This window comes from Ignavibacteriota bacterium (assembly GCA_016707525.1).
Taxonomy (GTDB): domain Bacteria; phylum Bacteroidota; class Ignavibacteria; order UBA10030; family UBA6906; genus JAGDMK01.
Window position 1 is genome coordinate 115,343 of record JADJHP010000011.1, and the last position, 57,671, is coordinate 173,013.

At 60.6% G+C, this 57,671-nt stretch carries 50 protein-coding genes (2 of these 50 running past the window's edge); 32 read left to right on the plus strand and 18 right to left on the minus strand.

What is annotated here, in order from left to right:
* From IPI01_17015 to IPI01_17030, 4 genes are all read right to left on the minus strand, one after another.
* Nucleotides 1-857: the 5' portion of a hypothetical protein gene (locus IPI01_17015; GenBank protein ID MBK7259465.1), read on the minus strand. 274 nt of this gene lie to the left of the window's left edge; 857 of the gene's 1,131 nt are visible here — the first part of the coding sequence; the start codon lies at nt 855-857; its stop codon lies beyond the left edge, outside the window.
* A gap of 306 nt (nt 858-1,163) precedes the next feature.
* Nucleotides 1,164-1,676: a DinB family protein gene (locus IPI01_17020; protein ID MBK7259466.1), complete on the minus strand. Its 513-nt coding sequence runs from the start codon at nt 1,674-1,676 to the stop codon at nt 1,164-1,166.
* 49 nt (nt 1,677-1,725) lie between these two features.
* Entirely contained in the window at nt 1,726-2,094 is a 369-nt protein-coding gene (locus IPI01_17025; protein ID MBK7259467.1) for a DUF4180 domain-containing protein, read from the minus strand.
* Nucleotides 2,095-2,109: 15 nt separating this feature from the next.
* Nucleotides 2,110-3,144: a hypothetical protein gene (locus tag IPI01_17030; GenBank protein ID MBK7259468.1), complete on the minus strand. Its 1,035-nt coding sequence runs from the start codon at nt 3,142-3,144 to the stop codon at nt 2,110-2,112.
* A 161-nt stretch (nt 3,145-3,305) separates the two neighbouring features.
* Here IPI01_17030 and IPI01_17035 point away from each other — a divergent pair, with 161 nt between their 5' ends.
* Nucleotides 3,306-4,142 carry a glycosyltransferase gene (locus IPI01_17035; GenBank protein MBK7259469.1) on the plus strand — a complete coding sequence of 279 codons (837 nt, stop codon included), beginning with the start codon at nt 3,306-3,308 and terminating at the stop codon, nt 4,140-4,142.
* Nucleotides 4,143-4,376: 234 nt separating this feature from the next.
* Here the strand turns inward: IPI01_17035 and IPI01_17040 are convergent, their stop codons facing one another.
* The 8 genes from IPI01_17040 to IPI01_17075 all read right to left on the minus strand — a co-directional run bounded on the left by IPI01_17040 (nt 4,377) and on the right by IPI01_17075 (nt 11,852).
* The gene (locus IPI01_17040; GenBank protein ID MBK7259470.1) at nt 4,377-5,135 is read right to left on the minus strand and encodes a DUF4412 domain-containing protein; all 759 of its coding nucleotides are present in this window, start codon (nt 5,133-5,135) and stop codon (nt 4,377-4,379) included.
* Between the two features lie 30 nt (nt 5,136-5,165).
* Nucleotides 5,166-6,041, minus strand: a complete 876-nt coding sequence (locus IPI01_17045) for a DUF1460 domain-containing protein (protein MBK7259471.1) — start codon at nt 6,039-6,041, stop codon at nt 5,166-5,168.
* A gap of 203 nt (nt 6,042-6,244) precedes the next feature.
* Nucleotides 6,245-7,633 (minus strand): replicative DNA helicase, encoded by a 1,389-nt coding sequence (dnaB, locus tag IPI01_17050; protein MBK7259472.1) that lies wholly within the window; start codon nt 7,631-7,633, stop codon nt 6,245-6,247.
* A 40-nt stretch (nt 7,634-7,673) separates the two neighbouring features.
* Complete coding sequence (locus IPI01_17055) at nt 7,674-8,438, minus strand: uracil-DNA glycosylase (GenBank protein MBK7259473.1); 765 nt, start codon at nt 8,436-8,438, stop codon at nt 7,674-7,676.
* A gap of 351 nt (nt 8,439-8,789) precedes the next feature.
* The gene (coaBC, locus tag IPI01_17060; protein ID MBK7259474.1) at nt 8,790-10,016 is read right to left on the minus strand and encodes a bifunctional phosphopantothenoylcysteine decarboxylase/phosphopantothenate--cysteine ligase CoaBC; all 1,227 of its coding nucleotides are present in this window, start codon (nt 10,014-10,016) and stop codon (nt 8,790-8,792) included.
* A gap of 13 nt (nt 10,017-10,029) precedes the next feature.
* Nucleotides 10,030-10,380, minus strand: coding sequence for a DNA-directed RNA polymerase subunit omega (locus tag IPI01_17065; protein ID MBK7259475.1), 351 nt, complete (start codon nt 10,378-10,380; stop codon nt 10,030-10,032).
* 11 nt (nt 10,381-10,391) lie between these two features.
* Entirely contained in the window at nt 10,392-10,970 is a 579-nt protein-coding gene (gene gmk / locus IPI01_17070) for a guanylate kinase (GenBank protein ID MBK7259476.1), read from the minus strand.
* A gap of 3 nt (nt 10,971-10,973) precedes the next feature.
* Nucleotides 10,974-11,852, minus strand: a complete 879-nt coding sequence (locus IPI01_17075) for a YicC family protein (GenBank protein ID MBK7259477.1) — start codon at nt 11,850-11,852, stop codon at nt 10,974-10,976.
* 260 nt (nt 11,853-12,112) lie between these two features.
* On the opposite strand from IPI01_17075, the gene IPI01_17080 reads away from it, so the two are divergent.
* The 7 genes from IPI01_17080 (at nt 12,113) to IPI01_17110 (ending at nt 23,202) form a co-directional block, all read left to right on the plus strand.
* Entirely contained in the window at nt 12,113-13,762 is a 1,650-nt protein-coding gene (locus IPI01_17080; GenBank protein ID MBK7259478.1) for a DUF814 domain-containing protein, read from the plus strand.
* Nucleotides 13,763-14,116: 354 nt separating this feature from the next.
* A complete protein-coding gene (locus IPI01_17085; protein ID MBK7259479.1) occupies nt 14,117-15,325 on the plus strand; it encodes a PLP-dependent transferase in 1,209 nt (402 codons plus the stop codon).
* Between the two features lie 131 nt (nt 15,326-15,456).
* Nucleotides 15,457-17,829, plus strand: coding sequence for a peptidylprolyl isomerase (locus tag IPI01_17090; GenBank protein ID MBK7259480.1), 2,373 nt, complete (start codon nt 15,457-15,459; stop codon nt 17,827-17,829).
* Nucleotides 17,810-18,679: a peptidyl-prolyl cis-trans isomerase gene (locus IPI01_17095; GenBank protein ID MBK7259481.1), complete on the plus strand. Its 870-nt coding sequence runs from the start codon at nt 17,810-17,812 to the stop codon at nt 18,677-18,679. Before IPI01_17090 ends, IPI01_17095 begins: the two co-directional genes overlap by 20 nt.
* A gap of 7 nt (nt 18,680-18,686) precedes the next feature.
* A complete protein-coding gene (locus IPI01_17100) occupies nt 18,687-20,000 on the plus strand; it encodes a peptidylprolyl isomerase (GenBank protein ID MBK7259482.1) in 1,314 nt (437 codons plus the stop codon).
* An 18-nt stretch (nt 20,001-20,018) separates the two neighbouring features.
* Nucleotides 20,019-21,029, plus strand: coding sequence for an AAA family ATPase (locus IPI01_17105; protein MBK7259483.1), 1,011 nt, complete (start codon nt 20,019-20,021; stop codon nt 21,027-21,029).
* Between the two features lie 4 nt (nt 21,030-21,033).
* Nucleotides 21,034-23,202 (plus strand): VWA domain-containing protein, encoded by a 2,169-nt coding sequence (locus tag IPI01_17110; GenBank protein MBK7259484.1) that lies wholly within the window; start codon nt 21,034-21,036, stop codon nt 23,200-23,202.
* Nucleotides 23,203-24,107: 905 nt separating this feature from the next.
* Here IPI01_17110 and gyrA read toward each other — a convergent pair.
* The 6 genes from gyrA to dnaA all read right to left on the minus strand — a co-directional run bounded on the left by gyrA (nt 24,108) and on the right by dnaA (nt 33,967).
* Entirely contained in the window at nt 24,108-27,227 is a 3,120-nt protein-coding gene (gene gyrA, locus IPI01_17115; protein MBK7259485.1) for a DNA gyrase subunit A, read from the minus strand.
* A gap of 165 nt (nt 27,228-27,392) precedes the next feature.
* Nucleotides 27,393-29,438: a DNA topoisomerase (ATP-hydrolyzing) subunit B gene (gene gyrB, locus IPI01_17120; protein ID MBK7259486.1), complete on the minus strand. Its 2,046-nt coding sequence runs from the start codon at nt 29,436-29,438 to the stop codon at nt 27,393-27,395.
* Between the two features lie 31 nt (nt 29,439-29,469).
* Complete coding sequence (locus IPI01_17125; protein ID MBK7259487.1) at nt 29,470-29,742, minus strand: DUF721 domain-containing protein; 273 nt, start codon at nt 29,740-29,742, stop codon at nt 29,470-29,472.
* A gap of 25 nt (nt 29,743-29,767) precedes the next feature.
* Nucleotides 29,768-30,904 (minus strand): DNA replication/repair protein RecF, encoded by a 1,137-nt coding sequence (locus tag IPI01_17130; GenBank protein MBK7259488.1) that lies wholly within the window; start codon nt 30,902-30,904, stop codon nt 29,768-29,770.
* Between the two features lie 99 nt (nt 30,905-31,003).
* Complete coding sequence (gene dnaN, locus IPI01_17135) at nt 31,004-32,128, minus strand: DNA polymerase III subunit beta (protein ID MBK7259489.1); 1,125 nt, start codon at nt 32,126-32,128, stop codon at nt 31,004-31,006.
* A 351-nt stretch (nt 32,129-32,479) separates the two neighbouring features.
* Nucleotides 32,480-33,967: a chromosomal replication initiator protein DnaA gene (gene dnaA / locus IPI01_17140; GenBank protein MBK7259490.1), complete on the minus strand. Its 1,488-nt coding sequence runs from the start codon at nt 33,965-33,967 to the stop codon at nt 32,480-32,482.
* Nucleotides 33,968-34,368: 401 nt separating this feature from the next.
* Between dnaA and rpmH the strand changes: the two genes are divergently transcribed.
* The 24 genes from rpmH to IPI01_17260 all read left to right on the plus strand — a co-directional run.
* Entirely contained in the window at nt 34,369-34,518 is a 150-nt protein-coding gene (gene rpmH / locus IPI01_17145) for a 50S ribosomal protein L34 (GenBank protein MBK7259491.1), read from the plus strand.
* Nucleotides 34,519-34,911, plus strand: a complete 393-nt coding sequence (gene rnpA, locus IPI01_17150; protein ID MBK7259492.1) for a ribonuclease P protein component — start codon at nt 34,519-34,521, stop codon at nt 34,909-34,911.
* Nucleotides 34,817-35,113 carry a membrane protein insertion efficiency factor YidD gene (yidD, locus tag IPI01_17155; protein ID MBK7259493.1) on the plus strand — a complete coding sequence of 99 codons (297 nt, stop codon included), beginning with the start codon at nt 34,817-34,819 and terminating at the stop codon, nt 35,111-35,113. Before rnpA ends, yidD begins: the two co-directional genes overlap by 95 nt.
* A gap of 26 nt (nt 35,114-35,139) precedes the next feature.
* Entirely contained in the window at nt 35,140-36,924 is a 1,785-nt protein-coding gene (gene yidC, locus IPI01_17160; protein ID MBK7259494.1) for a membrane protein insertase YidC, read from the plus strand.
* Nucleotides 36,925-37,421: 497 nt separating this feature from the next.
* Complete coding sequence (gene mnmE / locus IPI01_17165) at nt 37,422-38,843, plus strand: tRNA uridine-5-carboxymethylaminomethyl(34) synthesis GTPase MnmE (protein ID MBK7259495.1); 1,422 nt, start codon at nt 37,422-37,424, stop codon at nt 38,841-38,843.
* Between the two features lie 261 nt (nt 38,844-39,104).
* Nucleotides 39,105-40,985 carry a tRNA uridine-5-carboxymethylaminomethyl(34) synthesis enzyme MnmG gene (gene mnmG, locus IPI01_17170; GenBank protein ID MBK7259496.1) on the plus strand — a complete coding sequence of 627 codons (1,881 nt, stop codon included), beginning with the start codon at nt 39,105-39,107 and terminating at the stop codon, nt 40,983-40,985.
* 8 nt (nt 40,986-40,993) lie between these two features.
* Complete coding sequence (gene rsmG, locus IPI01_17175; protein MBK7259497.1) at nt 40,994-41,719, plus strand: 16S rRNA (guanine(527)-N(7))-methyltransferase RsmG; 726 nt, start codon at nt 40,994-40,996, stop codon at nt 41,717-41,719.
* 34 nt (nt 41,720-41,753) lie between these two features.
* The gene (gene murQ / locus IPI01_17180; protein MBK7259498.1) at nt 41,754-42,665 is read left to right on the plus strand and encodes an N-acetylmuramic acid 6-phosphate etherase; all 912 of its coding nucleotides are present in this window, start codon (nt 41,754-41,756) and stop codon (nt 42,663-42,665) included.
* Nucleotides 42,666-42,971: 306 nt separating this feature from the next.
* Complete coding sequence (gene mfd, locus IPI01_17185; protein MBK7259499.1) at nt 42,972-46,316, plus strand: transcription-repair coupling factor; 3,345 nt, start codon at nt 42,972-42,974, stop codon at nt 46,314-46,316.
* A 377-nt stretch (nt 46,317-46,693) separates the two neighbouring features.
* Entirely contained in the window at nt 46,694-47,620 is a 927-nt protein-coding gene (locus IPI01_17190; GenBank protein ID MBK7259500.1) for a polysaccharide deacetylase family protein, read from the plus strand.
* Between the two features lie 323 nt (nt 47,621-47,943).
* The gene (locus tag IPI01_17195; GenBank protein MBK7259501.1) at nt 47,944-48,402 is read left to right on the plus strand and encodes a hypothetical protein; all 459 of its coding nucleotides are present in this window, start codon (nt 47,944-47,946) and stop codon (nt 48,400-48,402) included.
* 184 nt (nt 48,403-48,586) lie between these two features.
* Nucleotides 48,587-49,024, plus strand: coding sequence for a DUF1801 domain-containing protein (locus IPI01_17200; protein ID MBK7259502.1), 438 nt, complete (start codon nt 48,587-48,589; stop codon nt 49,022-49,024).
* Nucleotides 49,025-49,279: 255 nt separating this feature from the next.
* The gene (locus IPI01_17205; GenBank protein ID MBK7259503.1) at nt 49,280-50,206 is read left to right on the plus strand and encodes a glycoside hydrolase family 43 protein; all 927 of its coding nucleotides are present in this window, start codon (nt 49,280-49,282) and stop codon (nt 50,204-50,206) included.
* Nucleotides 50,207-50,553: 347 nt separating this feature from the next.
* Complete coding sequence (locus IPI01_17210) at nt 50,554-50,988, plus strand: hypothetical protein (protein MBK7259504.1); 435 nt, start codon at nt 50,554-50,556, stop codon at nt 50,986-50,988.
* Between the two features lie 85 nt (nt 50,989-51,073).
* Nucleotides 51,074-51,871, plus strand: coding sequence for a carbon-nitrogen hydrolase family protein (locus IPI01_17215; GenBank protein ID MBK7259505.1), 798 nt, complete (start codon nt 51,074-51,076; stop codon nt 51,869-51,871).
* Nucleotides 51,872-52,012: 141 nt separating this feature from the next.
* Nucleotides 52,013-52,537 (plus strand): GNAT family N-acetyltransferase, encoded by a 525-nt coding sequence (locus IPI01_17220; GenBank protein MBK7259506.1) that lies wholly within the window; start codon nt 52,013-52,015, stop codon nt 52,535-52,537.
* A 65-nt stretch (nt 52,538-52,602) separates the two neighbouring features.
* Complete coding sequence (locus IPI01_17225) at nt 52,603-53,202, plus strand: hypothetical protein (GenBank protein ID MBK7259507.1); 600 nt, start codon at nt 52,603-52,605, stop codon at nt 53,200-53,202.
* Between the two features lie 197 nt (nt 53,203-53,399).
* Nucleotides 53,400-54,074: a TonB family protein gene (locus tag IPI01_17230; GenBank protein ID MBK7259508.1), complete on the plus strand. Its 675-nt coding sequence runs from the start codon at nt 53,400-53,402 to the stop codon at nt 54,072-54,074.
* Nucleotides 54,075-54,154: 80 nt separating this feature from the next.
* Nucleotides 54,155-54,520, plus strand: coding sequence for a cupin domain-containing protein (locus IPI01_17235; GenBank protein MBK7259509.1), 366 nt, complete (start codon nt 54,155-54,157; stop codon nt 54,518-54,520).
* Nucleotides 54,521-54,789: 269 nt separating this feature from the next.
* On the plus strand, nt 54,790-55,215 hold the full coding sequence (locus IPI01_17240) for a carboxypeptidase regulatory-like domain-containing protein (protein ID MBK7259510.1): 426 nt from the start codon (nt 54,790-54,792) through the stop codon (nt 55,213-55,215).
* Nucleotides 55,216-55,281: 66 nt separating this feature from the next.
* Entirely contained in the window at nt 55,282-55,788 is a 507-nt protein-coding gene (locus IPI01_17245; GenBank protein MBK7259511.1) for a hypothetical protein, read from the plus strand.
* A 72-nt stretch (nt 55,789-55,860) separates the two neighbouring features.
* On the plus strand, nt 55,861-56,331 hold the full coding sequence (locus IPI01_17250) for an isoprenylcysteine carboxylmethyltransferase family protein (GenBank protein ID MBK7259512.1): 471 nt from the start codon (nt 55,861-55,863) through the stop codon (nt 56,329-56,331).
* A 177-nt stretch (nt 56,332-56,508) separates the two neighbouring features.
* Nucleotides 56,509-56,940 carry a hypothetical protein gene (locus tag IPI01_17255; GenBank protein ID MBK7259513.1) on the plus strand — a complete coding sequence of 144 codons (432 nt, stop codon included), beginning with the start codon at nt 56,509-56,511 and terminating at the stop codon, nt 56,938-56,940.
* Nucleotides 56,941-57,040: 100 nt separating this feature from the next.
* Nucleotides 57,041-57,671, plus strand: the 5' portion of a protein-coding gene (locus IPI01_17260) for an EFR1 family ferrodoxin (protein ID MBK7259514.1). It continues 416 nt past the right edge of the window; the window shows 631 of its 1,047 coding nt (coding positions 1-631); it begins with the start codon at nt 57,041-57,043; its stop codon lies off the right edge, out of view.

The following is a 57,671-nucleotide window of genomic DNA, read 5'->3' on the forward strand; positions in this document are numbered from 1 at the left end:
GGATTGAACATATGAAGCATCGCAAACATGCTTGCCTGTCGTTCGTCCAGATCGGTACGGACCAGGATCATCTCACCGTCGAAGCTGAGGTGTGAGAAATGGATGCTCACGTCAGCCCCGTAGCGGTAGCGTTGGACCGCACCCAGTCCCATCTGGTTCTGGTTCTCTTTGTCGGTCGTAGCGGAAACACCGACACGCATCCATGGTGTGGATACTCCGAGCCGGCCACCCCAGAGTTTGGAAAGTGTCGTGTCCATACCCGACACCTGGAACCCTGTGCCACGCCCGCTGATGATATAGCTTGACTCACTGTTCCCCCAGAAGACGGCATAGTCAAGGTTGAGGTCGTAGACCGGGAAGCTGCCGTATACTTCGGCGTTCGCACGGAACGGAAGGAACAGTTCCGTGTTCATCCTGTCGGCCATAAGCGGCTCGTAGACAAGCGGTCGCAGGATGTACGGCAACAGTGGTGTCCGGTTCTTCACCTTGAGCAGTGCATTGAATGATGGCAGAAGGAGTCCTGCCTTCACGTTGAATGCCTGGCTGTAGCTGTATTTGACCCAGCCCTCTTCCAGATTCATGGCCCCCCAGCCCAACTGGCTGTTGTAGGAGTTCGTGAACTGCAGATTCAGGAATAAACTGAATTGAGAGTCGAATTCCTTCGAGGCCATGACATTCGCCTGCTGGAGGAAGAACGTCGTGGAATGGGGACCCAGGATCGATTGGCCGATGTCAACATAGGCGGCCTGCATATAACCAAAGACATACAGGTCGGAGTAATCCTCCTGAGAGACGGCCGTCGTGGCCATAGATACGATCAGCACGGCGGCCATCATGATCGCACGAACGATCTTCATGGTGATTCCTCTATCATTGTGTACCACAGGTGCGGCTCCCGGTACTGCCGGAGCCAGCAGCCTGCCTATTGATCGACCGGTCTTCCGCATGGTCCAGACGCACTTCTGCGGATGAGCGGCACGAACATAGGTGCAACGATAGTGCCATCCGGGTTTGCTGGGGGTCGTAAAGTAACGGCAGAAACTGGGGGGATAGGGCTTAGAATCTAAGGATTCTGGCTGGGTTCGCCTTTCGGCATTTCCGGTGCCCTGAACCGGGTCACTATGTGGTCAGATGGAGAATATTGGACAGTTTCCGCGCGCTGATCATTGCTTATCCCACATCCATTTCCCCCACAAGCCACCCAGCGCAACGTCGTCTTTCATGCGCACGCCGTTCTGCTTCAGCGTAAGCATGATAGAGCCACGGTGGTGTGATTCATGGGAAATGAGGTAGCCCATCCAGCGGACGGATGATCCTTTGAACGCCCTGGGCCGGGCTGTACCTTCGAGGGTTTCGCGGAGGAACTCTTCGACCGCCGCGTGCGACTCCTGAAAGGCCTTCTTGAACTGTGCTGCGGACCGGAGATCCGTCCGCTTCACTTCGGACGCCCGCGGCCGCTTGCCCGTGCGGTGATACTGCAACCACCCGAGGCGCACGGAGTTCAAATGCACCAGTTGCTCTGCGATGGTGCGCCCGCGCGATCCATGCGGTACCGCCTCAAGACCTTTCGCCGGGATCTGACCGATCAGGAACGTCATGATCTCGTTATGGACTCGCCAGGTACTCAGCACCTGATCGATGAGTGGTGCGGGTTGTTTCGGTGTGCGTGTCGGCATGCGATATCCCCCTGGGATCGATCGTATATGATCCGGTCTCGTGGATGGATCACCTCGATGTCAGCCAGTCAACAGCGTCCTGCTCCGTACTCGCGAACCTGAGCTGTCCTCCCTTGTTCGCCTCACGCATCAGTTCGCGGAACCGTTCACTCCGGACGGTCGTGAACGATCCGGCGATCGCAAGCCGGCAGCCATAGTTCGAGAGTTTCTGCAGGACCTCACCGGCGAATCCCGTCTTCAGGTCGTAGAAGGCCCGGGCAAAGTGTTCTTCCTGGAGGAGGATCCGGTTCGTATCATGTTCGCCACCCCATGCCAACATGTCGAGGAAGTCCCCGGGAGAGTGAATGATCTCTTCCTTCTGCATGCAGGTCACGTACGGCGCGCCATTGCATGAACCCAACATGAGTTCGGTGGACATGGGCAGACCCCGTGTTCAGTCGCGCAACAGGTTGTGGGTGCGATATAACTTCTCGATGAACAGCTGACTATGGCTCAGAAATGACCGGTACACATAGGTGCGGAAGTCATCGTCTTTGCTCAGACGCTCGAGGTTCTGGCGGGTCACGCGCGATTCGAATTCGAGGATCTGATCGATCGCTTCGGGGAACAGGTACCGGCGTGCCACCAGCATGTGCAGGAACAGGTCCCGGTACTCGCGGAGATGATGGTCTTCCGCAAGCAACGCATCAGCTCCCAGCGCATCCCGCTGCGAAAGGACGAATTCCCTGTTCAACTCCATGAACGTGCCGAGCTTCACCGTCTTACCGCCCACATCGCCCCAGTACGAGGCGAGCCCGCGGGGAACGATCTCCGTCACCGTGATGCGTTGGAATCCCTGCGTCGACAGCTCGGGCATGAAACCGCGGATCTGTGCGAACCACTTTTCACTCGCATGGAGGTGCCAGTCCATGATCCCCGCCAGCCGGTCCTCGATCCCCCGCCGGTCGCAGATGTGGTGCTCGATCGCATTCGTCCGGTATCTTCGCTCGATCGCCGCCTTCAGTACGGTCGTCAGCTCTTTCGTCGTGGTGTCATAGTCCAGGTACGAGAAGATCTGCGGATAGTTGGTCTGCAGGATCCGGAAGAACCCTTCGTGCCCCGTCTGGTCCCGCCACCAGGGGATAAGATGGTGATAGCCGGCATAGGCTTCCAATTCCTGGAGGATGGGAATTTTCTTCAGTTCACGGAGGAAGGCAACGGTCTTCTGGTAGTTCATCCGCGCGCCTTCTTTGTAAAGCATCGTCCCCTGCGCACTGGGGGTGTCCAGACAGAACTCTTCGAACACAAAGCCTTCTGATGTGTGCGTCAGGAGTTCGGAGAATTGGTTCTTCCGGATCTGAATGTGGATCGATGGCGCAAAGTCTCTCAGGATCAGATCGAACTCGCTGTGGGGGAATTTCTTCCGGAGCTCGGCGAGTGCGGACCCGGTCACAGCGTGGATCTGAATGGCAATATCGTTCATCGTCACGAAATACGTCTCTCTCTCTTGATACGACGGTCGGCGCCGGGTGCGGTGTTTTTCATTGGTATGCCCCCCGTGAGACCTGGTAGGAGACAGAAGATAGACGTGTCGCGGGAAAAGGTCAAGTCGGGCGGTGACTTTCGCCTTTTTTTCGTATCTTTTTCCCCATGCCCGAACCCACAACACCCCCGGCACTGACGCTCGTCGTTGCTGTCTATAATAAGGCGGATCTGCTCCGCTACGTCCTTGCTGCGTGCGCGCGGCAATCGTTCACCGATTTTGAAGTGATCGTGGCCGATGACGGCTCCGGTCCGGCCATCGCCGATGTCGTGCGCGATGCCCGCACCGCTTCCTCGTTCCCCATCGGTCATCTCTGGCACGAGGACCGCGGCTGGCGGAAGAACACGATGCTCAACAACGCGATCCGCGCATCGCACGCCGACTACATCGTGTTCATCGACGGCGATTGCATTCCTTCCCGGCATTTTCTGCGCGACCATCACGCCGAGCGCGAGCGCGGCCGGGTGCTCCTCGGCCGCCGCGTGGAAACGTCGCAGCGCTGGGCATCCGGACTGACGGTGGAGAAGATCGCGTCGGGGCTCTTCGAGCGATACGGCATCCAGGAATGGATGGATGGCGTGAACGGCAGGGCGCTGCGCATGGAGGACGGCATTCGCATCCCGTCGCGCCTTCTGCGTACGCTGCTGCTCCGCACGGTGCGGGGGATGCTCGGGTCGAACTTCTCCGCGTGGAAGTCGGACCTGGTGGCGATCAACGGTTTCGATGAACTTTACATGGGCCCCGGGTGCGGTGAGGACTCTGACATTCAGTTCCGCCTCGGTCTGGCCGGTGTCACAAGCAAATCCCTCCGCAATCTCGCTGTGCAGTACCACGTGCATCACGCGATCACGAAGGTGTCCGATGCTTGCTGGGACAGGTTCCAGTTGGTGCAGAAGACGACGGATCCGCGGTGTGTGCATGGGCTGGAGCTGTTGGAACGATAGGGAGAAGGAATAGAAATGAAGGAAGAGAGGGGAAGGAAGCCGCGATAGGGTACACGACGGCGGATAGAGACACGGGCAAAGGAAAAGCAAAGGACGCCAGGCAGAGAATTGTCTGGCGTCCTTCTGTTCTCACCGGCTCCACACTGTGCCGTGGTTTCTCTCTTCCTTCTTCTCTCTTCTTACTTCTCTCTTCCTACTTCCCATTTCGCTCTTGCCTTCCTACGTACGTGCTGCTTACTGTCCGCTCATCTCTTTCATATCCACCTTCGAGAACCCTGCCGGCGGTGCGAACTCCGAGGCCGGCGTGGTGCGCGGTTCGACCTTTTTCACGACCGTCTTCATGCCCATGGCCGTGGATTCCATCGGGAAACCGTCGATCTTCTCCATCGCCTGGCCGAGGTCCTCACCCATGCGCGGGTTCAGGGACGCCATGCGCTTCGAGTATGCCTGCAGGTCGCCGCGCATCGCATCGAAACCCTTGATGCCGCGCGTCACCCAGAGGTCCGCGAACTCATCGGTGCCCTTCAGGATCTTGTACCGCGTGCACGGGTAACCGCTCACCGTGCGGGCCTCGCTCAGCTTCTTCACCGATGCCTTCGCATCGCTTCCGCCCGACATACCGAGCATCTTTTCCATCTGTGCGCGCTGTTCGGCCGGCATGTTCTTCAACTGCTCGCGCATCTGGTCCAGCTGCGCGTTCGCCTGCTTCACCCCCGCCTCGAGTTCGGCAAAGGTCATCACGGAATACGTCTTGTTCTTCGCCCGGATCATATACATCTTTTCCTGGTCGAGGCGCAGGATCGCATAGTCGCCGTCGTTGCCCGTCTCGATCTTCAGCATCTTCGGCATGTACCATGTCTTCATCACTTCCTTGCCGTCCATCTTCTCGCCGCTCACTTCGCTCTCCCAGTACAGACCCTGCGCGTTGAGGCCGATGGTCATCAACGCCAGCAGCGCGATGAGCATTGATGTCCGGACCGTTGCATTCTTCATGATTTCACTCCCGTGTGTGGTTGAACAGGGCTAGTGCACCGGCTCGAGTGGACGCCCGATGATGATGCCCGTGTGTGATCGTATGCTGTGTATGTACTCTGCCAGGGTCCCGTCGGACACCAGCACTTTCTTGCCCGACAACGGCGCATGCATGAAGTGCGCCTTCCCGCCGCGCCGCAGGACCATGCCGGTGTGGGCGATATCCATTCCCGCCATCGTTGTTACGGTCCCGATCACGTCGCCGCTCTGCAGCTCCGGCTCGATCGCCGCTATCGCATCTGCCGGTATATAATAGAGTGGACCGGAAGTGAGGGCTGCTTCCACGGCCCTTATGCGTTGTACGAATGCCGTATCCGCAAGTTGCCGGTAGGAGCTGGTATGGGTGGACATGAAATCGATGGTTTTCGTGTAGGCTGCGCCGCCCAATTCCCGGGTCAGAGGCCGTAGTGTGCCCTTGTTCCCGTTGTCCAGCATCCAGTCAGTGAAGTAGTGCAGCCTGCTCGGATACCCGCTGATGACCCCGCCGGTATAGCGGATGGAGGTCAACTGCTTCTTGAAATCGTCGAACGTGGCATTTCCGGAGCGCACGCATCGCGCCATCGCCAGCATGTTCTCAACGAACGTGAGGCAATCGAATCCGCGCAGGTTCACCACGAGGTGTTCATCCCCGGGCTCTTCGAGGGAATGCGCGACGTAGGGCGTGCCGAGGAAGTGCTGCCCGAAGGCGGCGACCGCTTCTCCGACCGGCAGTTGCGCGACGCCTTCCTTCTTCGCCCAGGCCATGGTGGCGAGGAAGATCTGCTCGTCGGTTCGTTCGCCGGCGAAGGCCTGCAACGCCTTGCCGCCCAGCAGCGTACCGCCTGCGAGGAGGGTGAAGTGGCCGAGGAATGTTCTGCGTGTCGTCATGGCAATTCCCTCAAACCTAACGGTGCATTTGTAGGGGCGGTGCATGCACCGCCCCTACACAAGAATCTCCCCGTGCGCCACCACCATACTGCGCTCAGTCGAGGAAGGCACCCTCGAGGTGAAACCTCGCTGGGGCATCTCCCCGTGCGCCACCACCAGACCGCTGCTAGAGGACACCTCGTGTCCTCCTTCTTCGATTCTCCCTAGAACGGCGGTTCTTCCAGCTGCGCCGGCGCCTGGTGCAACCCGGGAAGCGCAAGATTTTCAAAGCGCGCGTAGCGGTGCACGAAGGCGAGGTTCACGTCGTCGATGGGACCGTTGCGCTGCTTGCCGATGATGATCTCCGCGCGGCCCTGCTGTTCCGCTGCCTTGTCCGATTTTGGATCCAGATACATCTCAGGCCGGTGCACGAACATGACAACGTCTGCGTCCTGCTCGATGGCACCCGACTCGCGAAGATCGGAAAGGATCGGCCGCTTGTCGGTGCGGCCTTCCACGGCGCGACTCAACTGCGACAGCGCGATCACCGGGATGTTCAATTCCTTCGCGAGGCCCTTGAGCGAACGCGAGATCGCGGAGATTTCCTTCTCACGGTTCTCCGCGCCCTTCGGCCCCTGCATCAACTGCAGGTAGTCGATGACGATGATGCCCGCGTTATGTTCGGCCTTGAGTCTCCGCGCCTTCGCGCGCAGTTCGAGGATACCGAGACTCGCCGAATCGTCGATGAAGATACTCGCCTTGGCCAGCCGCCCGGCTGCAAGGCTGAGCCGCGTCCATTCCTCGTCCGGCAGTCGGCCGGTGCGCACTGCATGCGCGTCCACCCGCGCATCGGCGCAAAGCAGGCGCATGATGAGCTGCTCCGTTGCCATTTCAAGCGAGAAGATGCCGATGGTGGTCGGCTTGCTCTTGTGCAGTGCGGCGTTGGCCGCAAGCGACAGCGCGAACGCGGTCTTGCCGGAGCTCGGCCGGCCTGCGATGATGATGAGATCGGATGACTGCCATCCGCCCGTGAGCGTGTCCAGATCGCGGAAGCCCGTGGGCACGCCGTTCACGCCTTCGTGCTTTCCGTGGATGGCTTCGAGCTTCTCGAGCGTGCTATGCAGTGCGCGGTCCATCGACACGAAGCTTTTCTTCAGGCGCCATTCGGAGATCTTGAAGATCGATTGCTCGGCATCATCCAGAAGATCGAATGCATCCTCCGATGGGCTGAAAGCGCGCGCGGTGATCTTGGAGTTCTCCGCGATGAGCCGGCGGAGGATCGCTTTCTCCAGCACGATGCGTGCGTGATACTCCACGTTCGCCGCGCTGCTCACCTTCATCGTCAGTTCCACCAGATACGCCTGTCCGCCCGCGGCTTCCAACTGTCCGCGACGCCGCAGCTCTTCTGCCACGGTGATAACGTCCGCCGGTTCACCGCGCTCGAAGAGCCCGATGATCGCCTGGAAGATCTTCCGGTTCCGTTCGGCGTAGAAGACATCCTCGTCCATCACTTCAAGCGCCTTGGAGATGGCTTCCTTCTCAAGGAGCATCGCACCGACGATCTGCTCCTCGATGTCCACCGCGTGCGGCGGAACACGGCCTTCCTGCAGGATCCGTTCCGGCACCAGATCGATACCGCCTGTTGTCACACGCTCAGCCAACGCTCGGTCCCTCCTTCACATCGCCGGCATGCTCCGCCAGGAATTTCTGCACGGCCTGAAAGTCCTCCCATGCCGCTGGTTTCCAGTTCGGATTCCGGAGCAGGGCGGCGGGATGATAGGTCACCAACAACGGGGTATTCTCAAAGGTCAACAAACGCCCACGCAATTTACCAAGGCTGTCGTTGATGCCCAGAAGATTGTGCGCGGCAGTGAGCCCGAGGCAGACGATGATCTGCGGCTTCACCAGTGCGATCTGTTTCTTCAGATAGGGCATGCACTCCGCCACTTCTTCGGGGATCGGTGTGCGGTTGTTCGGCGGACGGCATTTCAGGATGTTCGCGATGTACACTTCCTCGCGTTTCATCGAGATCGCGACGAGGATCTTGTTCAGGAGCTGTCCCGCGCGCCCCACGAACGGCTCGCCCTGCGCATCTTCATCGGCACCGGGCGCTTCACCCACGAACATGAGCCGCGCATGCGGGTTGCCGACCCCGAAGACGAACTTCGTGCGCGTTGAGCCGAGCGGGCACTGCAGACAGGTATTGATGCACGTGTCCAGTTCCGGCAGCGACGCGGCGTTCACCCACGCAGCATTCACCGCACTCTTCTTCGCGCTTGTCGTTGCCGGCTTTGCGTCCTTGTCTTTTTCTTCTTTGCGTTCTTGTTTCTTCGGCAAGGGCTGCGGCTCTCCGGTCTGGTATGATGCTATGGGTGGCCCGTCGTACGCTTCGGGAGGTGGAATATCGTCGGGCATCATCTCCGCGGGCGGTGCGCTCGCAAGCGTGGCGACAGGTGTTACGGGTGGTACGGATGCCAGTGACGGGCTGCTGTTCCGACCGGGCGGGGGGGGGGGGGGGGGGGGGGGGGGGGGGAGGTGAGCTGGGCGGCGGTGCTACGGATGCGGTCACAACCCCGGCTGCAGGCGGCGCTGCCGGCGCTGCCACGGTCGCTGCACCTGTCTTCAGGGCAACGACTTCCACAGGTGCGGCGTGCACACGCCGCGGCGGACGCTCGTCCAACACGAGGAAATCGCCGAAGACCTGGCGCTCGTCCTGCAGCACGCGCTGCAGAGCTGTGAGGAGATCTGCCATGGATCGTTGCCCCGCTGTTAACGGGTTGCGGGAAAGAGTTGGAGAACGCGGTCCAGTATCCTGTGCGCAACATCCAGCTTCGGCATGCGCGGGAGCGGTTCTGGTTTGTCGTCGGTGCCGATGAGCGTGACCACGTTTGTTGCGGACCCGAACGCGGCACCTTCCACGCGCGGGTCGTTCAGCACGATGAGGTCCAGTTTCTTGCCGGCACGCTTCTTCCGTGCATGCTCCAAACCGTTGTCGGTCTCGAGCGCGAACCCGACCAGCACCTGATGGGTCCGCATCTCACCGGCGGTCCGGAGGATGTCCGGATTCTTTACGCATTCGATGACGAAGCGGTCGGTGCTCAATGCCTCTCGTTTGATTTTGGTGTCGGCGGGCGAGGCCGGCGCGAAGTCCGCGACCGCAGCACTCATTACCAGAGCATCACATGCGCCGAAGTGGTCGGTCACCGCATCGGCCATCTCACGTGCCGTGTGCACATCCACACGCTGCACGCCGGCGGGCGTCGACAGATGCACCGGCCCCGCAATGAGCGTCACGGATGCACCACGTGCGGCAGCCGCTTCGGCGACCGCGAAGCCCATCTTCCCTGATGACCTGTTGCCGAGGTAGCGGACGGGATCGATCGGCTCCTGCGTCGGCCCTGCGGTGACGAGGATACGCCGGCCGGCGAGGTCCTTCGCTGTACCCTTCAGAACGTTCTTCACTGCTTCGATGAGCACCGGAGTATCCGGCAGGCGGCCGGGCCCCGAGAGGCCGCTGGCGAGTTCGCCCGCTTCGGGCTCCACGATATGCACGCCGCGCGAACGGAGCACGCCGATGTTGTGCTGCGTCGCCGCATTGGTGTACATGTCCACGTCCATCGTGGGAGCAACGACGAGAGGGCCGCGCAGGGCAAGCACAAGGGAGGTGAGGAAGTTGTCCGCCATGCCCGCAGCGATCTTGGCGATCGTGTTGGCCGTGGCGGGAGCGATGAGCATGACATCGGCCCAGACGCCCAGGTCGATGTGTTTCGTCCACTGCGACGTGGGCTGGTCCGGCGACGGCGGGAACATCTCGATGATGACATCCCGCCGGGAGAGTGTGGCAAAGGTGAGAGGTGTGACGAACTGCGTCGCGGAGGGGGTCATGACAACCTGCACCTCCGCGCCTGCACGCACGAACTCACGGACCAGCAACGCGCTCTTGTATGCCGCGATGCCGCCCGTGACGCCCAGCAGGATGTGCTTGCCCGTCAGCACCGGCGGTCACTCCTTATTCTTCGGGTGTTTCTTCCTCGGCGGCCTCTTCATCCTTCACCGTGGGAACCTCTTCACGCTCCTTGAAGCGCCAGGAGAGGGAATCGTCCAGCAGCTGCTCCAGCGCCGTGTCCGTCGGCTTCGGACGCTGTTCGAACTCGAGGCTGATCTTCAGCTGGTCGGGGTTGATGTCGTTCTCCTCGGCCTCGGTCTCGGTCTTGGTGGTGATCAGCTCCACCCGCTGGTTGAACTCGATCTTGATATCGTCGTTGATCTGACGGGCACGCTTGGACGCTGCCACGATGCACTCGTGCACGTTCTTGCCGGTCTGATTGAAGTATTCAAGATTGATCGGTTTGAGCGCCATAGATCTTCTCCCTATTGCTGTAGGTGATATTTTACGATCGCGTCGACCTCATCGGTCGCTTTGCTCAGGACATCGTTGACGACCTGGTGGTCGAACAACGCTGCCTGATCCAGTTCCATCGGCACACGCTCCATCCGCTGCCGTAGCGTTTCTGCATCTTCGGTGAGCCGCGCACGCAGGCGCTGCTCGAGTACTTCCACCGACGGCGGCCTGATGAAGATCAGGCAGGCCTCGGGATACGCGCGCTTGATCGACAGCGCACCTTTCACATCCACATCAAACATCAGATGCAACCCCTGCATGAGCGCCGCATCCACTTCGCATCTCAGCGTGCCGTACAGGTTGCCATAGATCGTTTCCCACTCCACGAACTCGCCCGCCGCAACACGCTTCTCGAACTCGGCCCGCTCAAGGAAGAAATAATCCTTCCCGTGTGTCTCCGTCGGCCGCTTCGGCCGGGTCGTTGCCGACACCGAGAACCGGAACGTAGGGTAGCGGCGGAGGATCTCTTTGGCGATCGACGTCTTGCCTGAACCGCTGGGCGCGGCCACGACGACGATCCGACCCCGACCCGTTGCCTGCGACGTCATCGGTTACTCGATGTTCTGGATCTGTTCCCTGATCTTCTCCAGCTCTTCCTTGATCCCCACGACGATGTGGGCGATCTCCTGAGCGCTGGATTTCGAACCGATCGTGTTCGCCTCACGGTTCATTTCCTGGATGAGGAAGTTGAGGCGGCGGCCCGGTGAATCGGCCGACGTCAACGCCTCCAGGAAGAACTTGTTGTGGGCCCGAAACCGGACACACTCTTCCGTGACGTCCAGCCGGTCCGCCAACAACGCGACCTCGAGTTCCAGCCGCCCTTCGTCCACCTTCTCCGACTCGATGATCTGCTTGATGCGTTCCTTCATGCGCTCGCGCTCACGCGGCACCTGGTCCTTCGCGAGGCGCTCGATCTCATCCAGACGGTCGCTGATCATCGCGATGCGTGTGCGGAAATCCTTCTCGAGCTCCCGCCCTTCCTGCTGACGCATGCTGAGCAGGTCGGCGACCGCCGTATCCATCGCCTTCTGCGTCATCTCCCATTCAACGGCATCCGAACCTTCTTCTTCGTCCTTCTGAAAGATCTCGGAGAAGTGGAGCAGATGATCCAGCTTCACCTGTTCCTTCAGCTTGAGCGCCTTCTTCAGGTCGCGCAACATCTTGTAGTGTGCTTTCGCGGCATCCACGTTCAACCGGACGTCCGTGCCGGCCTCGGTGCCGCGGTCCACGGTCACAGTGACGTTGATCTTCCCGCGGGTGATCTGCTTCCGGATCTGGTCCTTGCAGTCGTTCTCACGCAGGGAGAGTGACCGTGGCAGCCGTAATGCGATCTCGAGAAAGCGGTTGTTCACGCTCCGCAGTTCAACGCTGATGTGTCGGGCGCCGGAGGAGGCTTCGCCCCGTCCGAACCCGGTCATGCTTGTGACCATATGTTCCCTGGTAATGGTAAGAACTACCTCTCGCAGAGGCGCGAAGACGCCAGGGCGCGGGAACAGAGATACCTATCCCGTTGCGCCCCCGCGTCTTAGCGGGCGAACCTTCTTAGCCAAGCTTATAAAAGTACGCAAATGCCAGGGTACTTGCAAATTCCGCTCTATCAAAGAGGGTGCCATCTTATCCACATTCTATCCACAGAAAGTGCTGTAAACCTTTGAAAATTAAGCACTTTTGGGTATATTGTGGATAAACCGTGCACTCTTCCCACCATATCATGGCCCTCGTGGCCCGTGATCTTCAGGATTCCCTCGCGGATGATGTTCTGGGGGTACCTTTCTCCCAGGACCGGGACGAGCTGGTGATCCCGCTTCTGGACCGGCCGGGCGCCCTGTTCGTGAGCTGCTCCCCTGCCGTTCCGGTGGTCTTTCTCCATGAGTCGTTCGCCCGGGCGAAGCGGAATTCCGTGGATCTTCTGACACGCGCAGGCGGAACCACGGTCAGGGGCATCGCACTCCATCCTTCCGACCGTATCCTGTCGTTGTCGCTATCGAACGGGCTCACGCTGGAGATCCAGCTCTTCGGCCCGCGGTCCAATGTGATGCTGCTCGATGAGACCCGCACCGTGGTCGATGCCTTCAAGAAATCCAAACAACTCACCGGCACGGTCGTTCCTGTGCCCGACACCGTCCGGTATCAGGCACTTCCGGATGCCGCACGCGGCCCATTCGCCGAAGGCACAATGATGCTTGGAGCGTCGGTCAAGCGTGCTCTTCCTCTCCTGCCGCCGGTCGTGATCCGCGAATTGTTGTTCCGTGCGGACCTGGGCACCGGTACGTTGGTGCGTGAAGCAGTCGCGGCGCAGTTGAGCGCGCTGATCACCGCGGCGGAAGAATTGGAACGAGAACTGGGCTCTCCCGGTCCGCGCATCTATTCGTCGCCCGATGGCACGCCGCTGCATATGGCAACCGTCCGGCTCACCCATCTCCCCGGTGCAAAGGAAGAGACGTTCGCCGGCATCCACGAGGCGCTGCGCGAATTGTTCGTGCGGCGGCGCAGCACCGACGGACTCCGGCAAGAGCAGCACACGTTGATGGACGCGCTCCGCCGGCGCATGGAGCGTGCGCACCGCACGATGAACGCCATCCGCATGGATGCATCGGAGAGCGACCGGATCGTGCGGTACCGGCAGTTCGGTGCGTTGCTCATGGAACATCTGGGGAGTTTCGTGAAGGGCGATGCAACATGGACCTTCACCGGGGGCGAGGCGCCGGTGGAGATCCCGCTTGTTGTGTCGCTGACGCCCGTGCAGAATGCACAGCGGTATTTCGAAAAAGCAAAGAGTGCGGAGCGTTCGCGCTCCATGACCGAGGACCGTTTGAAGGCATACGGCGCGGTCTATGACCAGGCGCGCGCATTGCTCGCCGCATTGGAACCGATCTCCACCCGTCCTGCGTTGAGGATGTACATGAAAGAGAACAAGGATGCACTCCGTGCGTTAGGCGCGACGGAGACCGAACAGGATCAGGAGCGTGCGCCGTTCCGCGTGTTCACCGTGCACGGCGGCTTCGAGGTGTGGGCCGGCAAGAGCAGCACGAACAACGACGAGCTCACGTTGCGTCATGCGCGCCCCGAAGACCTGTGGTTCCATGCGCGCGGCGCGTCGGGATCGCATGTGATCCTGAAGGTCTCGTCCGCGGCCGGTGAACCGGGCAAGCGTGCAAAGGCCGAAGCGGCGGGCATTGCCGCGTACTACAGCAAGATGAAGAATGCGAAGATCGTTCCTGTCGCGATGACGCGGCGCAAATACGTGCACAAGCCCAAGGGCGCGCCGCCGGGCACGGTCGCGATCACGCGTGAAGAGGTGGTGATGGCCACCCCCGGGCTGCCTTCCGCAGAGGCGTGAACGACCGGAGTGCGCCCATTGGGGTGTCCCCGCTCCGGTTTCTCGTAGCTCTTCTGCCGTAGGCGAACCAAACCGAAAACTATTGCCTTCGACACAGCGAGAAACCGTCTCGGGAACACCCCAACGTGCGCTCCACCAGTGTCGTTCCATCAAGGAAGGCAGACCGGTGGTGGCGCACGGGGAGATGCTTGTGTAGGGGCGGTGCATGCACCGCCCCTACAAATGCCATCGATGATCCCGTTGCAAGGGGGGACACACAATGCCGGTGTCGGGGCGCTCCCCGGGCGCCTTTCCGGGAACAAGATGATCATTATCCGTTATCCATTATCCACTGATAATTGAATCGGTCTTCCTATGAAGAAGCCAACCCACGGCCTTGCAACGCGCGCCATCCACGGCAAGCACATGCACCCCTTCAAAGGGCCCGTCGCGCCGCCCATCGTGCAGACCTCCACCTATCGCTTCGATGATTCGCACGATGCCGTCCGCTATGCCCAGGGTGATCCCGAGGTGTACGTGTACACCCGCTATCACAACCCCACCGTGCGCACCGCGCAGGAACATCTCGCGGAGGTGATGGGCACCGAAGCAACGCTCCTCACCGCGTCGGGTATGGCCGCGATCTCGTCGGCCATTCTTGCCGTCGTGAAGGCCGGCGACACGATCATCAGTACGCCGGCATTGTACGGCGGCACATACCGGTTCTTCCGCGACATCCTCCCGCGGCACGGCATCACCGTACGCTACTGCGACCCGCGCAAGCTCGATGCGTTGCGGACAATGATCACGCCGACAACGAAGCTCGTCTACTTCGAAAGCCCGACCAACCCCACGCTGGAAGTGGTGGACATCCCCGCACTCGTCGCTGCCGTGCGCGCGGCGCAACGCCGCACGCGCCGCAATGTGACGATCGTGTGCGACAACACGTTCGCCACGAGCATGAACCAGCGGCCGATCGAACTCGGTGTGGACGTGGTCGTAGAGAGCGCGACGAAGTATCTCGGCGGACACTCCGACATCATCGCCGGCGTGGTTGCGGGATCGACGAAGATGGTCGCGGATGCCCACTTCCAGATGAAGTACTACGGCGGTTGTGCCGATCCCTTCGCGGCGTATCTGCTTCTCCGGAGCATGAAGACCTTTGCCCTGCGTGTGGAACGCCAGAATGCTTCCGCGATGGAGCTCGCAGCCTGGTTCGAAAGGCACCCCCGCGTGCTCCGCACACTGTATCCCGGCCTGCGGTCGCATCCGGAGCACGCAGCAGCAACACGGCAGATGGTGCCCGGTGCCGGATATGGAGGGATGGTGACGATCGAAGTACCCGGGGGGGTGCGGGGAGCGGTGAAGGTGTGCGATGCGCTCCGGGTGGCGGTCAATGCCATGTCCCTCGGCGGCGCAGAAACGCTCGTCAGCATCCCCGTCTACTCGTCGCATGTCGGCATGACCGCAAAGGAGCTGAAACGCCATTGCGTGACCCCGGGGATGGTGCGCATTTCGGTCGGTTTAGAGGATGTTGTGGATCTCAAGGCGGACTTTGACCGCGCTTTGCGCCGGGTTTCTTGACCTTCAGCAGGGTTTTCTGTAAAATAGTGTTCTAGGTAAGGTAGGTTTCCGCTCCTTTCTCGCTATGGTGAAACGAAAACCCTTCACCATGTTTCAAACCATATGTCTGTAACAACTCACGGAGTCGTACTGTGAAACGAAGTGCCTCTGCGCAACTCTTCTCCACTGCGCTCGTGTCCGCAGCAGTCGTTGTCCTCGTCCTCTTCAGCGGTTGCTCCCCGAAAGCGGGTGATACCGTTGTTGCAACGGTCGGCAAGACCCCCATCACGATCGCCGAGTACGAAAAACTCTTTGAGCGCAGCAATGGAACGCGCGATGCCGGCGTCAAGGCAACGCAGGATGAACGCGAACGCTTCCTCGATCTGATGGTCCGGTACCGCAAGAAGCTGGCCGATGCGTATGACCAGGGCCTGGACCGCCGGCCTGAACTTCAGGCGGAGATCCAGCAGTACAAGGGGAGCCTTGCTGCCTCGTACCTCACCGACCGCCAGCTCGTCTCGCCGGCGATCAAAAAGATGTACGACCGGAGCCTCGAAGAGCTCCGCGCCAGCCACATCCTGATCCAGCTGAAGCAGGGTGCGTCGGCCGAGGATTCCGCTGCCGCGATGAAGAAGGTGACCGAGGTCATCGCCCTCGCCAACGCCGGCAAGGATTTCGGCGAACTCGCCCTCAGCTTCTCCGATGACCCGAGTGCCAAGACGAACCGCGGCGATCTGTACTACTTCTCGGTTGGCAAGATGGTCCCCGAATTCGAAGATGCAGCCTTCGCGATGAAGAAGGGTGAGATCTCTCAGAAGCCGGTGGTCTCTCGCTGGGGGTATCACATCCTGAAGATCACGGACCGCAAGCCTGCATCCGGCACGACCCATTGCGGCCATATCATGATCCGGTTCGAGAGCCAGTCGCCGTCGCCGGAAGACACACTGAAAGCGTATCAGAAGATCGCCGCGCTGCAGGACAGCCTCCGCGCCGGCACTCCCTTTGCCGGGCTCGCCAAGGCGCACTCCGATGACGGTGGTTCATCCGAGAATGGTGGAGACCTCGGGTGGTTCGACCGTGCCCGGTGGCCGCAGGCGTTCGATGAGGCGGCCTTCTCGTTGAAGCCGGGCGAGAACTCGCCCATCGTCCGCACGCAGTACGGCTACCATATCATCAATTGCACCGGCGTGAATCTGCCGCGTTCGTTCGAGGAGTCGCGCCAGGACCTCCAGAACAAGTACCAGCAGCAGCGCTTCCAGACGGACTATGCGGCATACCTCGACGGCATCCGCCGCGAAGTCTCGTTCTCCGCCAATGATGCTGTCGTGGAGCGTTTCGTGACCGCATTCGATTCGACCAAGACCGTGCGCGACAGTACCTGGGCCGACACCCTGACGGCAAGTTTCCGGAAGGCGACGGTCTTCTCGTTCGCCAAAGGGCCGGTCAGCGTCGATTCCGTTCTTGGGATCATCAAGAGCCATCCGGAGTGGAGCAACCTTTCCCTGCAACGGCAGTCGCTCACGACGACCCTGGACAAGGTAGGTGAGCAGCTCACCTTCGCCGCGAAGGCCGACCTGATGGAGAAGCAGGACCCGGAGTTCGCCACGCTCCTGCGCGAATACAAGGAAGGCATCCTCCTGTATCAGGCCGAACAGGAACAGGTGTGGAACCGTGTGGCACCGACGGATTCTTCGCTGCATCTGTACTTCGATACCAACCGCGACCGCTTCATGTTCCCCGACCGTGTCGTGTTCACCGACCTGCGCGCGGCGACCGCCGAGGCCGCCAATGACCTGTACGCGAAGGTCCGCGCCGGCAAGACGTTCGAACAGATCGTGAAGGAGGACTCGGTCCGCATGGCCCAACGGCATCTGTTCTCCCTGGCGTTCGCGAAGGGCCAGACCGGACTCAACAAGGCCGCGCTGAAGACCATCGATTCGGTCGCCGTGGCAATGAAGGCCGAGAGCGATATACACCTGCTGGTGGCGGCGTTCGCCGATACCGTGGGCAAGAAGTGGACAGCAAAGAATAAGCCGATCGCACGTCAGCGCATCGAACTGCTGAAGAAGAAGTTCGCCACGACCTATGGCATCGCCGCCGAACGGATCATGGTCGAACTCCGCCAGCGCAATTATGCCATCGAGAGCAAAGCGACCATCGCACATCTTGAGACCCACGTCGACCTGCAGATCATCGGGCGTCAGCCGCGGGTGATCAACGCGCTCGAGACGGCAGTTCTTGCCCCCTCGGCCGACGAGCGCGCAGCGCGTGCAGACTCCCTCAAGCCGATGGAAGTTTCGGAACCGTTCCCGTACAAAGCGGGATTCTCGCTGGTCCGTTTCGAACGCCGTGAGCCCGCCCGCCGCAAAGCGTATGAGGAGGCCGGTGCCGAAGTGAGCAGCCTGTTCCAGGACTATGAGGCGAAGCGGTTGGAGAAGGAATGGTTGGACCGGGTCGAGAAGACCCATCCGGTCGTCGTGAACAAGGAAGCCCTCAGGCAGGCATTTGCATCTCCACAGAAATAGCAGTGTCGTTCCGGCCGCCGTTCTCCTCCTTGCTCTTGCGGGGGGATGCGGCGGCCCGGGAAACAAAGGCGAGTATGTCGCCCGCGTGAACAATGCAGTGCTCACGCAGGAGGACCTCGTCGTCACCCGCGATTCCCTCGGCGCACCGACGGCATTGTCCAAGGAGTACGTCAATGAGTGGATCGTGACCGAGTTGCTCTTCCAGGAAGCGGAGCGCCGCGGGGTACCGGACGCGCCGGATTTCCAGGCGCAACTCGAGAACACCCGTAAGCGCCTCGCCGTCGCCGCCCTCCTCCAGAAGGAGGTCTATGCGGCTGTCGACACCGCATCCATCACCGACGACGCCATCGCCCTGGCATTCAAGGCTTCCGGCGACGCCTATGCGCTCCGCGAAGACGTGGTGCTGGCCACGCTGGTGTTGTTCCGCGATCGCGATGCCGCGTCCAGTTTCCGGACCACCGTTCTGAAGGGTACCGCATGGGATGAGGCCCTGGGCCGTGTGACCGCCGCAGCCGCCGGAGCCTCGCAGATCGTGCGTACCGCCGACCACCGCTATTTCACCCGGGCCACGCTCTACCCCGAAGAGCTCTGGCGCCTCGCCCGGAGCCTTCCCCGTGAAGAAGTGTCGTTCCCTCTCCGCGCCGCCGACGGCTACTACATCCTCCGGGTCCATCAGTCGTTCCGCCAGGGAGAGCTGCCGCCGCTGGACTATGTGCGTGCCGAGGTGCGCGAACATCTCCTGATGGATGTCCGCCGCCAGAAGTACGAAGATTTCATCCGCACGCTGCGCGAGCGGCATACCGTGGATATACGTGACGCCGCCGCCGATCCAGGCGCCGTGCAAGAATAAGGAGTTGATGATGCGTGCTGTTCAAGTTCTGATCACCGCTTGTGCTCTCTCACTGTCCACGGCCGCAGCCTTCGCCCAGGATCAGCCCCAGACCCAATCCCAACAGCAGAAACAGGCGCTCGACCGGATCGTGGCTGTGGTGGAGAACGATCCCATCCTCGAATCGGAACTGCAATCCCAGATCCAGTTCTTCGTGATGAACAACAAAGTGGACGCCCGTGCAGCCGGCGTGCGCGCCCAGGTATTGCTGTCCATGATCAACGAGAAACTGATCGTGGCGAAGGCGGTGCAGGACAGCGTGACGGTGACCGACGAAGAGGTGCAGCAGCAGCTCGAGCAGGCGATCGCGCAGCGCGTGCAACAGGTCGGCTCGGAATCGCGCCTGGAAGAACTCTATGGCATGCCCCTCAGCCGCATCAAGCGCGAGTACCGCGATGAGATGCGCCGGAATCTGCTCGCTCAGAAACTCCAGCAACAGCGTTTCGGTTCGTCGCAGATCGGCCGTTTTGAGGTGGAAGAATTCTTCCGCACATACCGTGACAGCCTCCCGCGTGTGCCCGAAGAGGTCGAGCTTGCGCATATCTTCATCAAACCACGGTTCAGCGATACCGACCGTGCCGCCGCCCGCGCAAAGATGCAGTCCGTGCTCGATAGCCTGAACGCAGGCGTTGATTTCGCCGGGCTCGCCCAGCGGCATTCCAATGACGCCGGCTCCGCGTCGCAAGGTGGTAACCTCGGCCTCGTCCGCCGTGGCCAGTTCGTGAAGGAATTCGAAAGCGCGGTGTTCGGACTCGGCGAGGGACAGACATCCGGCATCGTCGAGACGGAACTCGGCATGCATATCATTCAGCTCATCGAGCGACGCGGTGACGCGGTGCGCGCGCGGCATATCCTCCTGCGCATGCAGCGCACTCCGGACAGCGATACGGCAACCGTGCACCTGCTTGATTCACTCCGGCTGCGCATCCTCGCCGGTGCCAATTTCGCCGAGCTGGCAAAGATCTATTCCGAGGACAAAGAGACCAACCTGATCGGCGGGACGCTCGGCTCCCTGGAGCTCGAGCAACTCGACAAGAACTGGTACCCCACCGTTGCGCCGCTCAAGGCCGGCGAGGTCAGTGCCCCTGCGCAATTGCCCATCGGCGCATCGTATGGCTATCACATCGTGCTGGTCCGTAAGCGTACCCCTCCGCATGAGATGACGCTCGAAGGCGACTACCATAAGCTGGAACAGATCGCGCTCAACTACAAGCGGACGAAGGATTACCAGGCCTGGCTGGACGAGCTGCGGAAGCAGATCTACTGGAAGATCTACGAATAAGCCGGAAGGAACCGTCGCGTGTCCACACGAGCACCCCGGCCTACCACCGGATCCGATGTTGAAGATGCCCGTCAACTGAAAGCATCCTACGACGCCTTGCGCGCCGAGATCGCCAAGGTCATCGTCGGCCAGGACGCTATCGTCGAGCATCTCCTCGTTGCACTCCTCTCGCGCGGACACTGTCTGCTCGTGGGCGTGCCCGGACTCGCCAAGACCCTTCTCATCCGCACGCTGGCGCAGGTGCTGGACCTGAAATTCAACCGCATCCAGTTCACTCCCGACCTCATGCCCGGCGACATCACCGGCACGGAGATCATCGAAGAGAACGCCGGCACAGGCGCGAAAGCATTCCGGTTCGTGCAGGGGCCCGTGTTCGCGAACATCGTGCTTGCCGACGAGATCAACCGCACGCCTCCCAAAACCCAGGCGGCGCTGCTCGAGGCCATGCAGGAGCATCGCGTGACCGCGGCGGGAACCACGTATACCCTGGCCGAACCGTTCTTCGTGCTCGCTACGCAGAACCCGATCGAGCAGGAAGGGACCTATCCGCTTCCCGAGGCACAGCTCGACCGTTTCATGTTCAATCTCTGGCTGGACTATCCCACGCTGGAGGAAGAGGTGCAGATCGTCCGTTCGACAACAAGCCTGCATGTCCCCTCGCCGGAGCACGTGCTGACGGGACCGCAGATCTCTGCCTATCAGGACCTCGTCCGCCGCGTGCCCGTGGCAGACAACGTGATGGAGTACGCCGTGAAACTCGCGCGCACGACCCGTCCGCATTCCCCCGGCACGCCCAAGTTCATCAAGGATTGGGTCCGCTGGGGCGCCGGTCCCCGCGCGTCGCAGTACCTGATCCTGGGTGCCAAGACCCGTGCGCTGCTCACCGGGCGCCATACTCCCGACATCGATGATGTGCGCGCTCTCGCGGGCCCCACGTTACGCCACCGGCTTGTGACGAATTTCAATGCCGAGGCGGACGGCGTGACCACCATCGAGATCGTGGAACGGCTCGTCCGCGAGAATTCCTGATCCTATGCCGCAGTTCGACCTTCGTGTCGGCGCTTCTCCCCTCTTTGCACTGCTGGCGATAGCCATCGCCGCCGTTGCGGCATATCTGTATTATCGCATCACCCTTCCCCCTGTCGCACCCTCTCTCCGTCGTCTCCTGATGATCTTGCGCGGACTCGCCTTGCTCCTGTTGTTGCTTCTTTTCCTTGAGCCCATCCTCCGGATCATCAGCACCACCATGCACCGTCCTGTGTTGAGCGTTCTGGTGGACGACAGCAAGAGCATGGGCATCACGGACAAGAGCGGCGATCGGGCGGCAACGACGCGTGCAGTAGTGCAGTCCCCGGCACTTGCGCACATTGCGGAGCGAGCCGATATCCGCTACCTGACGTTCAGTACGAATGCAACGGACATCGCCGTTGATTCGCTGGATTCCCTGTCGTTCAACGGCGATGGCACCGACATTGCTTCGGCACTTCACACTGCCGCAACAGGTCACACCTCGGCATCGGCGCATGCGATGCTTGTCATCTCCGATGGGGTCACGACGCTCGGCAAGAATCCGCTGCATGAGGCCTCGTCCTATGGCGTTCCGGTGTTCACGGTGGGCGTGGGCGATGCAGCGGAACAGCGCGACGTGCTCATCTCCCATGTTGCGGGGAATGCAATCGTGTATGCGGGCGTGCCCGCACCTGTGAGTGTGATCGTGAAGAGTGCCGGCTATCCGGGTCAGAAGGTGGAAGTGACCATCGCCGATGGGCAGCGGGTGATGGATCGGAAAGCATTGACACTCGAGGAGGGTGTTCGTGAATACGAACTCTCTTTGACCTATACGCCGGACGGCGAAGGGATACGCTCCTTTAGCGTATCTGTCACATCGCTCCCCGGCGAACTCACCACGAAGAACAATCACCGCACCTTCACCGCTCGTGTGCGCAAGAGCGCGCTGAAGGTCCTCCTTATCGCCGGAGCGCCTTCGGCTGACGTCACGGCCGTGCGCCAGGCGATCGCCGAGGTGGAACAGTTCACGGTGCGGTCGTTCACCCAATTGCCGTCAGGACAGTTCTTTGAAGGGGTGCTGCCCCCCGGGACGGTTGATTCATCGGACTGTATCGTGCTTGTGGGATACCCCGGCGCGGGAGCGCAACCCGCAATGCTCCAGAGCGTGTTCGGTGCGGTAAAAGCACGGACGGTCCCGGTCCTGGTTGTGGTGACCAAAGGGACTGACGTGAGGACGCTTGGGCGCTTCGCGGAGTGGCTTCCGTTCAACGCCGATATGGTGACGCCGGCAGAGTACGAGGTGGCGGTGGACCCGACGGCTACCGAGAAGGCCATCCCGGTGTTCACACCCGAGCATCGCGAACAGGATGATCCCTGGCTCCGGCTTCCGCCGGTGTTCACCACGCGCACCGTCATCACGGCAAAGCCTGATGCTTCGGTGCATGCCACCACTCGTGCGCAGGGGATCAACGCACCGCATCCTGTAGTCTTGTCGCGGCGCGTTGAACGGAGGCGCGTCGTTGCGCTCACAGTGCACGGCGTATGGCGCTGGCGGTTGATGGCGCAGCGGTCTCCGCAGACGGAAACGTTCTTCGGTGGATTCATGGCGAACGCACTGCGCTGGCTCACGGCGCCCGACGATGCCGGACCGGTGATCGCGAAGCCGTTCAAGGATTCCTTTGCCCAGGGTGAGCCGTTGATGTTCAACGTTCAGGTATACGATCCGCGCGGCAATGTGGTGGACGATGCAGAAGTGAAGCTCGTGATCGCAAAGGGAGGCGACGTGCGCGAGGCGCTGGTGCCGCCACGTGGGAACGGGCGATACGAAGGCGGCGCGGCGGGGATCCATACCGATGGCGCATTCCGCTACAAGGTCACGGCTTCACGGAACGGTTCGGTGCTGGGCAGCGACAGCGGGCAGGTGCATATCAGCGGTACAGCGATCGAATTCCTGAACACCCGGATGGACGAGGGAACGCTCACCGCGCTCGCATCGCGGACCGGCGGTGCGTTCATGCGGCCGGCGGAGATCGAACGTCTGGATTCATTACTGGCGGGAGATGCTGCGTTCGCACCGCGAACGACATCCTCCGCGTTTGAGATCCACGTAAGGATGTCGCCCTGGTACATTGGTCTACTGATACTGCTCTTTGCCGCGGAGTGGGTCATCCGCAAGCGGAGCGGGATGATCTAGCATTGCTGGAACAATGTTGCCCAAAAGGGGAGGGGGGGGGGGGGGGGGGGGGGGGGGGGCCAAAGGGGGGAAGAAAGAAGAGAAGGGGGGGGGGGGCCGGGGGGGGGGGGGGTTGCGGTACTTTTCCCCCCCCACCCCCGGGGGGGGGGGGGTCGGCGGGGGGGGGGGCCGGGGGGGGGGGGGGGGGGGGGGGGGGGGGAAGGTGGGGGGGGGCCGCCCCCCGCCGGGGGGGGGACAACCCCCGGGGGGGGGGGGGGGGGGGGGGTTTCGGCCCCCCAGGGGGGCCCCCGGGGGGCCGGGGGGGGTGCCCGCGCCACCGGGGGGGGGGCGCGCCGGCGGCGGCCCCACCGGCCGGGGGGGGGGGGGGGGGGGGGGGGGGGGGGGGGGGTCCGCGGGGGGGGAGGCGCGGCCCCCCCCCGCCCCCCGGGGGGCCGGGGGGCGGGGGGCGGCCGGGGGGGGGGAACCGGGGGGAAGCCCCCCCTCCCCCGCCCCCGGCCCCCCCCGCCGCCGCCACCCCGCGCCGGGGGGGGGGGGGGGGGGGGGGGGGGGGCGGGGGGGGGGGGGGGGGAGGGGGGGCGGCCCCCGGGCCCCCGGGGGGGGGGGAAAAAGCGGGGGGGGGGGGGGGGGGCCAAGGGGGGGGGGGGGCCCCCGCGGGGGGGGGGGGGGGGGCCCGGGGGGGGGGGGGACGCGGGGCGGGGGGGGGGGGAACAAGGGGGGGGGACAGGAAAGGGGGGGGGGGGGGGGGGGGGGGGGGGGGGGGGGGGGGGGGGGGGGGGGGGGGGCGTGCGATCATGAGGACTGGATGCCTCACAATCGAATGAAATATATGACATCCATGTTCGGAGTCAATGAACACAAAAGCCCGCGTACGGCGGGCTTCTATGCGGAACGCAAGAGATGATGGCCTAACGCTTCCCTTTTCCCTTTGCCTTCTTTGCCGGCGCGGCGGGCTTCTTTGCTGCGACCGGCTTTTTTGTTGAAGCAGCCTTCTTTGCCGGGGGCGCCGGTTTCTTCGGCGCAGCCGCCGCTTTCCCGGCCGGAGGGGTCGCTTTCTTCACTGGCCCGGCCTTCTTTGCGGCCGCTGCCGGTTTGGGGGCCGGCGGCGCTGTCTTCTTCGCGGGCTCAGACTTCTTAGCCGGAGCACCCTTGGCTGGAACGGGCTTCGGAGTAGCCTTTGCCGGGGCGGACTTCGGCGCAGCGTTGACCGGAGCACCCTTTTCCGGGGCTGCCTTTGCAGACGCCACCGGAGGAGCAGTTTTCACGGTCTCCGGTTTTGTGGGAGCAGAACTCCTCTTCCCGACCTGCGGTTTCACCTCTACGGGAGCACTTGCGGGAGCATGTCTTGTGCTCCCGGGAGCACCCTTGGGAGCACCAGCAGCCTTCGCAGGCCCGCCGGTGATTCCCTTTACTTCCTTACCTGTGCTCCCCTTTGCTCCCTTCCCGGAGTCCTTCTTTGCGTTCTTGCCCGGTTCAGGCTTGCCGCCCTTAGCCTTGCTCTTCAGGTTTTTTTTTTCGTCGCCGTCGAAGAGACTGCCCTGGTCAACATCCTCCGGTTCCCCACCCGGCTTGACCGGGGAGCCATTCACGATCGTCTCGTCCTCATCCGCCGGCACCGACGCCACATCCGAGATCGCATCGCCGCTGTCCAGCTTGATGAGCCGCACCCCCTGTGTGTTCCGTCCGGCCACGCGGATATCGGCAGCATGCTGACGGATCACCACGCCGCGCGAGGACACGATCACGACATCGTCCTTCTCCTTCACTTCCCGGATCGCCACCATCCTGCCCGTCTTGTCGGTGGTCTTCATCGTGAAGATACCCTTGCCTCCGCGGTGACTGATGCGGTACTCTTCCGTCTCACTCCGCTTGCCGAAGCCGTTCTCCGTGGCCACAAGGATCGTGGTATCCGACCTGCGCAGGACCACCGCACCGACAACGTGATCATGCTTGCCGAGCCTGATGGCACGCACGCCGCCTGCCGCGCGGCCCATGGTGCGCACTTCGGTCTCGGGGAACCGCACCGCCATGCCTTCCGATGTGCCAATGACGACGTCCTGCTTGCCATCGGTAAGATGCACGTCGATGAGATTGTCCTTCTTGTCCAGCCCGATCGCGGCGATACCGGTCTTGCGCGGATTGCTGAACTCGCTGAGCAGGGTCTTCTTGATGTTCCCCTGTTCCGTGACCATGAGCACATTCACCGGCGCTTCGAAGTCCTTGACGGCCACGTACGATACGATCGTCTCGCCCTGCTCCTTCGACACCAGGTTGGCGATGGACTTCCCTCTTGTCGCACGCCCGCCTTCCGGTATCTCGAACACCTTGAGCCAGTAACACCGTCCCATGTCCGTGAACAACAGGATGTACTCGTGTGTGGAGGCGATGAACATCGCCTCGATGAAGTCATCCTCCTTCGTCGTGGCCCCCGAACTCCCGCGTCCGCCGCGCGACTGCCGGCGGTACCCGCTCACCGGGAAGCGCTTCACGTAGCCGTTGTGGCTGATCGTGATGACGACCTGCTCTTCGGCGATCATGTCCTCGATGCTGAACTCTTCCGCCTTGTACACGATCTCCGTGCGGCGTTCGTCGCCGTACTTCTCCTTCATCTTCAGCAGCTCTTCCCGGATGATCTGGAGCTGCAGCGCCTTGCTCGCCAGGATGGCCTTCAAGCGTTCGATCAGCTTGATGGTTTCGCGGTACTCGTCCTCGATCTTCTTGCGTTCCAGGCCGGTAAGGCGCTGGAGCCGCATGTCCAGGATGGCCTTCGCCTGGATCTCGGACAGCTTGAACTTCCTCATCAAGCCGGCCTTCGCGGTCTCGACGTCGCGCGAGGCCTTGATCAGCTTGATGATCGCGTCGATATTGTCGAGCGCGATGATGTACCCTTCGAGGATGTGCGCGCGCTTTTCGGCTTCATCGAGCTCGTACTTCGTCCGGCGCACGACCACCTCGATGCGGTGATCGATGAAGTGCCGCATCATCTCGCGCAGCGTCAGGATCTTCGGGCGGCCATCCACCAGGGCGAGCAGGATCACGCCGAAGGTGGTCTGCATCTGCGTGTGCTTGTACAGGTTGTTGAGGATCACCTCGGCGTTCGCATCGCGGCGCAATTCGATGACGATGCGCATGCCGTCGCGGTCCGACTCGTCACGGATATCCGAGATGTCCTCGAGCTTCTTGTCCGAGACCATGTCGGCGATCTTCTCGATCAGGTTCGCCTTGTTCACCTGGTACGGGATCTCGGTGATGATGATGCTCTGGCGGTCGTTCTTTGCCGTCTGGATCGACGCGCGGGCACGCACCACGATGCGGCCGCGACCGGTCATGTAGGCGTCCTTGACGCCTTCATACCCGTAGATGATGCCACCCGTCGGGAAATCCGGGGCCTTGATGATCTTGATCAGCTTCTCATTCTCGATGTTCTCGTCCTTGATCATCGCGAGACAGCCATCGATGGTGTCGGAGAGATTGTGCGGCGGGATGTTCGTTGCCATACCCACCGCGATACCGCTGGCGCCGTTGATGAGAAGGTTCGGGACCATCGCCGGGAGCACCGACGGCTCCTTGAGCGTGTCGTCGAAGTTCGGCACGAAGTTGACCGTGTCCTTCTCGAGATCGAGCAGCATCTCTTCCGCGATCTTCGCCATGCGCGCTTCGGTGTACCTCATGGCCGCGGCGGAGTCGCCGTCCACCGACCCGAAGTTCCCCTGCCCGTCCACGAGCGGATAGCGCATGGAGAAGTCCTGCGCCATGCGCACCATCGTGTCGTACACGGCGGAGTCGCCGTGCGGATGGTACTTACCGAGCACCTCGCCGACGATACGGGCGGATTTCTTATAGGTACGGTTGGAGGCCAGACCGAGCCCCTGCATGCCGAAGAGGACACGGCGGTGTACGGGCTTGAGGCCATCGCGCACATCCGGCAACGCACGGGCCACGATCACGGACATCGAATAGTCGATGTATGATCCGCGCATTTCCTCTTCGATATCAACGGGGACGATCTTTTCGTTCAGTGTCGCCATGAGGCTATCTCTGTCTGACTATGGTCGTAGTAACTTCGTGTGCTCTATCTCTCGCAAAGGCGCAAAGGAAAATGGATACCTGAGTTGTGCGCGTTGGAGCCTTGGCGAGAGCAAAAGACCCCCGAATACTGCATTCGGGCTCGTGTCTTTGCTTCCCTTGCGTCCTTAGATATCCAGGTTCCTAACGTACTTCGCGTTCTTCTCGATGAACTGGCGCCGCGGTTCCACATCATCTCCCATCAGCATGGAGAAGGTACGGTCCGCCTCGGCAGCATTCTCGATCCCCACCTGCAGGATCGTCCGGGTGTCGGGGTTCATGGTCGTGGACCAGAGCTGCTCGGGATTCATTTCACCGAGGCCTTTGAACCGTGAGATGGTGATACCGCCGGGGACGACCATCGGGGTGCCATCCTCCCCCTCCATGATCTCCTCCGGTTCGGGCTCTTCCTTCTTCGCCTTGTCGGCCTTGAGGCGCTTGATCACCTCATCACGCTCGGAGTCGTCGTAGGCGTAGAACTCCTGCTTTCCCTTCTTCACCTTGTACAGCGGCGGCTGGGCGATGTACACATGCCCCAGCTCCACCAGCTCCTTCATGTGCCGGTACAGGAGCGTCAGCAACAACGTGCGGATATGCGAACCATCGACGTCAGCATCGCACATCACGATGATCTTGCCGTACCGCAGCTTCCCTGCGTTGAACTCCTCGCCCACGCCGGTGCCGATGGCGGTGAAGATGTTCCGGATCTCTTCGTTCTCGAGGATCTTGTGCAGGCGTGCCTTCTCGACGTTCAGGATCTTCCCCTTCAGCGGAAGGATCGCCTGGAACCGGCGGTCGCGCCCCTGCTTCGCACTGCCGCCTGCAGAGTCGCCCTCGACCAGATACAGTTCGCAGTGTTCGGCATCGTTGATGGAACAGTCGGCCAGCTTGCCCGGGAGGCCGCCGCCCGACAGCGCGTTCTTCCTGCGCGTGAGGTCGCGCGCCTTGCGCGCGGCTTCGCGCGCTTCGGCCGCACGCATCGCCTTGTCCAGGATCCGCTTCGCATCGGGAGAGTTCTCTTCCAGCCACGAGACCAGCGCCGGGCCGATCACCGATTCCACGATGCTCTTCACTTCGCTGTTGCCGAGCTTCGTCTTCGTCTGCCCTTCGAACTGCGGCTCGGGCACCTTCACGCTGATCACCCCGGTGAAGCCCTCACGGAAGTCGTCGCCCGACAGCGAGATGCCGCCTTCCTTCAGGATGTTGTTCTTGTATGCATAGGTGTTCAGCGAACGCGTCATCGCGGTGCGGAAGCCGACGAGATGCGTGCCGCCCTCATGCGTATTGATGTTGTTCACATAGGCGTAAACGTTCTCGCTATACTCGTCGTTGTACTGGAACGCGGCCTCGACCTCCACGGCCCGGCCATTCTCATCCTTGTCGGAACCCCGCGCATAGAAGACCCTTTTCGTCAGCGCCGGGCGGCCTTCGTCGATGTACTTCACGAACTCGGTGAGCCCGCCCTTGAAGTGGAACACCTCTTCCTGCTCGGTCTTGGTCCGCTGGTCCGTGATGCGGAGCGTGACCTCGGAGTTCAGGAACGCGAGCTCGCGCAGGCGCTCGGCGAGCGTGTCGAACTTGAAGGTCCTGTTCTTGAAGATCTGTCCGTCCGGCAGAAAGGTGATCTTGGTTCCGCTCTTCCCCTTCTCCGCCTTCCCTGTGATCTTCGCCGGTGCCACGGGGTCGCCGCGCTTGAACTTCTGGAACCAGAGGTTCCCGTCGCGCATGACCTCCACCTCGAGCCATTCGCTGAGGGCGTTCACCACGGAGACGCCGACACCGTGCAGACCGCCGGAGACCTTGTACGTGTTCTTGTCGAACTTGCCGCCGGCATGCAACACGGTCATGACCACTTCCAGGGCCGAGCGCTTCTCTTCCTTGTGCATGTCGGTCGGGATACCGCGACCATCATCGATGACGGTCACCGAGCCGTCCTTGTTCATCACGACTTCGATGATGTGCGCATAGCCCGCGAGCGCTTCGTCGATCGAGTTATCCACGACCTCGTACACCAGGTGGTGCAGACCGCGGGTGCTGACGTCGCCGATGTACATGGCGGGCCTGCGACGCACCGCCTCGAGACCTTTGAGGACAGTGATATCCTCGGCGGTGTACGCGCGGTTGTCGCCGTTGCTCTTTGCGCCCTTGGGATCTTCGCGTTCTTGTTTTGCCATAGACCTGTGTCCTGCTCCTTCGAAAGAATTCCTACCGGAACCTGATATCCTTCAGGACCGCATTGCCAGCAACTTCATTCAACTTCTGGATGATCTCTGTCCGCTTCATCGTGAGCTCCGCGCGCCAGGGGGCGGATGAGACGCTCACGTAGAGCACGCCGTTCTCGATGCGCTGCGGACGCGCAACGCGGGCGATCTGCTCCCCGACCACGTCATCCCACTCGGTGATGATCCGGTACTTCCGCAACGAACCGTCGATGCCGAGCGCAACAACGAAATCCTCGAGGGCCCTTGCAAGAGGCACGGGAGAGGATTTCTTCCCGCCCCTCTTACGCTGTGTATGATGCGCATGTCCCGCGTTCAATGCGAAATCTCCGGTGATGCATGTCCCACGCGATATCGCCGGCGAGCAACCCCGCATCCGTCGCCGTCAGGATCGCCTGCCCGTTCTCCTGGAGTTGCCCGAGCACCCGTGCCGCACGCTCGCTGTCCAGCTCCGCGAACACATCATCGAGCAGGAGCATTGGCGTCTCGTTGCGCACGGTACGCACATACAACAGCTCCGCCGACTTCAGTGCGATGAGCAGTGTCTTGTGCTCGCCCTGCGATGCAAAATCCTGCGCGTTCATGCCGCGCAGGAGAAACTCAAGATCGTCGCGGTGCGGGCCGACCAGTGTCGTTCCCCTGCGCTGCTCGTCGTGCCGGTGCGTATGCAGTTGCTCACGATACAACGCAGCGATGGCCCTGACGTCCATGCCTGGCGTGAGGCCGTGGATCCCGGCATAGAGAAGCTGCACCGGTTCCGCACTGCCTGCAAGACGCGTATACGCCGTCATGAACGGCTCTTGCAGAAACCCGACACACTCCATCCGCTTCTGCACGATCCGGGCACCGTGCTCGACGAGTGCTTCGGTCCAGGGATCGAGCACGCCGGCATCGATACCACCATGGTGTCGTGCATCGAGCAGGACGCGGTTCCTCTGCCGGAGGATGCGGCGATATTCCTGAAGATCATTCAGGTAGCGCACGCTTGTCTGGCAGAGCATGATGTCCAGGAACTTGCGACGTTCCGCCGGACCGGATGCCACGATGCCGCCGTGATCGGGCGACAGGAGCACCGCAGGATATTCCCCCACGATCGCGGAGACCTTCTCGAGAGGCGACCCACCGATGCGGACGACCTTCTCCCCTTCCTGCACGGCGAAAACAATGCTTGCGGCGGTCTCTCTGCCGCTGTCGCTGATGAACGATGCGTGCACATCGAAGTACGGCGCGTTGTGCTGCACCACCTGTGCGTCGAGCGCGGCGAAGAAACTCTTGCCGAGGCTCAGATACGACACCGCCTCGAGGATGTTGGTCTTTCCCTGCCCGTTCCTTCCGATAAGTGCATTGATACCGCCGCCAAACTCAATGCGTGTATCGTCGTGGTTCCGGAACGTACGCAGCCGGAGGGACGTGATCCTCATGAAACGCTGTCCTTCATAGAATACGGCAGCCCCGCTTGTGACGGGGCTCCCGTAAACCGCAGACCTGTGAAGCCGGCTGCATTCCCTTCCGCAACCCCGTCAATGCTCGGGAACAGTGAGCCGCACCGGCATGATGAGCATCAGCGTATCTTCCGTTTCCGGAGAATCCGCCGGCGACACGATACCTGCACGCGTGGGCGCGCTGAATTTCATGATCACCTGCTCGCCATCGATGTGCGAGAGAATGTCCACGAGATACGTTGCATTGAATCCGATCTCCATTGGCTCCGCGTCGTACGCTGCTTGCAGCGTTTCACGTGCTTCACCGCCCGCATCCGCATCCTGTGCGCTGAGCTTGAGACTGTTCGGTGCGAGATCGAAACGCACCTGATGATTACTGGCGTTCGCGAATAACGAGACGCGCCGGATCGCGTTGATGAGATCCTCGCGCTTGATCGTCAGGAAGCGGTTGTTCTCCTTCGGGATCACCACCTCGTAGTTCGGATAGGTTTCCTCTATCAGGCGCGACGTGAGCACGGTCTGATCGTACGTGAACTTCACATGGGTGTTGCTCGTGCTCACCGTACACGGACCGGTCTCGAGACCCTTCACGAGAATACCGAGTGCCTTCGCAGGTACGATGACATCCTTCGCGAGTTTTGCGCCATTCTCGGGTTTGTACAGAAAGCGCGACAGACGGTGACCATCGGTGGCGACCGCGCGGATCTCCGTACCATTCGCCTGGAGCAGAATGCCCATCATCGAGGGGCGAAGTTCATCACTACTCACGGCGAACGCGGTGCGATGAACGATCTTCCGCAGAATGCTGCTATCCAGCGTTGTCGTTGCCGTGGCAACGAACTCGGGAACCTCGGGATATTCCTTTGCCGCTTCACCGGACAGCGAATACTCGCCGGTCGGCGTGGAAATCTTGATCTTGTTTGCCACGACATCGATGACGAACACCGCCTCCGTCGCCGGGAGCGAACGGATCGTGTCCGTCAGCCGCTTCGCCGGAATTGCTATTTTACCGTCCTCTTCGCCTTTGACCTCAAGGGTGATGGTGGACGATATGATCTGATCGGTCGCCGTGATGCTCAAAACGTTGTTCACCAGTTCGAACAGAAACGTCTCGAGGATCGGCATCGGGGATTTGGAAGGAATAACACCCCCCAGCTTGCCCAGAATGCGCTGAAGGTCCGAGGTGCCGACCGTAAATTTCATGGTGATCTCCTTCGGGCTAGAACATGTGATGCGGAAATGAGAATATCCCCGTAAATGTACGGAAAAACCCTATTATAATCCAATATTCTTATATATGTATACAGATAAGATTACTAATATACGGTGTGGATATGTTGATTGCGTCATCCGCCGTCGCACAAGCTCTGAGGGTCGAACAACAGGACATCGTGACCTCAAGCGATGGATGAGGAAGCGGAGTGTGGAAAGATATCCACGTTGTGTACATTTGCAGCCGGGTTGTGTTACAACTTCTCTGATTCTGGTACCTGTACACCTGTCATCCACACCTGTTCACAGCATACAGACACCTTCGTGCACCTACAATTAACATTAAACGTGTCCGAGCAACTGTAGACGACGTTTTATCTGCGTTACATGGGTCTGGTATTTCGAATCCACGCGCATCTGGTCCTCAACGGACTGATAGGCATGGATGACGGTGCTATGATCGCGCCCGCCGAAATGTAATCCGATGGTCTTGAGTGAAGCATTCGTGAGTTCCTTGGCCAGGTACATCGCGATCTGGCGGGCATTCACGATCTCTTGTTTGCGCGTCTTCGCCCGGAGCATATCTTCCGGGACGCTGAAGTATTCGCAGACGGTTCGTTGGATGCTTTCGATCGTGATGGGTGTGCGGACGTCGCCCACCACCACTTTGAGAACGTCCCGGGCGAGGTCCAGGTTGATTTCACGGCCTTCCAGGGAAGCCCGGGCAAGGACGCTGATCAGGCATCCCTCGAGCTCGCGGATATTGCTTGTGACATTCGCCGCAATGAATTCGACCACATCCTGGGGCAGCTCGATGCTATCATCCTCGCTTTTCTTGCGCAAAATGGCGATACGCGTCTCGAGGTCAGGGGGCTGGATATCCGACGTCAGGCCCCACTGGAAGCGGGAAAGGAGCCGGTCGTCCAGGCCCTTCAGTTCCTTGGGCGGACGGTCGGAGGACAGGATGAGCTGTTTGCCGAGTTGATGGAGTTCGTTGAACGTATGGAAGAAGTTGTCCTGGGTCTTTTCCTTGCCGGAGAAGAACTGGATATCGTCCACGATCAGGATGTCCATGCTGCGGTAGAAACTGGAGAAGTCGCTGATGCGGTCGGTCTGGATCGCGTCCACGAACTCCACGGTGAACTTCTCGCTGGACACATACATCACGCGGCGGGCCTTGCCGGTGCTCAGGGCATGGTTGCCGATGGCCTGGATGAGATGTGTTTTGCCGAGGCCCGTGCCGCCATAGATAACGAGGGGGTTGAAGGACGTTCCGCCGGGGTTATTGGACACGGCAGAGGCAGCAGCGCGGGCGAGCTGATTGCTATCTCCCTTGATGAAATTATCGAAGGTATATCGGGGATTCAGGGTAGTTTGAAAATTCATATCCCGTGTAGAAGCCTTCGATGAGATCCGCGGAGCGGGGGGTTGAGGAGCCGGCTGTGTCGGGGGCTGGAGAGGCCGGATAGGGGAGGCGATGATGGGTGAATAGTCCACATCCACCGGCGACTCCTCCGTGCGGACGGAGTATTCCAGGGCAGCATCGGGGCCGAGGACCCGGGTGATGGTTGTATTGATGATGGTATAATAGTGTTCTTCGAGCCAGTCGTAGAAGAACTGGCTGGGGACCTGAACAATGAGGGTACCGCCCTGGAGGTTCTGGGGGACGATGGGTTCGAACCAGGTCTTGAAGCTTTGCGAGTTCACCCGCTCTTTAATGAGGTCGAGGCAGGCAGCCCACACGCGTTGGGCCTGTTCGAGCTCTGAGGGGTGTTGACCGCGTGCTGGGCCGTTACCCTCTGGCACAGAAGAAGATGCGAGGTTGTTCATCAGATCCGCCCGGTTATCCACATTGTTATTCACAGATGTGGAATGGTCAAAGGTGAGCATTCGTTTTCACAATTTATCCACATATGCACACGGCAGCAAGTTGCTGTAAGTTGTTGCAATACTGCCGGTTACAGGAATTTTCTTGTTTAGAGGGTTATGAGTGTGCGAATCGTGGAAGCAGGTTTTGCCGGAAATTGGGGGGAAGCTCCAAAGCGCACAAGTTATCCACATCATCTACAAGACCTGTCTTCTCCCGATAATACAATATTGGGACGGGGGTGCGCAAGAGAATTCTTTGCCATTTTGCGTTCTTCGGGGTTGAACTTGAAATCGCTTTTCATTATGTTGTGTTGCTTAGTCCAATTTTCTCAGGTTATACACGCACGTCGGGACGGTGTCCAATGAAGCGCACATTTCAGCCGCATAAGAGAAAGCGTCGCAACACGCATGGTTTTCGTGAGCGTATGGCGACCAAGAACGGCCGCAAGGTTCTTTCCCGTCGCCGCGCGCGCGGACGGAAGAAGTTGACGATCAGTGACGAACGGCGGTAGGTGAAACGCGAAGGCACGCTCCGCGGCCACGAGAGTTTCGACCGTGTGTTCACCCGGGGATCCCGGGCGGGCGGAACGCTCATCCAGTGTCTGTACCTCCTGGAGGCTTCGGAGCAGCCAGTGTTTCGCGCCGGTTACGCGGTTTCCCACAAACGGTTCCATGCCGTCCGTCGCAACAGGTTCCGTCGGCTGATGCGTGAAGCATTCCGACTTGAGAGCGAGCCTCTGCGGGCCGCAGTGGAGCATCATAGGGTATCTGCAGATCTCGTCTTCGTGTTTCGACCCAAGAGTGACGCGCATGTCGAACGGCTCACCCTCCAACCCGTCCGTACCGAGATCGCCGGATTCTGCCGGAGGGTCCGGGAACGGATCGAACAGTACGATCGCGCGTAAACTCGTCGTCGGGCTCGTCCGGCTGTACCAGATCATCATCTCGCCGTTCCTCCCGCCCAATACGTGTCGTTTCACGCCGACCTGCTCACAATATGCCATTGACGCCGTATACAAGTATGGCGTCCTCAGCGGATCCTGGCGCGCGCTCAAGCGCATCGGCCGCTGTCATCCTTTTCATCCGGGCGGCTACGACCCCGCCTGATCACATGATTCTCTACGAGGGTTTGTATGGATAGGTCATCAACGCTGGGCTTCGTGCTGATAGGTGTCATCCTTATTGCGTGGATGTGGTGGCAGTCGCCCGCCCCGCAGACACAGCCTGCGCACGGACCGGATAGCACCCATGCCGTTGCACAGAAGCCCGTCGCCGCGGAGCCGGTCCCGGTGGCGGCCCCTGTCAAGAGCGGCGTGATGTCTGACAAGCTCGGCACGTTCTTCGCCGGCCGCGACAAGGGTGACGAGAAGATCGTCATCATCAAGACCGACCTGTACACGGCGGAGTTGACGACGAAGGGTGGGCTTCTGCGGAAGTGGGAGTTGCGCGGATACAAGGCGTGGAACGGCAAGCCGGTGCAGCTCGTGGATTTTGACAAGGGTGGCGACCTGAGTCTGCTCTTCACATCGAACGACGGCAAGCTGATCGATACGAAGAACCTGGTGTTTGATGTTGAGGGTCCGCGGTGGAAGACCATCACGCTCACCGGCACGGATTCGGTGAAGGTGGCGATGGTGCTTCCGGTCACCAATGGTGGACGGTTGGTAAAGAGTTTCACGTTCCGGAACGGGTCGTACCTGTTCGGTGCGGACTTCCAGTTCGAGAAGATGGATTCCGTGGTGGCGTACGAGTATCAGATCGTATGGGAACACGGCCTCCGGTATGCCGAGCAGAACAGCGTGGACGAGTCGAGTTTTGCGATGGGGTACGTGCATGCCGGCGGTGAGATGACCGAGGTGGATGCGAGCACGGCCGGGGAGACGGTGCAGAAGGATATCACGGGCGCAACGGATTGGCTTGCGACCCGGAACAAGTACTTCCTCCTGGCGATGTTGCCGGGGACCCCGAAGAGTGAGGGGGCGTTCCTGGAAGGGACCCACAAGACGGCGGCGGACCATGGTGCGATCGAAAGCTACACGCTGGCCCTGAAGATGCCGTTCCGGGGTTCCGTGAAGGAGCGTGCGTCGATGGATGTGTACCTGGGCCCGCTGGAATACGATACGGTGAAGGCGATGGGCCGCGGGGTGGAGGGGACGATGAACCTGGGCGCAGCCTGGATCATCCGCCCGATCTCCGAGTTCGTCATGATCCCCTTGTTGCAGTTCCTGCGGATGTTCATTCCGAACTACGGGCTGGTGATCATCGTGTTCTCGATCATCATCAAGTTCGCGCTGCACCCGCTCACGAAGTCGAGCATGAAGGGGATGCGCCGGATGCAGGCGTTGACCCCGATGATGACCGAGGTGCGGGAGAAGTACAAGGACGATCCGCAGAAGATGAACACGGCGGTGATGCAGCTGTACAAGGAGTACGGTGTGAACCCGGCTGCCGGTTGTTTGCCGTTATTGCTGCAGATGCCGATCCTGTTCGCGCTGTATTCGGTCTTCCGTTCGTCGATCGAGTTGCGCCAGGCGTCGTTCGTGGGATGGATCACCGACCTTTCGATCCCTGATGTGATCGCCACGTTGCCGTTCCGGATCCCGCTGATCGGGATGGATACTCTGAGTGGCCTCGCGTTGATCATGGGCATCACGATGTTCGTGCAGCAGAAGCAGACGGTGACGGATCCGCGTCAGAAGGCGATGGTCTGGATGATGCCGATCATGATGACGCTGCTGTTCAGCAGTCTGCCGTCGGGGTTGAACCTGTATTATCTGGTGTTCAACGTGTTGAGCATCGGACAGCAGTACTGGTTCAACGCGCAGCACAAGGACGAGCCGTTGCGGAAGGTCGAGCCGAAGAAGGGTGGTGGCGGGTGGATGAGCAAGATCTCGAAGGATCTGCCGAAGCTCAAGTAACCGGTGCTGCATACATGAAGAGTCTCTCGTGGGCCCACCTGTCTGGTGGGCCCTTTGCTTTTCAGCGCATCGGATCGACGATCCTGGATCTGGCCGCGCGTTGCGCCTGTACGTGGAAATCCGTAGAATGATAGGCTTTCCCTGCAGAAAGCAATCTGGTGGTGGCGCCGTGGGAGATGCCCCAACGAGGTTTCTCGCTCGCGATGTATCGGAGGGCACCCGCCGGGGGCTCCCGACTCGGTTTCTCCAAATTCTTCGATCGGCGGCATACACAACGAGACCGGTCAGGCGTCCACGGAGTGGAGAAACCTCGCTGGGAGCACCCCGGCGGGTGCTGTCACCGTGCCCGGCTCACTCGAAAGGAAGCACGGCAGCGGGGGGAGCTGCTGTCACCGGCCGGCTCACCTGAAGGAAAGCACGGCACGCCGGAGCTGTCACCGTGCCCGGCTCACTAAAGAAAGCACGGCAGTCGCCGGCATGATGCTGCCGGATAGCTGTTGAACAATGACGGATCGACGCGGTCCATGGTTGATGAAGTGCGTGATTCTATAGCCGCTATTGCGACACCACCTGGTGCCGGCGCTCTCGCCATCGTGCGTGTGAGCGGTCCGGACGCGATCGGGATAGGGGACCGTGTGTTTCGTGGGGCGGTCCCGCTCGATAGTGCCGCCGGATACACGGTGCACCATGGCAGCATCGTCGGGCCCGGCGAAGAGCGGTTCGACGAAGTACTGGTGACGGTCTTCCGTTCCCCGCGCTCGTACACCGGTGAGGACATGATCGAGATCTCCTGTCATGGCGGCTCGTACGTCACGCGTGAGATCATGCGCCTCGTGATGGAAGCTGGTGCGCGGCCAGCGCAGCCGGGCGAATTCACGCGTCGTGCATTCCTGAACGGCCGCATCGATCTGTCGCAGGCCGAGGCCGTTGCGGACCTCATTGCCTCGCGAAGCCGCCGGGGACACCGGGTCTCGCTCGAGCAGCTTGCGGGTCGCCTGGGCGGAGCTGTCCGCTCGCTCCGGGCGGAGATGATGGACTTATGTGCGTTATTGGAACTAGAGCTCGATTTCAGTGAGGAAGGCCTCGACCTGATCACCGCGCAGGATGTTGAGCAGCGGATCACGGCGATACGAACACGATGTGGCGCCCTGCTCGCCTCCTATGCGCACGGACGGATCTATCGTGACGGCGTCCGCGTTGTTCTCGCCGGTGAGCCGAATGCCGGCAAGTCCAGTGTGTTCAATGCTCTCCTCCGCCAGGACCGCGCCATCGTTACGCCCGTGCCCGGCACAACGCGCGACTCGCTCGAGGAAAGCATCGTCATCGAGGGCATCCTCTTTCTCCTCACGGATACCGCCGGTCTGCGCGAGACCGTTGATCAGGTCGAGCAGATCGGTGTTGAGCGCTCGCGCAGTGCGGCAAGTGGCGCAGACATTCTTGTGCACGTCATGGACGCATCTGTCTCTCCGGACGTTGCTGAACATTTGAAGCGTATGTCGGTCCATAGCGACGAACAACACTTCATACCTGTGCTCAACAAATGTGATCTCTTGCCCGCGTGGCCGGGGCCGGAAGTCGCATCGATGCGAGGCGAGACGTCGGGTATTGTTTCCCCGATCTCGGCACGCACCGGTCAGGGACTCGATGCGCTTCGCGCTCAGCTTGCGCGGGTGGCAACGGGAGACGGGGCGCTTGGAAGCGAGGAGATATGCATCACCAGCGAACGTCACCGTGACGCACTCACGAAGGCGCACGCCTCACTCGAGAGGGCGTTGGCCGGACTGAAGAGCGGTGCGACCGAAGAGTATCTGGCTTTCGATATCCGCGAGGCCGCATCGGCTCTGGCGGAGATCACCGGCGAAGTGTCGTCCGAAGAAGTGCTCAACCACATCTTCGAACGATTCTGCATCGGGAAGTAGGCGTTCGGCGTAGGCTCTGGGGCATGGTGCTTTCGTAGAGGAAATTGGTCAGGTGGTGGCGCACGGGGAGATGCCCCAGCGAGGTTTCTCCACTCCGTGGACGCCTGACAGTAATCGTGGTGTATGCAGCTGATCGAAGAATTTGGAGAAACCGAGTCGGGGCACTCCCCGGGCGCGACACCGAGCAGACCAGACCGAGTCGGGGCACTCCCCGGGTGCCTCTCCGATTGTTTTGCCATAGGCAACTAGCAAAGGCGGTGAATGTTCCACGTGAAACATAGGTACGACGTCGTGGTGGTGGGAGGCGGCCATGCAGGCATCGAAGCTGCGCTGGCCTCCGCCCGCATGGGGTGCCAGACCGTCCTGGTCACCATGGACCCAGCCGCCATCGGCCGCATGTCGTGCAACCCCGCCATCGGAGGATCCGCCAAAGGCCACCTCGTGCGCGAGATCGACGCCCTGGGCGGCGAAATGGGGCAGATCGCTGACGCCACCGGGATCCATTTCCGGATGCTGAACACATCCAAGGGGCCAGCCGTGTGGTCGCCAAGATCGCAGAACGACAGGGAGTGGTACAGCAGGGAGGCGAGGCGCAGGGTAGAGATGCAGCCTGGTCTCGATGTCATCACGGGGTTCCTCTCCGACCTCACCGTGGAGGATGGCGCCGTCCAAGGTGTGGCCATCAATGGTGAGGCAAGTTTCTCGTGTACCTCGCTTGTTCTCTGCAGCGGCACCTTCCTCAACGGACTCATGCATACGGGTGAGACATCCACCACCGGTGGGCGCTTCGGCGAACCGGCATCGGTCGGGCTCACCGAGAAGTTCACTGCACTCGGGTTTGTGGCCGGGCGTCTCAAGACCGGGACACCGCCCAGGCTCGACCTGACCACCATCGACCTGGAGGAGACCGAGGTACAGCCCGGTGACGAAGAGCCGACGCCATTCTCTTTCAGGAACGAGCGGATCGGCAACCGGCAGATCCCCATGTACCTGACCCACACCAACGCTCACACCCATGATGTCCTCCGTACCGGGTTCGATGCCTCGCCGCTCTTCACCGGGAGGATCAAGGGTGTTGGGCCGAGGTACTGTCCATCCATCGAAGACAAGATCAACCGCTTTGCCGACCGTGAGCGACACCAGATCTTCCTCGAGCCCGAGGGGTATGACTCCACCATCGTGTACATGAACGGCTTCTCGTCCAGCTTGCCTGCCCATGTACAGGAGAAAGCCATCCACACCATCGCCGGGCTCCGCCATGCGAAGATGGTTCGACCGGGGTATGCTGTTGAGTACGACTTCTTCCCGCCGCACCAGGTGTGTCACACCCTGGAGACCAAGTTGGTGAAGGGACTTTACTTCGCCGGGCAGATCAATGGGACGAGCGGGTATGAAGAAGCGGCAGGGCAGGGTATCGTCGCCGGCATCAATGCGGCGCTCAAAGTGAAAGCTGCCGACCCATTCACTCTGGACAGGAGTGAGGCGTATATTGGGGTGCTCATCGACGACCTCATCAACAAGAGCACCGAAGAGCCCTACCGGATCTTCACGTCCAGGGCGGAGTATCGTCTGGCGCTGAGGCAGGACAACGCCGACACCCGACTCATGAGGAAGGGTGCGGCACTCGGACTTGTTTCTGCTGGCGTCATCGCGAAGCTCGATACGAAGGAGCGGGCGATCTCATCAGCGAAAGAATATCTCGCCATGGTCAGGATCGCCGGAAGAGAGATCGCTGCGGCATTCGGCGACCGGCTCGACGGCAACATCCCGGAGAGCGAGACACTCCTTGGATTGTTGAAGCGGCCCGAGGTCACACTCAAGGACATCGTCGCCATCCCCATGGTGAGGGAGAGCGGCGTTATGGCCGCGGTCATCTCTGACAGGGACGTCTTCTCCCGGGTAGAGACCGAAGTAAAGTACGAGGGGTACTTGAAGAGGCAGGACGAGCAGATCAGGCAGTTTCAGAAGAGCGAATCCATGCGGATACCTGACGGCATGGACTATCATGCGCTGAGGTCGCTCAGCAACGAGGCAAGGGAAAAGTTGACAAAGGTGCGGCCGGCCTCCATCGGCCAGGCCATGCGCATCAGCGGAGTCACGCCGGCCGATGTGTCGGTACTCATGATCTCACTTATGAGGTGATGTTTCACGTGAAACATTCACAGGATGTGCAAGTCATCTGCCGGAAGAACGGGTTCGACCTGACCGACGGCATGGTACAGCAGCTCGAGCAGTACGTGTCGCTGTTGCTGGAGTGGAATGCGAAAGTGAACCTGGTTTCGAGGAAGGACCAGGAGAACATCTGGGGCGGGCATGTGCTGCATGCTCTCTCCATGTTGTTCCGGATCCGGCTCCCGGAAGAGATCAGGGTCATCGATCTGGGTTCGGGTGGTGGATTGCCGGGGATACCTTTGGCCATCGTTAATCCCGGATGGACCGTAGGGCTTCTCGATTCCATTCAGAAGAAGTGTACTGCAGTGGAAGACATCGTGACGCGCATGGGATTAGCGGCGCGCGTTGAAGTGATCGCGGGGCGGGCGGAGGAAAAGGCGATCATCGATCCACGGAGGGGGAAGTTTGATGTGGTGGTTGCGAGAGGCGTGGCGCCGCTTGCCGAGTTGGTGAAGTGGTCCAAGCCATATTTGAAGAAGATCCCGGATGCACCGCCGGCGGTGGACGATGCCGGAGGGATCGTACGTGTCACACCGCCGGTGCTGATCGCGTACAAGGGAGGGGACCTTGAGGGGGAGATCAGGGAGATGAGGATGAAGACGGGGCGGGTCGTGGCGGCGAGCGTGCCGGTAGCATTTCCGGAAGCGGAAGAATGCGGCCTCGTCGGGAAAGCGATCCTGGTGGTGCCAATGAACAGACCATAATTTCTATAACCGTTATTGTAGATAAGAATCTCCTATGAGTAAAGACCTTTCGGATGCGCTCGCAAAGCTGCTCACCGAGCAGCGCAACCCTGCGTCCATTGCCATGGACAGCCTGAGTGTGGAGGAGATCCTCCGCCTCATCAACGACCAGGACAAGCGAGTTGCGCTTGCTGTGGAACATGAGATCCCGTGGATCGCGAAAGGCGTCGAGCTGATCGTGGAGTCGTTCCGCAGCGGCGGACGGCTGATCTACTTCGGCGCGGGCACATCCGGCCGTCTCGGCGTTGTGGATGCTTCGGAATGTCCCCCGACATTCGGCACACCGCCCGAGCTCGTTGTGGGCGTGATCTCCGGCGGACAGTCGGCGATGTTCAAGTCCGTGGAAGGTGCCGAGGATGATCCGGAGCAGGCACGGCGCGATGTGGATGCGTTGAATGTGACAGAACGCGACACCGTATGCGGGATCGCCGCGAGCCGGCGTACGCCGTACGTCGTGGCTGCTGTTGCGCGGGCGCGCGAGCTCGGGGCGAAGACGTTGTATGTCACGACCAACCCGCGCAAGGATTTCGATCTCGAGGTCGACGTCGCCATCTGTCCCGAAGTCGGCCCCGAAGTGCTCATGGGATCCACGCGGATGAAATCGGGCACCGCGCAGAAGCTCGTCCTGAACATGCTCACCACCACGTCGATGGTACGCATGGGGAAGGTGTATGAGAACATGATGGTGGACCTGCAGCTCACGAACCAGAAGCTCGTGGAGCGTTCGAAGCGCATCGTGATGATGGCGACGGGCATCGACTATGATGGCGCCACCGTAGCGTTGGAGAAAGCAGGCGGGCATGTGAAGAGTGCGATCGTGATGGTGAAGGCGGGCGTGACGCTTGATGAGGCGCGTCGCCGCATCGATGCTGCGGGCGGTTTCGTGCGTGGCGCCATTGCCGGTTGATCCTCTCCCGGCTTGTGATGTCCGTTATTGCCTTCTCTCTCTCTTAGTAGTATGGTGGTGGCGCACGGGGAGATGCCCCAGCGAGGTGCGTCGAGCGTCTGCTTTCTTTGAGTGATCGAAGCAAGGTGGTGGCGCACGGGGAGATGCCCGTGTAGGGGCGGTGCATGCACCGCCCCTACACTCCGTGGACGCCTGACAGTGATCGTGGTGTATGCAGCTGATCGAAGAATTTGGAGAAACCGAGTCGGGGCGCTCCCCGGGCGCCTCTCCGATACGTCCCATTGAAGATCGACAATTCGTAGTCTGATGAATCCGATACTCCCCCACCTGCTCACCGACGACCCATTCGTCAAAGAACTCGAAGCCGCCGTCTCGCGCCTCGAGCCCGGGTCGACGACCACAGCAAGCGGCCTCGCCGGGTCGCTCGCTGCCCTCGTCCTCACCGAACTCCAGCGCCGCACCCAGAGGCAGATCCTCGTCATTGTCCCCGAGAAAGACGCCGCCGTCAGGGTCTCCGACGATCTCGCCGCACTGGCCTCGCTGGACACCGTCCGATTGTTCGTCGGACGCGAGGAATCCGATGCGCTTCTCACCGAGCGAAGCCGGGAGCTGCACGACGTTCACACCCTGCGCTCGCTCACCAGCGGCGACGTCAGCTTCGTCGTCACCCATGCCGGCGGCGCGATCCATCGCCTCCCCTCCCCCGACACCGTCCGCACCGAAGCCCTCGTACTCGAGACCGGAACGCTGGCCGGGTTCCAGGAGACCATCAGCACGCTCAACAAGTTCCACTTCGACCGGTGCGACATCGTAGAGAAGCCCGGCGAGTACGCCGTGCGGGGTGGGATCGTGGATGTCTTTCCATTCGTGGGTGAGAACCCGATTCGCATCGAGTTCTTTGAGGACGAGGTCGAGAGCATCCGTGAGTTCGATGTCGGTTCCCAACGCTCCATACGGTCGCTTGCCACGGCGTTGCTTGTGCCGGATGTGCTGGACACCGAGCTGCACGACCATCCGCAGGACGGGATCCTGCTGGACTATCTGGCGGATGGTGCATTGCTCGTTTTGCTGGAGCCGTTATTGCACGAAGAGCCCCTGACGAAGCTCCCTGCATCCGCCCCCGCCCGCTACCACACCCGCGAGTACTTCGCAGAGGTCCTTGCCCTGTTCCCCCGGCTCCATTGCACGGCGCTGGATCCTACCGCCAGCACCCTGGATGCCGGAGGTCGGGCCCAGCCGGCCTTCAACGGCAGCGTGCAGATGATGGCGCGCGACATCGCCGAACGCCAGGCCGATGGATATGCCGTCATCATCACCTGCGACAGCCATTCGGAAATGGCGCGCGTCCGGGAACTTCTGGCCACGGCGGCCGCCGGACTCGAGGACATCACCCCGCCCGACATCGAGGCACTGCGGTTCACCCTCGAGGCCATCCACGAAGGGTTCCTCCTCCCCTCTCGTAAGCTGGCGGTCTTCACCGAGCACCAGGCATTCGGCCGCATCAAGCGACGCGGCACCCGCCGCAAGGCGAAGTTCAAAGGGATCACCGAGAAAGAACTCACCCAGCTTCGCAAGAACGACTACGTCGTGCACGAGGACTTCGGCATCGGCAAATTCGCCGGACTGAAGACCATTCATGTCCGCGACATCCCCATGGAGGTCGCCTCGGTGCTGTATGCCGAGAACGATACGCTGTATGTGAACATCAGCTTCATCAACAAGCTGCAGAAGTACTCCTCCAAGGACGGACACGTGCCGGTGCTCCACCGGCTCGGCAGCGGCGAGTGGGACCGGCTCAAGCAGCGGACCAAGAAGCGGGTCAAGGACATCGCGCGCGAACTCATCGGATTGTACGCGCGGCGGAAGCATCTGGAAGGGTTCTCGTTCCCTGCCGACACCCCCTGGCAGACGGAACTCGAGGCTTCGTTCATGTACGAAGACACCCTCGATCAGGCCAAAGCCACCGTGGAGGTGAAGCGGGACATGGAGGGCCCCTCCCCCATGGACCGGCTCATCTGCGGCGACGTCGGGTTCGGCAAGACCGAGGTTGCCGTGCGCGCCGCGTTCAAGGCCGTCGTGGCCGGGAAGCAGGTCGCGATCCTGGTGCCCACAACCATTCTCGCGCTTCAGCATGCCAACACCTTCCGCGACCGTGTGGCGCGGTACGGCGTCAGTGTGGAATCGCTCTCCCGCTTCACGCCCAAGAAGGAGCAGGACGCGATCGTCGAGCGGATGAAGGCCGGGGGCGTGGACATCGTGATCGGCACCCACCGGCTGCTCTCCAAAGACATCAAGTTCAAAGACCTCGGCCTCCTCATTATAGATGAGGAGCATCGCTTCGGCGTTGCCGCGAAGGAAAAACTGCGGCACCTCCGTACGCAGATCGACACCCTGGCGCTGACCGCCACGCCGATCCCGCGCACCCTCCACTTCTCGCTCATGGGGGCACGCGACCTCTCCATCATTGCCACCGCGCCGCGCAACCGTCTCCCCATCCAGACCGAGATCACGCAGTGGAACGATGAGATCATCCAGGAGGCCATCCGTCGTGAGATCGTCCGTGGTGGACAAGTCTACTTTGTGCACGACAAGGTCCACAACATGGATGAGGTCGCCGAGCGGTTGCGCGGCCTCCTGCCGGACGTCCGCATGCGTGCCGCGCACGGACAGATGAAAGCGACCGAGCTCGAGGATGTGATGATGGCGTTCCTCGAGAAGCAGATCGACCTGTTGATCACCACGAAGATCATCGAATCGGGGTTGGACATTCCCAACACCAACACCATCATCATCAACCGTGCCGACCACTTCGGCATGGCCGAACTGTATCAGCTCCGCGGGCGCGTCGGACGCTCCAACCAGCAGGCATATGCGTATCTCATCACGCCGCCCGTTTCGGTCCTGGGGCGCACCACGTTGCAGCGGCTGCAGGCGATGCAGGAGTTCACCGAGCTTGGCTCGGGGCTGAACCTCGCCATGCGCGACCTCGAGATCCGCGGGGCGGGCAACCTGCTGGGCAGCGAGCAGAGCGGCTTCATCGAAGCCATGGGCTTCGAAACGTACACGCGTCTGCTGGATGAGGCCGTGCACGAGCTCAAGCGCGACGAATTCGCGGAGCTCTTCCCCGACGACGTATCGCTCCTCACGAGCGGGCGGCAGGTTGTGGTGGAGGCCGAGATCGAAGCGCTCATTCCGCAAGACTATATTCCAGGCGAGAGTGAACGCCTCGCCATCTACCGCCGGCTTCATGCACTCACGAGCAACGAACAGCTCGAAGAGATCGGGAACGAACTACGCGACCGGTTTGGGCGTATCCCCTACCAGGTAGAAGGCCTCTTCGGCGTGATCCGTCTCAAGCTCTTGGCGGCGAAGATCGGGTTCTCGAAGCTGCATCTGGACACCGATCGGCTGGAAGTGCATTTCCCGCCGCAAGAAGACACGGCATTCTATGGGTCCGAAGTCTTCCAGGACCTCATGACGATGCTCTCGCGCAAACGGGACCGCGGCGTCAAACTGAATCAGACAGACGCGCTGCTGCGCGTGGTCGTGCCGCTCAATGCCGGCACCGATTCCGCCGCGGCGATCGCGCGGAGCATGGAGTTCCTCACCGAGCTCGCCGCCGTCGTCCCCACGGAAGCTGTATCAGTGTAGGCTTGGGGGTCTGGTGCTCCATCAATTTCTCGTAGCTCTTCTGCCATAGGCGAACAAAACCGAAGACAACTGCCTTCGACACAGCGAGAAATCGCTGGAGCACCATGCCCCCAGGCCTTCAACCAGTGTGCCCTCCTTGCGGCATGGCGTCAGGTGGTGGCGCACGGGGAGATGCATGCGTAGGGGCGGTGCATGCAACGCCCCTACACTCCGTGGACGCCTGACCGTGATCGTGGTGTATGCAGTGGATCGAAGAATTTTGAGAAACCGAGTCGGGGCACTCCCCGGCGCCTCTCCGACGCAGCTTGTCGGAACAGCCGAGTCGGGCCGCTGGCGCCTAACCGACACCCTGGACCTTACATAGATAGAGAGGGAGAATGAAGAGTCTCATCCTGATCTGCCTGCTCGCAGCCTCCGTGGCTTCGGGACAGACCAAGAAACTGTGCGTGACGGTCGACGACCTCCCTGTTGTCGCCTACGGCATCCCCGACACGAGCTACCAGCGTGAGATCATCACAAACCTCACGCGCGGACTCGCGGCGGCGCACGCCCCCGCGATAGGCTTCGTGAACGAGCAAAAGCTTCACGACAGCAGCGGTCTCTCCCCTTTCCGTGTTTCGTTGCTCGAACAGTGGCTCGACACCGGTCTGGATCTCGGGAACCACACCTACTCACACCCCGACATCAACAAGATCACCTGCGTGGAGTACTTCGCGGATGTCATCCGAGGCGAGGCCGTGACAAAGGATCTCCTGTACCGCCGCGGCAGGACGCTGCGCCATTTCCGTCATCCGTTCCTGTATCTTGGCAGCACGAAAGAAGTGGCCGATTCGTTGAGCACGTTCCTCGCCGGGCGCAACTACGTAACCGCGCCTGTCACCATCGACAACGACGACTACATGTTCGCTGCCATGTATCACCGTGCCTATGCACGGCGCGATACGGCGGACGCGAAGAAGATCGGGCGGGAGTACGTGGAGTATCTCGAGAAGAAACTGCAGTACTACGAGCGGCAATCGGTCAATCTCTTCGGACGGCCCATCGCGCAGGTGCTGCTCATCCATGCGAGCAGGTTGAACGCCGATCACATCGGCCAGTTGCTTTCCATGATCATGAAGAACGGCTACACGTTCGCGGACCTGGCTACGGTGCTGAAGGACGAGGCGTATCGCACACCCATCACGGTGTACAAGAAGTATGGGATCTCCTGGCTGGACCGCTGGGCAATATCAGCAGGAAAAGCCGGCGACTTCTTCAAGGATGAGCCGGACGTTCCGTCCTACATCCGCGCCGGCTGGAGGTAAGGCAGGGAAAGGAAGAAGGAAGAGGGCAGAAGGAAGACAAGAAGCAGTCCTCCTTCAGTAGACTGGTGGTGGCGCATGGGGAGATGCCCCAGCGAGGCTTCACCCCGACCATGCCATCATTGAATGAATGCAGGGAGGTGGTGGCGCACGGGGAGATGCCGAGTGGGGCGGTGCATGCACCGCCCCTACAAATGCCATCGATGATCCCATTGCAGGGGGGGGCGCGAAATGCCGGTGTCGGGGCGCTCCCCATGCGCTACTCCGATAGGCTTTGACAATCGGGCCACCACAGCGTACATTCCTTGATACACCTCGAAAGGGTCATGAGAGAGATCAATTTCCATAACGGCGCCGTCATCTTCCGCGCACCCGACGCCTGGCAGGAATCGCGCGACGACGAGCACACCATCGTCCTGTTCCAGACCGCTCCCACGCCGATGACGTTGCGGCTCACGGTTGTGAACAGCAATGTTCCGGCACATGCAAAGGAAGCTTCCGCGCAAGCGCTGATGCGGCTCACGGGCGGACCATCCGAGACCCCGGTCGAGGAGTTGACGCATGATCGTGCCTTCAAGCGATTTACGACGAGCGGCGGATCCCCGGAGCATGCTACGTTCATCCGATTCTGGCATTTCGGCATCCGGGGCAGCGGACTGAAATGGATGCAGGCGGTCTTCTCGTTGACCGTGGATGAGAAGGACCGGGAATTGCCGGCAGTGGACGCGATCACCACACAACTTGATGCGGAGATCCGCCAGTCGACATTCGATCCGGACAAATAGCATGCGTCCGATACGGCGCGTGCATCGTTGCAGCAATGAAGTCGACCATGACATACGTATGAGGTTGCGAATGCGTTGACGATTGCAGCAAAGTGGGCGGCCCGCACAGTGGGTTCCCTGATGGCAACGGAGTCCCGGTGGTGGCACACAACACTACCGGGGGGCGGAAAGGGAAGGAGTTTTGATGAGTACGAAAGAACGCATCAGCGACTACATTGCCGGTCAACCCGAGCCGAAACGGAGCGAGATGCAGGCACTGCACCGGGCCATTCTGGCGCTCATGCCGAAATGCAAACTCTGGTTCCTGGACGGCAGGGACGATACAGGTAAGATCGTTTCGAATCCCAACATTGGATACGGAACTCAGACACGGACGTACGCGAACGGAAAGACGAAAGAGTTCTATCAGATCGGTCTCAGCGCGAATACGACGGGGCTCTCCGTGTATATCCTTGGAATCGACGACAAGAAGTACCTCGCCAGGATGTATGGAAAGACCCTCGGCAAAGCAAGCATCACCGGGTATTGCATCAAATTTCGAAAGCTCGCAGACATACGGGTCGATATCCTTGAAGATGCGATACGGGATGGGATCAAGCAAACCAGGGTCCACCATGATTGACAGGGGGACCACATGCACCGTAGCATGCACGATCGTGTGCTATTGCAGCGAGGAACTCCGGGCATTCTCGTCCAATTGATGTCTCTGACCGTCACACCCCTTCACAGACACGCACCACGCACTTGCGAATGGAGATGCATGATCAGGAATGTCTGCTGTTTGATGATGATGTCCGCAGTTTTCGGTTGCTCTGCAGGTCAGCATACACCAGACTCTTCGAGCGCAACAACACCCGCGGCAGGCGGGGGATACCTCATGACCACGTTCAGAGACGAGACCACACCGATGTCCGAACAGGTCTACATGGGGATCAGTGAAGATGGCAGGCACTGGGAAGCGTTGAATGGAGGAGAGCCGGTGTTGGTGAGCGACGTGGGCGAAAAAGGCGTGCGCGATTCATATCTCCTGCGCTCCCACGACGGGCAAAACTTCTGGCTGATCGCCACCGACCTGTGCGTTCATTGGAACCGTAACTGGACCCGCAACATGACCGCGGGCAGCAAGTCCATCGTCGTCTGGGAGTCGAACGATCTGGTACATTGGACGCCGCCACGACTCACACGCGTTGCCCCGGATGATGCCGGTTGTGTCTGGGCTCCGGAGGCGATCTACGACGAAGAAGCAGGGGACTATCTGGTGTATTGGGCTTCAACGACCGGCCGCGACAACTTCGCGAAGCAGCGGATCTGGGCGGCGCACACAAAGGACTTCCGCACCTTCAGCACGCCGTTCATATTTGTCGAGAAGGAGAATCATGTCATTGACATCAATATCACGCACGACGGTGAGAGCTACTATCGTTTCATGAAGGATGACCACAAGAAGACGGTCAGCATGGCAACGAGCAGGAAGCTCATGGGGCCGTGGCAGGAGATGCCACAGTTCACTGCAGGGCAGTTGAAGGAATTCGAAGGCCCGATCTGTTTCCCGCTCAAGCCGGCTACGAACGGCGAACCGCCGGTGTGGTGTCTCTTGCTGGACAATGTGGGCGACCGGATCGGTGCCGGCGCGTTCGGTTACATTCCGTTCCTCAGCACCGACCTCAGCACCGGACAATTTGCGGCTGCCCCGGAATTCAGTTTTCCCTACCCATTCCGCCACGGATCCGTGGTGCCGATCTCGAAGGCAGAACTGGAGAGGATGATGTCGGCGTATTCCGGACGGAACAACACAGGCCGGTGATCAGGTGCAGGTGCCGCGGTTTGTCATTCGAACGACCCCGGCACCGACAAATGAACAGGGTGTACGGTTCTATACCAAAGCTAGCGGTTATGATCTTTCCCCGGACTGGCACGGCGGCACAGTGTGGATCAGGCGGTGTTGAATGGTCTTTCAGCAGGGAACCCTTCGTCCCACCCACGACGTTGACTAATGCACGGCTCATCTGACCTCACGCGGCTCTTTCGGAGCAACTGCCGGTTCTCTCCATGGGGTCTGATGACCCTGGATGTTGGTGTGTCTTCGGGCCACCGGACATTCAGCAGCACCGGATTCTCGCACCCTCCTCCACAACTCTACGGAGTCGTCCTATGCTCAGGTTCCTGCGCTTCGCTGCATCGGTGATCCTCGGCCTCATCGTGGGAAGTGTGGTCAATATGGGGCTCATCATGATCAGCGGGATGGTGATCCCACCGCCGGCTGGTGCTGACGTCACGACCATGGAGGGCCTGAAGGCGTCCATGCACCTCTTCGAGCCGCAACACTTCATCTTTCCGTTCCTGGCACACGCGCTGGGCACCGTGGCTGGCGCATTCGTCGCCCGGCTGCTGGCTCCTGACAAGTCCACGATCCCTGCATATATCGTCGGCGCTTTGTTCCTCGTGGGCGGTATCACCAACGCCATGATGCTTCCCGCACCGATGTGGTTCAATGTCGTGGACCTGGTCTTCGCGTACCTTCCGGCAGCATGGTTGGGCCAGAAACTCGCCGGCCGCCCGGCACTCCCGCTGCCGAATGCGGCATGAGACGCGATCATCCCCGGGCAGATTGGGCGTGCATGATGAGCGATCCTGTACGGACCAACGTTCTATTCCGTAGAAAGGTGTCGGCATGAGTATCGTCCGTATCGCACTTGCGAATATCCGCGTACCCGGGACACCGGAAGAATCCGTGCGCCTTGCAACATCGGCTGTTGCAGAAGCAGGCAGGAAGGGCGCCAGTGTTGTCTGCTTTCCCGAGTGCTTCGTGCCGGGATATCGTTGGCCGGGGAGTGCGCTGCCACCACCCGATCCCGCATTCCTCCAGCACGCGCTGGAGGAAGTGTCGGCATCGGCCAGGTCTGCGCGCATCACGGTGATCCTGGGCACGGAGAGGGTGACGGACCGGGGCCTGCAGATCACAGCGTGCGTGATCGATGCGGACGGCACGGTTGCCGGGTGGCAGGACAAAGCGCAACTCGATCCCTCGGAAGAGATCACGTATCCTTCACGTGCAACGGAGCGTCGGGTCTTCACCGCCGGCGCATTGACGTTCGGTGTGGTGATCTGTCATGAAGGATGGCGGTATCCCGAGACGGTACGGTGGGCAGTGCGACGGGGTGCGCAGGTCGTATTCCACCCGCACGCGCATGTTGCCGAGCCCGGAAGCTATCGCCCTGCCACATTCGCTGATCCCGCCAACACATTCCATGAGAAGGCTGTGCTGTGCCGTGCAGCGGAGAACACGTGTTACTTCGCATCGGTGAACTGCGCAAGCCCGGGTTCCGGGACCACATCGGCGATTGCACGTCCTGATGGCACACTGCAGTGTTATCAGCCGTACGGACAGGAAGGGCTGCTTGTGGCGGACCTCGATCTGAGCCTGGCGACGGGTCTGCTTGCATCACGGTGTCGCACGTCGCCACTGTAGAGCCCGCAGTCTGTGGTTCCAGCCTTGTGCCAACGGGGAGGCACGAAGAGAAGTGTCCCCGTTGCCTCACGTAAGTTTCTATTCGGTGTCTTGACAAGGGCCGTGTCGTGGCGTACATTGACACGTACCTTCGAGAAGCTGATGACATCCATCCGGCAAGCCGTACCCTCCGACGCGAGCGCTCTGGCCGTACTGGCCGAGCGAACCTTCCGCGATACTTTCGAAGCGATGAACAGCGCTGACGATATGGCGAGGCACTGTTCGCTCACGTACGGTGAAGCCCAGCAGTTGGCCGAGATCTCCTATCCCGCGATGCACACGCTGGTTTGCGAAGAGAACGGACACTTGATCGCGTTCGCACAACTGCGCTGGGACCATGCTCCGGCGTGTGTTGTGGGGAAGCAGCCCGGAGAGATCCAGCGGTTGTACGTTGACCGCCCCTGGCATGGCAAGGGCATCGCACAGCAATTAATGGCCGCGTGTCTGCGCGAATTGGAAGCACGCGCCTGCGATGTTGTGTGGCTTGGTGTGTGGGAACGGAATTGGCGGGCGCAGGCATTCTACCGCAAGTTCGGATTCACCGAGGTGGGTGATCATGTCTTCATGCTGGGGTCGGATGCTCAACGGGACCTGATTCTGGTCCGGCCGTTACACAGCGCCGGGTGATCACGGAGGGGGAAGGGCACCGGATGGCAATCGACCCATCCATTTTCAAGTACTGAGAGCACGTCATGATAACGGATACCGCGGAAGAGAACGAGATCGAATTCACGTCGACCGCCACCGGGTTCGTTCTGGATGCATCGCTTTCGACCTACTCCGCGATACCCATTGTCGCGCTCACCATGGTCGGTACCGGTGTGTTCGGGTATGGGATCGCGACCTCCTGGGACACGATGACCTTGGGCATGAAGCTCTACGCACCTGCGCTTGCTGCCGTGATCCTGGGGTTCTTCTGGTGGGTCGGACTGTTGCGCGTATTTGGTACGCAGGGAGTGACTCTCAACTATCCGCATCTGGAGATCTCGGTCGGTATCGGGAGCCTCCGGTATAGAAGGGAGGTCGATGTGCAGAATGTCGCCTCCATGGCGGAAGCTGAAGGGACCATGACCCAGGGAGGCGTGCACGCTTCGGACAGTCTCCTGACGTTCAGCGCGGGAGGTAAAGAGAAACGGATGATGGCGATCGTGCTCCAATTCGCGCCATCCACACCGGGACGACCGGTGAACAAGAAGCGCGTTGCCTTTGGCCACTTCCTCACAAAACCGCAGCGTGCGCATATCATGAACAGGATCCGCGAGCGCGTGCCGGCACTGAGGCACGAGGGCTGAACCCGTTGCCTCACGTAAGTTTCTATTCGAAGCTGAATTGACAATACCGCGCTGCTGCAGTATCTTGCAACCCTACCACGTGGGGGAATATTTTTGGAATGCATATGCCTCTTGTCCGGGAGTAGTGGATGAGGGGCATTTGTGCTTCAATGTGTGGGGCGGATCAATGTGGAAGTCCAAGGCAGAAGGAACACACCATGGTTTCACGTCTCAACTATAGATCAATGTTTCTTGGCCTGTTGCATGCCATCCTCATCATGTGGGCGGTACCGGTCGTGTCTCAGACGCCCGACTTTGTACCGGTCAAGATCGAGCCCAGAATGATCGAGAAGGCGAAGCTCGAATTCCCCGAGTCCGCTGCCGGTTCTCTTGTGACGGGGAGGATCTGGGTGAAGATCCTCGTGGGTAGAGACGGCGTACCGGTTAAAACGGACATCATCAAACGTGAACCTGACATTGCCTATATGTTCGACGACGTATCACGCCAATGGGCTATGGCATGTCGATTTTCGCCGGCGATCGACAGCAGCGGCAACCCGGTGGCGGTGTGGGTGTCGGTTCCACTGAACTACAAGATCGAGGGCTTTCAGCCACCTGCGGTGACCCGCATTGCTGTACCGGACTATCCTGAGGAAGCCCGTGAGATGGGTATGGAAGGGTGGGTTGGGGTTGCCGTACTCCTCGGTGAAGCGGGGAGCGCACTGAACGGCAAGACCGTGATCGTAGCCCGGGAGCCCTCCACAACGAAGGTCTTCGATGCTGCCGCGATCGCTGCGGTCCGTGCCTCAGAATACCGGCCGGCGGAGAACTCCGGCCGGCGGAGTGAAGCATGGTGCTTCGTGAAGATCGTTTTCAAGATCCCGCAAAAGTAAAGAAGGATCCCCGGGCTCAACACAAGGGCGCGTCGGTCACCGGAAAGATCGGCAACGATCCCATATAAAGGAAGAGCGACATGAGGGTGGAGAAGGTCACGCTTGCAGAGAAGTTCGCTCTGTTCACGACGCACTGGGATCCGAAGATCGTCGGCGCGTTGAACGGTCAGCACGTGAAACTCGTGAAGTTCCAGGGGCCGTTCGTCTGGCATCATCATGATGCGGAGGACGAACTGTTCCTTGTGGTACGCGGGAGCTTCACGATGCATTTCCGTGACGGTTCGGTGGAGCTGCGGGAAGGGGAGTTGATCATCGTCCCCCGTGGCGTGGAGCATTGTCCGGACGCGAAAGAAGAAGTACAGGTGCTGCTGTTCGAGCCGGCGTCCACGGTGAACACCGGGAGCACGCCGGGGGAGAAGACGGTGAACGAACCGGAGTGGATCTGAAAGGGTGATGATCTGATCCCCCCGGCATTTGTCCATGCAATGGACATGTAAAGAGAACATGTCCAACAAAGTCGATTTTGTGGACACGAATTCACGATCTCCACGGCCACCGATCTCATCAGCCCTCATATGATGACAACAAAGTACCTCACATGTCCGGAGTGCAACCGCCGGAGCTGGGCGCAGGTGCTGATGAAGAAGTGAATGCGCCCGGGCATGCAGTACGCGGTAGTGGATCACGATGACAGTTCATAAGGGGGATCACAACCATGAACAAGATCCTGCTGACTATTCTTCTGCTGGCCATCCTTCCCGGTCTCGCCGGTTCAGGTGATAAGGGCGTATTGCGGGGTTCGGTGCGGAGCATGGAGACGCGTGAGTTGCTGGAGCAAACCGCCATTGTGTTCTTTCACATGGCGGATACCGTGCGCGAAAGAACCGTGATCTCACATTCGGGGCTGTTCGTGGTCCTCGATATGCCCCCGGGAACGTACCGCGCCCGCGTCGCGCACGAAGGATACCATGCGTTCATGAGTCCGGTGTTCCATGTGAAGGCCGACAGTGCCCTGAGTCTGAACTTCTTCCTCAAGCCATTCGTCGTGACGGGCGATACCCTCGGGACCGTGCGCATCGGCAAACCGGGGGTCGACTACAAGATGAAGATCGTCAGACCTGAATCCGGGACGTACAGGTAGCCCTGCTGCTGCTCATCATCGTCGCGGAGGAAAACCCATCTTCGCCTCATCATACATGGACTCGCCATGCGGATACTGCTGATCCTTTCTCTCGCAAGCATCGCACTCCTGAGTGCGTGCACAGACTCGACCTCTCCCGGCCTGTCCCAGGACCTCGCGATCTACACACTGCCGGACACCTCGATCTCCGCGGCCATGGTGTGGGATAAACCACTGGACAGTCTGGTGCTCTCTTCCCGGCCATTCCTCACTGGCGGGGATATCACGTCGTATCGATGGAGCACACATGAGTACACGGTGACGGCGACGGTGGATTCACAACTCGCCGCACTGAAATGGGTCCACGGGCATACCGGCGGCATACCGTTCGTCGTGGTTGTGGACGGGGAGAGGATCTACCTCGGGGCATTCTGGTATGCCTACTCGTCTCTGATGCCGCAGGTGCCGTACATCGATGTGCTCCTCTTTCCGCACAGGATCCGGAGTGCGCCGGTTGGATCGGCATCCGAGGACAAACGATCCGATCCACGGATCTACCAGGTGCTCAAGTCCGCAGGAATCTTGATAGAATAAGACACAAGGGCCTCGACGACCATGAACATACCATTTCAATCTCTCGGTGCATGTTTTCTCGCGTGTCTTGCAGTGCGAGACACGTATGAACTGTTGAAGGAGTCGGGCAGGATCAGGGACGGAAATAGGCCGGCGTTCATCATCGTGTTCTTTGCCATGGGCGGTCTCTGGGCATCATGGTTCCTCCTCTGTCCTGAGGACCCGAACCATCTCGGTCTGCCCGTCGTGGTGAAAATGTCCGGACAACTCATTGCCATTCTCGGAACATTGCTTGCGGTTGGCGCACTCATCCAGTTGCGTGGCCTCGAAGGCATCGATCACCTGGTCACACGCGGACTGTTCAAGCGGCTCCGGCATCCGATGTATCTCGGATTCATCCTGTGGATCATTGGTTGGAGTCTCGCCCATGATGCGGCGACGGGGCTTCTGCTCGGGGTGCCGGCCCTGGCGAGCATCCTGTGGTGGCGACATCTGGAGGACCGGCGACTGGGAACGCAGTTCGGTGATGCGTACCGGGAGTACAAGCAGAGCACCTGGTTCTGACGCGTGTGCATCAAGCGGACGACGAACGGACAGAGAATGGAAGCGACTGCTCCCACTGCCGTGTGCCGACGACCCGCGCATCGGCTTCATCCAGGTTGGCTTCCTCGGATTTTGGGGGGAGTGGCACACGTATCCGCGCACCGATTGGTTCGGATCACTCTCTGAAAGGAGACCGCGATGACATTCAGGGCCGTGGCCACGATCACCTCCGTTCTTCTCTTTATCCTTGGAGCGGGGTATCTCTTTGCGGGTGGGACGGTAGTCGGGCGATGGGACCTTCCAGCCACCGATGGGGTCTTGCTGGTAGCACGGCGGATCGGAGCGATCTACCTCGGTCTCTCCGTCCTGTTCTTCATGGCGAAGAATGTTCCCGCTTCGGCAGCCAGAACCGCCATGACCGCTGGCGCGATGGTGGTGCTTTCGCTGCTGGCGATCCTCGGCGTATATGAGTTCTTGATGGGACGCGTAGGAGAGGGGATCTTCGTCAGCGCCGGGATCGAATTGCTCCTTGCGATCGGATTCACTTTCGTACTGATCTCCGATCGGAGGGAGAGTACGACTCTCGCCGCACCTGGCGATGAGATGTCGGACCGCCAGGACTCTCAGTGACATATCCTGAGCTTGACGCGAAACCCGCATGCTGCGGAAGAGTACGATATCAACAGAAAACGGCGCGATCCCTCGTGGTCACAGCAGCGGCGGGAAACGAATGGTGACAGGCAAAACATACTCTTCACTGATCGTGTACTACTTCTCCGGAACGGGGAATGCCCGCAACGTTGCTGCATGGCTCTGTGCGGTGGCCGCAACGAAGCACATGCCCTGCCGGATGGTCAACATTGCGGATGTGGACCGGCGGAAGATCGAAGCGCCGGAACCGGACGCGCTCGTGGCCTTCGTCTCCCCTGTGCACGGTTTCAACTACCCGCCCATCATGGTCCACGTTCTGTACCACTTCCCGAAGGGGAAGAACGACGTCCTCCTGCTGAACACGCGCGCCGGGATGAAGATCGGGAACGTCGTGACGCCGGGGTTGAGCGGTGCGACCTTCTTCCTGGCATCGCTGCTGCTGATGGTGAAAGGGTATGCCATCAATGCGTGGTATCCCATCAACCTTCCATCCAATTGGATGTCCCTGCACCCAGCGCTCAACAAGCGGACCGTGGACTTCCTGTATGCGAAATACAGGCCGAAGGTTGAGGCACTTGCGGCGCGTGCGCTCGAGGGAGGAAAGAATTACAAGGGACTCATGGAGATCGTGCAGGACCTTGCCATCGCACCGATCTCGCTCGGGTACTATTTCGTCGGACGGTTCTTCTTTGCCAAGTCGTTCTATGCCT

Bases quoted from the DNA above. Each gene is read 5' to 3' on its own strand.
- IPI01_17020 (MBK7259466.1), bottom strand. From the start codon at position 1,676: ATGCCGACACGCACACCGAAACAACCCGCACCACTCATCGATCAGGTG.
- IPI01_17025 (MBK7259467.1), bottom strand. From the start codon at position 2,094: ATGTCCACCGAACTCATGTTGGGTTCATGCAATGGCGCGCCGTACGTG.
- IPI01_17035 (MBK7259469.1), top strand. From the start codon at position 3,306: ATGCCCGAACCCACAACACCCCCGGCACTGACGCTCGTCGTTGCTGTC.
- IPI01_17040 (MBK7259470.1), bottom strand. From the start codon at position 5,135: ATGAAGAATGCAACGGTCCGGACATCAATGCTCATCGCGCTGCTGGCG.
- IPI01_17045 (MBK7259471.1), bottom strand. From the start codon at position 6,041: ATGACGACACGCAGAACATTCCTCGGCCACTTCACCCTCCTCGCAGGC.
- IPI01_17055 (MBK7259473.1), bottom strand. From the start codon at position 8,438: ATGATGCCCGACGATATTCCACCTCCCGAAGCGTACGACGGGCCACCC.
- IPI01_17065 (MBK7259475.1), bottom strand. From the start codon at position 10,380: ATGGCGCTCAAACCGATCAATCTTGAATACTTCAATCAGACCGGCAAG.
- gmk (MBK7259476.1), bottom strand. From the start codon at position 10,970: ATGACGTCGCAGGCAACGGGTCGGGGTCGGATCGTCGTCGTGGCCGCG.
- IPI01_17075 (MBK7259477.1), bottom strand. From the start codon at position 11,852: ATGGTCACAAGCATGACCGGGTTCGGACGGGGCGAAGCCTCCTCCGGC.
- IPI01_17085 (MBK7259479.1), top strand. From the start codon at position 14,117: ATGAAGAAGCCAACCCACGGCCTTGCAACGCGCGCCATCCACGGCAAG.
- IPI01_17100 (MBK7259482.1), top strand. From the start codon at position 18,687: ATGATGCGTGCTGTTCAAGTTCTGATCACCGCTTGTGCTCTCTCACTG.
- IPI01_17110 (MBK7259484.1), top strand. From the start codon at position 21,034: ATGCCGCAGTTCGACCTTCGTGTCGGCGCTTCTCCCCTCTTTGCACTG.
- gyrA (MBK7259485.1), bottom strand. From the start codon at position 27,227: ATGGCGACACTGAACGAAAAGATCGTCCCCGTTGATATCGAAGAGGAA.
- gyrB (MBK7259486.1), bottom strand. From the start codon at position 29,438: ATGGCAAAACAAGAACGCGAAGATCCCAAGGGCGCAAAGAGCAACGGC.
- IPI01_17130 (MBK7259488.1), bottom strand. From the start codon at position 30,904: ATGAGGATCACGTCCCTCCGGCTGCGTACGTTCCGGAACCACGACGAT.
- dnaN (MBK7259489.1), bottom strand. From the start codon at position 32,128: ATGAAATTTACGGTCGGCACCTCGGACCTTCAGCGCATTCTGGGCAAG.
- dnaA (MBK7259490.1), bottom strand. From the start codon at position 33,967: ATGAACAACCTCGCATCTTCTTCTGTGCCAGAGGGTAACGGCCCAGCA.
- rpmH (MBK7259491.1), top strand. From the start codon at position 34,369: ATGAAGCGCACATTTCAGCCGCATAAGAGAAAGCGTCGCAACACGCAT.
- yidD (MBK7259493.1), top strand. From the start codon at position 34,817: ATGTCGAACGGCTCACCCTCCAACCCGTCCGTACCGAGATCGCCGGAT.
- yidC (MBK7259494.1), top strand. From the start codon at position 35,140: ATGGATAGGTCATCAACGCTGGGCTTCGTGCTGATAGGTGTCATCCTT.
- mnmG (MBK7259496.1), top strand. From the start codon at position 39,105: ATGTTCCACGTGAAACATAGGTACGACGTCGTGGTGGTGGGAGGCGGC.
- murQ (MBK7259498.1), top strand. From the start codon at position 41,754: ATGAGTAAAGACCTTTCGGATGCGCTCGCAAAGCTGCTCACCGAGCAG.
- mfd (MBK7259499.1), top strand. From the start codon at position 42,972: ATGAATCCGATACTCCCCCACCTGCTCACCGACGACCCATTCGTCAAA.
- IPI01_17190 (MBK7259500.1), top strand. From the start codon at position 46,694: ATGAAGAGTCTCATCCTGATCTGCCTGCTCGCAGCCTCCGTGGCTTCG.
- IPI01_17195 (MBK7259501.1), top strand. From the start codon at position 47,944: ATGAGAGAGATCAATTTCCATAACGGCGCCGTCATCTTCCGCGCACCC.
- IPI01_17200 (MBK7259502.1), top strand. From the start codon at position 48,587: ATGAGTACGAAAGAACGCATCAGCGACTACATTGCCGGTCAACCCGAG.
- IPI01_17205 (MBK7259503.1), top strand. From the start codon at position 49,280: ATGACCACGTTCAGAGACGAGACCACACCGATGTCCGAACAGGTCTAC.
- IPI01_17210 (MBK7259504.1), top strand. From the start codon at position 50,554: ATGCTCAGGTTCCTGCGCTTCGCTGCATCGGTGATCCTCGGCCTCATC.
- IPI01_17215 (MBK7259505.1), top strand. From the start codon at position 51,074: ATGAGTATCGTCCGTATCGCACTTGCGAATATCCGCGTACCCGGGACA.
- IPI01_17220 (MBK7259506.1), top strand. From the start codon at position 52,013: ATGACATCCATCCGGCAAGCCGTACCCTCCGACGCGAGCGCTCTGGCC.
- IPI01_17225 (MBK7259507.1), top strand. From the start codon at position 52,603: ATGATAACGGATACCGCGGAAGAGAACGAGATCGAATTCACGTCGACC.
- IPI01_17230 (MBK7259508.1), top strand. From the start codon at position 53,400: ATGGTTTCACGTCTCAACTATAGATCAATGTTTCTTGGCCTGTTGCAT.
- IPI01_17235 (MBK7259509.1), top strand. From the start codon at position 54,155: ATGAGGGTGGAGAAGGTCACGCTTGCAGAGAAGTTCGCTCTGTTCACG.
- IPI01_17240 (MBK7259510.1), top strand. From the start codon at position 54,790: ATGAACAAGATCCTGCTGACTATTCTTCTGCTGGCCATCCTTCCCGGT.
- IPI01_17245 (MBK7259511.1), top strand. From the start codon at position 55,282: ATGCGGATACTGCTGATCCTTTCTCTCGCAAGCATCGCACTCCTGAGT.
- IPI01_17255 (MBK7259513.1), top strand. From the start codon at position 56,509: ATGACATTCAGGGCCGTGGCCACGATCACCTCCGTTCTTCTCTTTATC.